Origin of the sequence: Rhodococcus sp. UFZ-B548 (assembly GCF_903819475.1) — a bacterium.
In the GTDB taxonomy this organism is placed as follows: Bacteria; Actinomycetota; Actinomycetes; order Mycobacteriales; family Mycobacteriaceae; genus Rhodococcus_F; species Rhodococcus_F erythropolis.
In genome coordinates, this window is the sequence record NZ_CAIJDS010000011.1 from 56,676 (window position 1) to 114,346 (window position 57,671).

45 protein-coding genes, 1 tRNA gene and 1 pseudogene (1 of these 47 only partly in view) are annotated in these 57,671 nt (G+C 62.6%); 29 read left to right on the forward strand and 18 right to left on the reverse strand.

Annotated features, from left to right (window positions below; genetic code table 11):
- The 18 genes from nuoD to H7C86_RS12515 all read left to right on the forward strand — a co-directional run.
- Positions 1 to 1,174, forward strand: partial view of an NADH dehydrogenase (quinone) subunit D gene (nuoD, locus tag H7C86_RS12430; protein ID WP_019748173.1) — the 3' portion only. Its footprint begins 158 nt before the window's first position; 1,174 of the gene's 1,332 nt are visible here — the last part of the coding sequence; the start codon falls outside the window, past its left edge; the stop codon is at positions 1,172 to 1,174.
- Entirely contained in the window at positions 1,171 to 1,995 is an 825-nt protein-coding gene (gene nuoE, locus H7C86_RS12435; RefSeq protein ID WP_182261607.1) for an NADH-quinone oxidoreductase subunit NuoE, read from the forward strand. Before nuoD ends, nuoE begins: the two co-directional genes overlap by 4 nt.
- 1 nt (position 1,996) lies before the next feature.
- Positions 1,997 to 3,316: an NADH-quinone oxidoreductase subunit NuoF gene (nuoF, locus tag H7C86_RS12440; RefSeq protein ID WP_019748171.1), complete on the forward strand. Its 1,320-nt coding sequence runs from the start codon at positions 1,997 to 1,999 to the stop codon at positions 3,314 to 3,316.
- Positions 3,313 to 5,730, forward strand: a complete 2,418-nt coding sequence (locus tag H7C86_RS12445; protein WP_182261608.1) for an NADH-quinone oxidoreductase subunit G — start codon at positions 3,313 to 3,315, stop codon at positions 5,728 to 5,730. The genes nuoF and H7C86_RS12445 overlap by 4 nt, the downstream gene beginning before the upstream one ends.
- A complete protein-coding gene (gene nuoH / locus H7C86_RS12450) occupies positions 5,727 to 7,052 on the forward strand; it encodes an NADH-quinone oxidoreductase subunit NuoH (RefSeq protein WP_182261609.1) in 1,326 nt (441 codons plus the stop codon). The genes H7C86_RS12445 and nuoH overlap by 4 nt, the downstream gene beginning before the upstream one ends.
- Complete coding sequence (gene nuoI / locus H7C86_RS12455; RefSeq protein WP_182261610.1) at positions 7,045 to 7,647, forward strand: NADH-quinone oxidoreductase subunit NuoI; 603 nt, start codon at positions 7,045 to 7,047, stop codon at positions 7,645 to 7,647. The genes nuoH and nuoI overlap by 8 nt, the downstream gene beginning before the upstream one ends.
- Positions 7,644 to 8,441, forward strand: coding sequence for an NADH-quinone oxidoreductase subunit J (locus H7C86_RS12460; protein WP_019748167.1), 798 nt, complete (start codon positions 7,644 to 7,646; stop codon positions 8,439 to 8,441). Before nuoI ends, H7C86_RS12460 begins: the two co-directional genes overlap by 4 nt.
- Positions 8,438 to 8,737: an NADH-quinone oxidoreductase subunit NuoK gene (gene nuoK / locus H7C86_RS12465; RefSeq protein WP_003942238.1), complete on the forward strand. Its 300-nt coding sequence runs from the start codon at positions 8,438 to 8,440 to the stop codon at positions 8,735 to 8,737. Before H7C86_RS12460 ends, nuoK begins: the two co-directional genes overlap by 4 nt.
- 1 nt (position 8,738) lies before the next feature.
- On the forward strand, positions 8,739 to 10,631 hold the full coding sequence (nuoL, locus tag H7C86_RS12470; protein WP_182261611.1) for an NADH-quinone oxidoreductase subunit L: 1,893 nt from the start codon (positions 8,739 to 8,741) through the stop codon (positions 10,629 to 10,631).
- Entirely contained in the window at positions 10,625 to 12,229 is a 1,605-nt protein-coding gene (locus tag H7C86_RS12475) for an NADH-quinone oxidoreductase subunit M (protein WP_182261612.1), read from the forward strand. The genes nuoL and H7C86_RS12475 overlap by 7 nt, the downstream gene beginning before the upstream one ends.
- Entirely contained in the window at positions 12,226 to 13,821 is a 1,596-nt protein-coding gene (gene nuoN / locus H7C86_RS12480) for an NADH-quinone oxidoreductase subunit NuoN (RefSeq protein ID WP_182261613.1), read from the forward strand. Before H7C86_RS12475 ends, nuoN begins: the two co-directional genes overlap by 4 nt.
- Before the next feature lie 4 nt (positions 13,822 to 13,825).
- Positions 13,826 to 14,509, forward strand: a complete 684-nt coding sequence (locus H7C86_RS12485; protein WP_029255226.1) for a lysoplasmalogenase — start codon at positions 13,826 to 13,828, stop codon at positions 14,507 to 14,509.
- Between the two features lie 30 nt (positions 14,510 to 14,539).
- Positions 14,540 to 15,124, forward strand: coding sequence for an RNA polymerase sigma factor (locus H7C86_RS12490; RefSeq protein WP_182261614.1), 585 nt, complete (start codon positions 14,540 to 14,542; stop codon positions 15,122 to 15,124).
- Positions 15,121 to 15,840: a hypothetical protein gene (locus H7C86_RS12495; RefSeq protein ID WP_182261615.1), complete on the forward strand. Its 720-nt coding sequence runs from the start codon at positions 15,121 to 15,123 to the stop codon at positions 15,838 to 15,840. The genes H7C86_RS12490 and H7C86_RS12495 overlap by 4 nt, the downstream gene beginning before the upstream one ends.
- A 20-nt stretch (positions 15,841 to 15,860) precedes the next feature.
- Positions 15,861 to 16,487 (forward strand): trans-aconitate 2-methyltransferase, encoded by a 627-nt coding sequence (locus H7C86_RS12500; RefSeq protein WP_019748160.1) that lies wholly within the window; start codon positions 15,861 to 15,863, stop codon positions 16,485 to 16,487.
- Between the two features lie 103 nt (positions 16,488 to 16,590).
- Positions 16,591 to 16,661, forward strand: a tRNA-Cys gene (locus H7C86_RS12505).
- A gap of 121 nt (positions 16,662 to 16,782) precedes the next feature.
- Entirely contained in the window at positions 16,783 to 17,574 is a 792-nt protein-coding gene (locus H7C86_RS12510) for an ABC transporter ATP-binding protein (protein WP_182261616.1), read from the forward strand.
- On the forward strand, positions 17,571 to 19,196 hold the full coding sequence (locus tag H7C86_RS12515) for an ABC transporter permease (RefSeq protein ID WP_182261617.1): 1,626 nt from the start codon (positions 17,571 to 17,573) through the stop codon (positions 19,194 to 19,196). The genes H7C86_RS12510 and H7C86_RS12515 overlap by 4 nt, the downstream gene beginning before the upstream one ends.
- 127 nt (positions 19,197 to 19,323) lie before the next feature.
- On the opposite strand, the gene H7C86_RS12520 is transcribed toward H7C86_RS12515, so the two are convergent.
- Positions 19,324 to 19,713: a hypothetical protein gene (locus H7C86_RS12520; RefSeq protein WP_070797193.1), complete on the reverse strand. Its 390-nt coding sequence runs from the start codon at positions 19,711 to 19,713 to the stop codon at positions 19,324 to 19,326.
- Between the two features lie 522 nt (positions 19,714 to 20,235).
- Between H7C86_RS12520 and H7C86_RS12525 the strand changes: the two genes are divergently transcribed.
- Positions 20,236 to 21,681: an MFS transporter gene (locus H7C86_RS12525; protein ID WP_182261618.1), complete on the forward strand. Its 1,446-nt coding sequence runs from the start codon at positions 20,236 to 20,238 to the stop codon at positions 21,679 to 21,681.
- On the opposite strand, the gene H7C86_RS12530 is transcribed toward H7C86_RS12525, so the two are convergent.
- The 9 genes from H7C86_RS12530 to H7C86_RS12570 all read right to left on the reverse strand — a co-directional run bounded on the left by H7C86_RS12530 (position 21,633) and on the right by H7C86_RS12570 (position 41,404).
- Positions 21,633 to 22,475: a siderophore-interacting protein gene (locus H7C86_RS12530; RefSeq protein WP_182261619.1), complete on the reverse strand. Its 843-nt coding sequence runs from the start codon at positions 22,473 to 22,475 to the stop codon at positions 21,633 to 21,635. The genes H7C86_RS12525 and H7C86_RS12530 overlap by 49 nt on opposite strands.
- A complete protein-coding gene (gene entS, locus H7C86_RS12535) occupies positions 22,472 to 23,773 on the reverse strand; it encodes an enterobactin transporter EntS (RefSeq protein WP_182261620.1) in 1,302 nt (433 codons plus the stop codon). Before entS ends, H7C86_RS12530 begins: the two co-directional genes overlap by 4 nt.
- On the reverse strand, positions 23,770 to 24,783 hold the full coding sequence (locus H7C86_RS12540; protein ID WP_029538034.1) for a Fe2+-enterobactin ABC transporter substrate-binding protein: 1,014 nt from the start codon (positions 24,781 to 24,783) through the stop codon (positions 23,770 to 23,772). The genes entS and H7C86_RS12540 overlap by 4 nt, the downstream gene beginning before the upstream one ends.
- A gap of 40 nt (positions 24,784 to 24,823) precedes the next feature.
- Complete coding sequence (locus H7C86_RS12545) at positions 24,824 to 37,285, reverse strand: non-ribosomal peptide synthetase (protein ID WP_259349096.1); 12,462 nt, start codon at positions 37,283 to 37,285, stop codon at positions 24,824 to 24,826.
- 208 nt (positions 37,286 to 37,493) lie between these two features.
- Positions 37,494 to 37,946 (reverse strand): flavodoxin family protein, encoded by a 453-nt coding sequence (locus tag H7C86_RS12550; RefSeq protein ID WP_019748153.1) that lies wholly within the window; start codon positions 37,944 to 37,946, stop codon positions 37,494 to 37,496.
- Between the two features lie 47 nt (positions 37,947 to 37,993).
- Positions 37,994 to 38,641, reverse strand: coding sequence for an isochorismatase family protein (locus H7C86_RS12555; protein WP_019748152.1), 648 nt, complete (start codon positions 38,639 to 38,641; stop codon positions 37,994 to 37,996).
- 38 nt (positions 38,642 to 38,679) lie between these two features.
- Complete coding sequence (locus H7C86_RS12560; protein ID WP_182261622.1) at positions 38,680 to 40,344, reverse strand: (2,3-dihydroxybenzoyl)adenylate synthase; 1,665 nt, start codon at positions 40,342 to 40,344, stop codon at positions 38,680 to 38,682.
- Between the two features lie 41 nt (positions 40,345 to 40,385).
- The gene (locus H7C86_RS12565; RefSeq protein ID WP_019748150.1) at positions 40,386 to 41,186 is read right to left on the reverse strand and encodes a 2,3-dihydro-2,3-dihydroxybenzoate dehydrogenase; all 801 of its coding nucleotides are present in this window, start codon (positions 41,184 to 41,186) and stop codon (positions 40,386 to 40,388) included.
- The gene (locus tag H7C86_RS12570) at positions 41,174 to 41,404 is read right to left on the reverse strand and encodes a phosphopantetheine-binding protein (protein WP_003942230.1); all 231 of its coding nucleotides are present in this window, start codon (positions 41,402 to 41,404) and stop codon (positions 41,174 to 41,176) included. Before H7C86_RS12570 ends, H7C86_RS12565 begins: the two co-directional genes overlap by 13 nt.
- A gap of 200 nt (positions 41,405 to 41,604) precedes the next feature.
- On the opposite strand from H7C86_RS12570, the gene H7C86_RS12575 reads away from it, so the two are divergent.
- A complete protein-coding gene (locus H7C86_RS12575; RefSeq protein WP_182261623.1) occupies positions 41,605 to 42,762 on the forward strand; it encodes an isochorismate synthase MenF in 1,158 nt (385 codons plus the stop codon).
- Between the two features lie 7 nt (positions 42,763 to 42,769).
- Here H7C86_RS12575 and H7C86_RS12580 read toward each other — a convergent pair whose 3' ends face one another.
- Positions 42,770 to 43,168, reverse strand: coding sequence for a DUF1801 domain-containing protein (locus tag H7C86_RS12580; protein ID WP_133729341.1), 399 nt, complete (start codon positions 43,166 to 43,168; stop codon positions 42,770 to 42,772).
- Positions 43,169 to 43,370: 202 nt separating this feature from the next.
- On the opposite strand from H7C86_RS12580, the gene H7C86_RS12585 reads away from it, so the two are divergent.
- Positions 43,371 to 44,318, forward strand: a complete 948-nt coding sequence (locus H7C86_RS12585; RefSeq protein ID WP_259349097.1) for a hypothetical protein — start codon at positions 43,371 to 43,373, stop codon at positions 44,316 to 44,318.
- 47 nt (positions 44,319 to 44,365) lie between these two features.
- Positions 44,366 to 45,022, forward strand: a complete 657-nt coding sequence (locus tag H7C86_RS12590; protein ID WP_019748146.1) for a DUF3105 domain-containing protein — start codon at positions 44,366 to 44,368, stop codon at positions 45,020 to 45,022.
- A 35-nt stretch (positions 45,023 to 45,057) separates the two neighbouring features.
- Here H7C86_RS12590 and H7C86_RS12595 read toward each other — a convergent pair whose 3' ends face one another.
- Entirely contained in the window at positions 45,058 to 45,522 is a 465-nt protein-coding gene (locus H7C86_RS12595; protein WP_020907483.1) for a hypothetical protein, read from the reverse strand.
- On the reverse strand, positions 45,519 to 46,283 hold the full coding sequence (gene dapB, locus H7C86_RS12600; RefSeq protein ID WP_182261624.1) for a 4-hydroxy-tetrahydrodipicolinate reductase: 765 nt from the start codon (positions 46,281 to 46,283) through the stop codon (positions 45,519 to 45,521). Before dapB ends, H7C86_RS12595 begins: the two co-directional genes overlap by 4 nt.
- Before the next feature lie 102 nt (positions 46,284 to 46,385).
- On the opposite strand from dapB, the gene H7C86_RS12605 reads away from it, so the two are divergent.
- Entirely contained in the window at positions 46,386 to 48,425 is a 2,040-nt protein-coding gene (locus H7C86_RS12605; RefSeq protein WP_182261625.1) for an ATP-binding cassette domain-containing protein, read from the forward strand.
- Positions 48,422 to 49,156, forward strand: a complete 735-nt coding sequence (locus H7C86_RS12610; protein ID WP_020907480.1) for an energy-coupling factor transporter transmembrane protein EcfT — start codon at positions 48,422 to 48,424, stop codon at positions 49,154 to 49,156. The genes H7C86_RS12605 and H7C86_RS12610 overlap by 4 nt, the downstream gene beginning before the upstream one ends.
- Here the strand turns inward: H7C86_RS12610 and H7C86_RS12615 are convergent.
- Positions 49,122 to 49,778 (reverse strand): TetR/AcrR family transcriptional regulator, encoded by a 657-nt coding sequence (locus H7C86_RS12615; protein ID WP_092764471.1) that lies wholly within the window; start codon positions 49,776 to 49,778, stop codon positions 49,122 to 49,124. The genes H7C86_RS12610 and H7C86_RS12615 overlap by 35 nt on opposite strands.
- Before the next feature lie 225 nt (positions 49,779 to 50,003).
- On the opposite strand from H7C86_RS12615, the gene H7C86_RS12620 reads away from it, so the two are divergent.
- Positions 50,004 to 50,948, forward strand: a complete 945-nt coding sequence (locus tag H7C86_RS12620; protein ID WP_029255210.1) for a metal-dependent hydrolase — start codon at positions 50,004 to 50,006, stop codon at positions 50,946 to 50,948.
- Positions 50,948 to 52,111 carry a hypothetical protein gene (locus tag H7C86_RS12625; RefSeq protein ID WP_019748139.1) on the forward strand — a complete coding sequence of 388 codons (1,164 nt, stop codon included), beginning with the start codon at positions 50,948 to 50,950 and terminating at the stop codon, positions 52,109 to 52,111. The genes H7C86_RS12620 and H7C86_RS12625 overlap by 1 nt, the downstream gene beginning before the upstream one ends.
- Positions 52,112 to 52,173: 62 nt before the next feature.
- On the opposite strand, the gene H7C86_RS12630 is transcribed toward H7C86_RS12625, so the two are convergent.
- Positions 52,174 to 53,223 carry a biotin/lipoate A/B protein ligase family protein gene (locus H7C86_RS12630; protein ID WP_097387438.1) on the reverse strand — a complete coding sequence of 350 codons (1,050 nt, stop codon included), beginning with the start codon at positions 53,221 to 53,223 and terminating at the stop codon, positions 52,174 to 52,176.
- Positions 53,224 to 53,468: 245 nt separating this feature from the next.
- Here H7C86_RS12630 and H7C86_RS12635 point away from each other — a divergent pair, with 245 nt between their 5' ends.
- Entirely contained in the window at positions 53,469 to 53,642 is a 174-nt protein-coding gene (locus H7C86_RS12635; protein ID WP_153211278.1) for a hypothetical protein, read from the forward strand.
- 19 nt (positions 53,643 to 53,661) lie between these two features.
- On the opposite strand, the gene H7C86_RS12640 is transcribed toward H7C86_RS12635, so the two are convergent.
- Entirely contained in the window at positions 53,662 to 54,492 is an 831-nt protein-coding gene (locus H7C86_RS12640) for a MerR family transcriptional regulator (RefSeq protein ID WP_182261626.1), read from the reverse strand.
- Between the two features lie 52 nt (positions 54,493 to 54,544).
- A complete protein-coding gene (locus H7C86_RS12645; protein ID WP_019748135.1) occupies positions 54,545 to 55,051 on the reverse strand; it encodes a glyoxalase/bleomycin resistance/dioxygenase family protein in 507 nt (168 codons plus the stop codon).
- Between the two features lie 169 nt (positions 55,052 to 55,220).
- Between H7C86_RS12645 and H7C86_RS12650 the strand changes: the two are divergent.
- Positions 55,221 to 55,720, forward strand: a pseudogene (locus H7C86_RS12650) (nitroreductase family deazaflavin-dependent oxidoreductase).
- A 48-nt stretch (positions 55,721 to 55,768) separates the two neighbouring features.
- Here H7C86_RS12650 and H7C86_RS12655 read toward each other — a convergent pair.
- Positions 55,769 to 56,950, reverse strand: coding sequence for a GDSL-type esterase/lipase family protein (locus H7C86_RS12655; protein ID WP_070385285.1), 1,182 nt, complete (start codon positions 56,948 to 56,950; stop codon positions 55,769 to 55,771).
- Positions 56,951 to 57,056: 106 nt separating this feature from the next.
- Between H7C86_RS12655 and H7C86_RS12660 the strand changes: the two genes are divergently transcribed.
- Entirely contained in the window at positions 57,057 to 57,632 is a 576-nt protein-coding gene (locus H7C86_RS12660; protein ID WP_070797186.1) for a TetR/AcrR family transcriptional regulator, read from the forward strand.
- Positions 57,633 to 57,671: the final 39 nt, after the last annotated feature.

Sequence of the window (57,671 nt, forward strand, 5' to 3'; positions counted from 1 at the left end):
TCACGGGGTCTTGCGCCTCATTCTCGAGATCGAGGGTGAGACGGTCGTGGAAGCTCGATGTGGAATCGGGTACCTGCACACCGGAATCGAGAAGAATCTCGAATTCCGGAACTGGACGCAGGGTGTCACTTTCGTTACTCGAATGGACTACCTGTCACCGTTCTTCAACGAAACCGCGTACTGCCTCGGAGTCGAGAAACTTCTCGACATCACCGACGACATTCCCGAGCGAGCCACCGTCATTCGCGTGATGATGATGGAACTCAATCGGATCTCCTCACATCTCGTGGCCCTGGCGACCGGCGGAATGGAACTGGGCGCCGTGACGGCGATGCTGTTCGGATTCCGCGAACGCGAATTGATTCTGGACGTGTTCGAGACGATCACCGGACTGCGGATGAATCACGCCTACATCAGGCCTGGTGGTCTCGCTCAGGATCTACCCGACGGGTCGGTCGCGAAGGTTCGGGAATTGTTGAAGGTCCTACCGAAACGGTTACGTGACGTCGAACTGATGCTCAGCGACAACTCCATCTGGAAAGCACGTACCCAGGGAATCGGATATCTCGATCTCACCGGCTGTATGGCGCTCGGGGTGACGGGTCCGGTCCTTCGCGCCACAGGTCTCCCCCACGATCAGCGTCGAGCGCAGCCGTACTGCGGCTACGAGAACTACGAGTTCGACGTAGTGACACACGACGGATCCGATTGCTACGGAAGGTACGTCATCCGCGTCGAGGAGATGAAGGAGTCCCTCAAGATCGTCGAGCAGTGCCTCGACAAGCTGCAACCGGGCCCGGTCATGGTGGACGACAAGAAGATCGCCTGGCCTGCCGATCTCGCTGTGGGACCGGATGGCCTCGGCAACTCGCAGAAGCACATCGCCAAGATCATGGAGTCCTCCATGGAAGGTCTGATTCACCATTTCAAACTGGTCACCGAGGGTATCCGCGTGCCGCCAGGTCAGGTGTACGTCGCCGTCGAGTCTCCGCGTGGCGAACTGGGGGTGCACATGGTCAGCGACGGGGGAACCCGGCCGTACCGCGTCCATTTCCGGGACCCGTCGTTCACCAACCTTCAGGCGGTCGCAGCGATGTGTGAGGGAGGCATGGTGTCCGACGTGATCGCTTCGGTTGCCAGTATCGATCCCGTCATGGGCGGAGTGGACCGATGACCGGCCCGAACGGCTCGTCACGCGTGTTCATCGAACTCGGGCCGCGCCCGGAAGAGCCCACGCAATTGGTACGCCCTGGCGCACGATCGAGCTATCCACCCGACGTACTCGCCCGACTCGACGCCGACGCCGAAACCGTCATCGCTCGTTACCGTGAGCCTGACGCCGCCGCGACCACCAGTCGATCCGCCCTGTTGCCGCTCCTTCATCTCGTGCAATCCGAGGACGGGTACATCACCCCGGCCGGGATCGATTTCTGCAGTGTCAAGCTGGGTTTGACGGGCGCCGAGGTCGCCGCAGTTTCCACCTTCTACTCCATGTATCGCCGGGGGCCGACGGGTGAGTATCTGGTCGGAGTCTGCACCAACACGCTGTGCGCGATCATGGGCGGCGACGACATCCTCGCGGCACTCGAAGAGCACCTGGGCTCGACAGGCTCCAGAGACGAAGGTGGACACTCCATCTCGACGTCCGACGGTAAGATCACCCTCGAACACATCGAGTGCAATGCGGCGTGCGACTACGCCCCCGTCATGATGATCAACTGGGAGTTCTTCGACAATCAGACTCCGGAATCGGCGCGCTCACTCGTCGATGCGCTCCGCGCCGGAGAGCGCGTGACACCCGATCGCGGTGCCACGCTGTGCTCGTTCCGGCAGACTGCGCGCACTCTGGCTGGTTTTCCGGATACGCGAATCGAGGCAGCCGAAGCTCAGACCGTCGGCGATGCAACTCTTGCCGGACTACGTATCAGCCGATCTCTCGACGACAACCCACCCGGCTCGGCCTCCGCGGCCGACGCTCCCGGCGAAGGGAAGTGACATGACACTCGCCCCCGTCCTGAGTCGATACTGGGATCAACCGAATTCATGGACCCTCGACAGCTACCTTCGCCGCGACGGCTACCAGGCGCTGCGCAAAGCGCTGGCCACGCCCCCCGACGCCGTGATCGAAACCGTCAAGGACGCGGGCCTGCGCGGACGTGGCGGCGCGGGCTTCCCGACCGGCCTCAAGTGGAGCTTCATCCCCCAGGTCTCCGAAGACAAGCCAGGAGACGGCAAGCCTCACTACCTCGTCGTCAATGCCGACGAGTCCGAACCGGGCACATGCAAGGACATGCCGTTGATGATGGCGACCCCACACACGTTGGTGGAGGGAGTGATCATCGCGGCGTACGCAATTCGAGCAGCGAAGGCGTTCATCTACGTCAGAGGTGAGGTTGTCCCGGTTCTGCGACGCCTGCAGACCGCTGTCGCCGAGGCTTACGCGGCCGGATATCTGGGCCGCAACGTCCTCGGTTCGGGTTTCGATCTGGATCTCGTCGTCCATGCCGGAGCCGGCGCCTATATCTGTGGGGAAGAGACGGCCCTCCTCGATTCGTTGGAGGGACGACGCGGTCAGCCTCGACTGCGGCCGCCGTTCCCCGCTGTCGCCGGTCTCTATGCCTGCCCGACCGTCGTCAACAACGTCGAGTCCATCGCGAGTGTTCCGTCGATCGTCCTGGGCGGCCCGGAGTGGTTCCGATCGATGGGAAGTGAGAAGTCACCGGGATTCACGCTGTATTCGCTCTCGGGTCATGTCACCACACCCGGCCAGTACGAGGCTGAACTCGGGATCACCTTGCGCGAGCTGCTCGAATACGCAGGCGGGGTCCGCGCTGGACACACCCTCAAATTCTGGACTCCCGGCGGATCCTCGACACCGATCTTCACCGACGAACATCTCGATGTCCCACTCGACTACGAGGGCGTCGGCGCCGCGGGATCCATGCTCGGTACCAAGGCCTTGCAGATATTCGACGAGACAACCTGCATCGTGCGTGCGGTGTTGCGATGGACCGAGTTCTACGCTCACGAATCCTGCGGTAAATGCACGCCGTGCCGCGAAGGCACGTACTGGCTGGTGCAGATCCTGCGTCGGCTCGAAGGCGGAACAGGAACCGAGGCCGATCTCACCAAACTTCTCGATATCTCGGACACGATCCTCGGAAAGTCCTTCTGCGCGTTGGGTGATGGAGCGACCAGCCCGATCATGTCTTCCTTGAAGTACTTCCGCGAGGAATACGTAGCGCATTTCGACGGTAACGGATGCCCGTTCGATCCTCACCGGTCCGTTCTCGCGACAGGAGCGTTCGTCTCATGACTGCAGCCGACGCCGCCACTGGAACCGATGCGGCACCGCCGACCGATCTCGTCACCCTCACCATCGACGGCCGGGAACTCCAGGTCCCCAAGGGCACGTTGATCATTCGCGCTGCGGAGATGATCGGCACCCAGGTTCCGCGGTTCTGCGATCATCCTCTTCTGGACCCGGTCGGTGCTTGCCGCCAGTGCATCGTGGAAGTCGAGGGTCAACGCAAGCCGGTGGCGTCCTGCACGACACCGGTTGCGGACGGAATGGTCGTCACCACACAGCTCACGTCGCCTGTGGCCGAGAAGGCGCAACGCGGGGTGATGGAACTCCTGCTCATCAACCACCCTCTGGACTGCCCCGTGTGCGACAAGGGCGGCGAGTGTCCGCTCCAGAACCAGGCGATGTCGACCGGTCGCACCGAATCCCGGTTCGGTGAGGAGAAAAGGACCTACCCCAAGCCCATCCCCCTCTCGTCCGAGATCCTCCTCGACCGCGAGCGTTGTGTCCTCTGCGCCAGGTGCACGCGATTCTCGAGTCAGATCGCCGGCGACCCGTTCATCGATCTCCTCGAGCGCGGCGCGCTTCAACAGGTCGGAATCTACGCCAACGAGCCCTTCGAGTCCTACTTCTCGGGCAACACGATCCAGGTTTGCCCGGTCGGCGCGCTCACCAGTACGGCATACCGATTCCGGGCGCGACCGTTCGATCTGGTGTCGAGCCCCAGCGTGTGTGAACACTGCGCCGACGGATGTGCTCAGCGCACCGACCACCGTCGCGGAAAGGTTCTCCGTCGTCTCGCCGGGGACGACCCCGACGTCAACGAGGAATGGAACTGCGACAAGGGGCGCTTCGCTTTCACGTACACGACCCAAGGTGATCGGATCACCACTCCCCTGATCCGCAACGCTGACGGCGAATTGATTCCGGCGTCGTGGCCCATGGCACTCGACCTCGTTGCGCGATCCTTCGCGCAGGCCCGCGGTGACGCAGCCGTACTCGTCGGCGGACGCTCTACCTTGGAGGACGCCTACGCCTACGGTAAGTTCGCGCGAGTTGCTCTCGCTACCAACAACATCGATTTCCGAATCCGCGCTCACTCCGCCGAAGAGGAAGGTTTCCTCTCAGCTCACGTCGCTGGCCGCACACTCGAAGAGTCGGTGACGTACCAGGACCTCGAATCTGCCCCGACCGCGTTGCTGGTAGCTCTCGAGCCTGAGGAGGAGTCACCGATCATCTTCCTGCGACTGCGCAAGGCCGCACGTTTCGGCAAGACGACTGTGCTCTCCAGCGCGCCATTCGCTACACGCGGCCTGCAGAAGATGGGCGGTGGTCTACTTCGGACCGTACCCGGAAGTGAAGCAGCTCTGATGGATTCGTTGTCCCACCCCGGCAGTGAGGAGGGTCAACTCCTCCGGCGGCCCGGTGCTGTGATCCTGCTGGGTGAGCGACTGAGTGCGGTAGCAGGCGGCTTCGCCGCGGCGCTGCGACTCGCCGAATCGACGGGAGCTTCTTTGGCTTGGGTCCCACGCCGCGCTGGTGATCGCGGCGCCGTCGAGGCCGGCGCGCTACCGGGATTGCTTCCCGGCGGACGCCCCGTTGCGGACCCGGCAGCACGTCAGGAGGTGGAATCAGTGTGGGGGGCCCCCATCCCGGCATCCGACGGTCGCGACGCCGCGAGTCTGCTGGATCCGGGGCAGACGACTGCTGCGCTTCTTGTCGGCGGCGTCGAGTTGAGTGATCTCCCGAACCCGGCGAAGGCAAGGGCCGCGATCGAAGCCGCAGGGTTCGTTGTGAGTTTGGAGATCCGTCACAGCGGAGTCACCGAACTCGCCGACGTCGTCTTCCCTGTGGCACCGGTCGCCGAGAAGCCCGGAACCTTCCTCGACTGGGAAGGCCGCGAGCGCGTGTTCGACACCGCGTTGAGAACGACAGGAGTAATGCCGGATCAGCGCGTTCTCCACGCGATCGCAGCCGAGATGGGCATCGATCTGGGCCTACCCGACGCAGATTCCGCACGCTCGGAGATACACCGCCTCGGCGCGTGGTCCGGATCGCGCCCCAACTCGCCTCAGGTCCCGTCAGGCACCCTGCCCATACCGGCGCAAGGCGAGGCAGTGTTGTCGAGTTGGCGAATGTTGCTCGACAACGGCCGATTGCAAGACGGCGAGCCCAACCTGGCGGGTACGGCACGGCCGTCGCTCGTGCGTTTGTCGGCCGAGAGCGCTGCCGAGATCGGCGCCGACAACGGCGATCACGTTGCGGTGTCGACTGAATCCGGTTCCATCACATTACCGTTGGAGATCACCGAACTCCCGCCTCGAACAGTCTGGCTTCCGCTCAATTCACCGGGTAGCACGATCTACGAAACGCTCTGCGTCACCGCGGGGTCCGTGGTGAAGATTGCGAAGGCGGGAGCGCAATGAACACCCACGAGTACGGGACGGTCGCAGCTCCGGTCGACCTGCCGGCGTTCGGGCACGACCCGTGGTGGTTGGTGATCGGCAAGGCTCTCGCAATCTTCGTGTTCCTCGTACTCACCCCGCTGGTGGCGATCTACGCGGAACGAAAGGTCATGGCACGCATGCAGATGCGTGTCGGACCGAACCGCGTCGGCCCCCGTGGAATGCTCCAGAGCCTCGCTGACGGAATCAAGCTCGCCCTCAAGGAGGGCATCACACCGAGCGGCGCCGACAAACCGATTTACCTCCTCGCGCCCGTCATCGCGGTCGTGCCCGCCTTCATGGCTTTTGCTGTCATCCCGTTCGGTCCACAGGTGTCGATTTTCGGAACCCGGTCACCTCTGCAACTGACCGATCTACCGGTCGGCGTTCTGTACATCCTGGCCGTCACTTCTATCGGTGTGTACGGGATCGTCCTTGCCGGCTGGTCTTCGGGATCGACGTATCCCCTACTGGGCGCACTTCGATCGACCGCTCAGGTCATCTCGTACGAGGTAGCGATGGGCCTGTCTTTCGCTGCCGTTTTCCTCTACGCCGGCACGATGTCCACGTCCGGCATCGTCGACGCCCAACAGGGAGCCTGGTACGTCTTTCTCCTCCTGCCGTCCTTCCTGATCTACGTGACAGCCATGGTCGGCGAAACCAACAGGGCTCCCTTCGACCTTCCCGAGGCCGAGGGTGAGCTGGTAGGTGGGTTCCACACCGAGTACTCCTCCCTCAAGTTCGCGATGTTCATGCTGGCCGAGTACGTGAACATGGTGACGGTGTCCGCTCTGGCCACCACGCTGTTTCTGGGCGGGTGGCACGCACCGTTCCCGTTCAATCTTTGGGACGGCGCCAATTCCGGTTGGTGGCCGGTGCTGTGGTTTGTCGCGAAGGTGTGGGGCTTCCTCTTCGTCTTCATCTGGTTGCGCAGCACGCTTCCTCGATTGCGCTACGACCAGTTCATGAATCTCGGCTGGAAGGTTTTGATCCCAGCAGCTTTGGTATGGGTGATGGTGATCGCGACCGTTCGTGCGTTCCGCAACGAGGGCTACAACACCTGGGTCGTACTTCTCTGCGTCGCACTGGTTCTCGGAGCTGCGCTCCTGATCGTGTTGGCCGGGACTTACCGCGGCCGACGCCGAACTGCCGCGTTGGTCACCGCTTCGGGGACCTTGCCTTTCGATGCAATGTCGGGCGGGTTCCCGGTTCCACCGCTGCCTGGTCAAAAACTGCCTGGTCAGAACGTGCCACCGCAGCGACGCACAGATGTTTCCGACACATCGGAGGACTCCCATGCCTGAATTCCTCGGACCTATCGCGGGTTTCGGAGTGACGCTCTCGACCATGTTCAAGAAACCCGAGACCGAGTTCTATCCGGAGGAGAAGCGCCCCACCGCGCCCGGATACCACGGTCGCCATCAACTCAACCGGTATGCGGACGGACTCGAGAAGTGCATCGGTTGCGAACTGTGTGCCTGGGCCTGCCCCGCCGACGCGATCTATGTCGAGGGTGCTGACAACACCGAAGAAGAACGGTTCTCCCCCGGAGAGCGCTACGGGCAGGTATATCAGATCAACTACCTGCGGTGCATCGGCTGCGGCCTCTGCGTCGAGGCCTGCCCCACTCGGGCCCTCACGATGACCAACGAGTACGAGATGGTCGACGACAATCGAGCTGGATTGATCTACGAGAAGGACCGATTGCTCGCGCCCCTGAAAACCGACATGACAGCGCCACCACACGCGCTGCGTCCCGGCACAACTCAGGACGACTACTACCGCGGCGACATCACAGCAGTACCCGAACAAACAGCACCCGAACAAGCAGCACCCGAACAAGCAGCACCCGAACAGCCAGCACCCGAGCGAGAGCCGAACCCGGAGACCGAGAAATGATCGCGGCGGTCACCACCACGATCCTGGCGGAGGGAACGATGACATCGACCTCCACCGGCGAGGCGGTGCAGTTCTGGATCCTCGGAACCCTTGCGGTGATCAGCGCTTTGGGTGTCGTCGCCGCTCCCAAGGCCGTCTACTCTGCACTCTTCCTTGCGATGACGATGATCATCCTGGCCGTGTTCTACATCGTGCAGGGCGCACTGTTCCTGGGTGTCGTTCAGATCGTCGTCTATACCGGCGCGGTGATGATGTTGTTCTTGTTCGTCCTGATGCTGGTGGGCGTGGATTCTTCGGACTCCCTGGTCGAAACGCTACGCGGACAACGAGTCAGCGCGATCGTGATCGGCGTCGGATTCGGGCTACTCCTTATCGGCGGCCTCGGAAATGCGTCGATCTCGGGCTTCACCGGATTCACCGGACTCGACCAGGGCAACATCGACGCACTCGCCGATCTCATCTTCATCCGCTACGTCTGGGCCTTCGAACTGACCGGCGCACTGCTGATCACGGCGACACTCGGCGCAATGATGCTCGCACACCGGGAGAAGATCGGAGCCACACTCAGCCAACGCGAACTCTCCAAGCAACGATTCGCGTACCTGGGCAGCGATGAAGACAATCCCGAAAAGGGCTCGGCCACTCCACTCCCCAGTCCCGGCGTGTACGCACGTCACAACGCAGTGGACATGCCGGCCTTGTTGCCGGACGGAACGTTCTCGACGCTCTCGGTCAGCAGCGCGCTCACTCCACGTTCCCCGGATCCGAGCACCGGTGAGGAGACTCAGCGATGAATCCCGAGAACTATCTGTATCTGTCCGTCCTGTTGTTCACGATCGGAGCTGCAGGAGTCCTCCTGCGCCGCAACGCCATCGTGGTGTTCATGTGTATCGAATTGATGCTCAACGCCGCCAACTTGGCGTTCGTGACCTTCGCGCGCATGCACGGCAATCTGGACGGCCAGATCTTCGCCTTCTTCACGATGGTGGTCGCTGCGGCCGAAGTAGTCGTCGGCCTGGCAATCATCATGATCATCTTCCGATCTCGGCGTTCTGTATCCGTCGACGACGCAGACCTGCTGAAGTACTGATATGTCAGGAGGAATCACGTCCGCCATCTGGTTGCTCCCCGCCCTGCCGCTGTGCGGCGCCGCTGTCCTTTTGCTGGCCGGTCGTCGCACGAACGCGTGGGGTCACCTGCTTGCCTGCGTCATGGCTATCGCGTCGTTTGTCGTCGCAGTGGTGTTTTTCATCGCCATGCTCGGCCGTGACACCGCCGACCGCACCGTCACCGAGCACCTGTTCAGTTGGGTCCCGGTCGACAGTCTTCAGGTCGAGTTCGGACTGCAACTGGACCAACTGTCGATGTGTTTCGTTCTGCTCATCACCGGTGTAGGTTCGCTGATCCACATCTACTCGGTCGGATACATGGCGCACGACCCCGAGCGTCGTAAGTTCTTCGCGTACCTCAATCTTTTCCTCGCTGCAATGCTGCTTCTGGTGCTCGCCGACAACTTCCTCGGACTCTACGTCGGCTGGGAAGGCGTCGGTTTGGCGTCATACCTGCTGATCGGCTTCTGGCAGCACAAGCCGTCGGCGGCGACTGCCGCCAAGAAGGCTTTTGTCGTCAATCGGGTGGGCGACATCGGATTGATGATCGCAATGATGTTGATGTTCAGCACATTCGGCTCGCTCTCGTTCAGCAATGTCTTCGGCGACGCGTCCGGCGCAAGCGAAGGTGTCCTGACGGCGATCGGTCTGATGCTCCTCCTCGCTGCGTGCGCGAAGTCGGCGCAAGTGCCGCTGCAGTCGTGGCTCGGCGACGCGATGGAGGGCCCTACCCCCGTTTCGGCTCTGATTCACGCGGCCACGATGGTCACCGCCGGCGTCTACCTGATCGTGCGCTCCAATCCGATCTTCGATCTCGCGCCCGACGCTCAACTCGTGGTTGTCATCGTCGGTGCCGTGACGCTCCTGTTCGGTGCGATCATCGGCTGTGCGAAGGACGACATCAAGAAAGCGCTCGCCGCATCGACCATGAGTCAGATCGGATACATGGTCCTGGCCGCGGGTCTCGGACCAGCCGGATACGCCTTCGCAATCCTTCATCTGATCACCCACGGATTCTTCAAGGCGGGCCTGTTCCTCGGCGCCGGCTCCGTGATGCACGCGATGAACGACGAAACCGACATGCGGCGCTACGGCGGACTCCGGGCGTTCATGCCACTGACTTTTGTCACGTTCGGGCTCGGATATCTTGCCATCATCGGTGTTCCGCCATTTGCCGGGTTCTTCTCCAAGGACAAGATCATCGAGGTTGCAATCGGCGAGGGCGGCGTCAAGGGTGTTGTGCTTGGCATCGTCACGCTCTTGGGTGCGGCGCTCACTGCCTTCTACATGACCCGCGTGATGCTGATGACCTTCTTCGGGAAAGCCCGCTGGGAGAACCAGAAACCTCACGAATCTCCGGCGGTGATGACGTCTCCGATGATCATTCTGGCGGTGGGATCCGTCGGGGCCGGCATGCTCCTCACCATCGGGTCCAGCTTGCAGAACTGGCTGGAACCGGTTGTCGGCTCCCATCACGTCGAACCGCCGATACCCGCATGGTCGATCACCGCGCTGGCGCTGCTCGCAGTTGCCGCCGGCGTCGCGATTGCTTATCGCGAGTACGCCACACGGGAGATTCCCGTGGTGGCACCGACTCCGGTTTCTCCGTTGACCGTTGCGGCTCGCCGTGATCTGTACGGTGACGCCTTCAACGAGGCGGTGTTCATGAAGCCGGGACAACAACTCACCAAGTCGCTGGAAGTGGTCGACACCAAGGGAATAGGCGGCGTCGTGGGTAGCTTTGCGGTGGTCGTCACCGGGTTGTCCACGCTCACGCGGAAGCTGCAGACCGGGTTCGTTCGTTCGTACGCGCTGGTGATGTTTGTCGGAGCAACACTCGTGGTCGCGACAATGATGGCGGTGACACTGTGGTGATCGAAGCGGCGGTGAGCGACTCTGTGACCAATGCCGGCGTCCCTGCGCTGACGGTGCTCTGGTTGCTTCCGCTCATCGGAGCGGGTGTTGTCCTCGCTCTGCCTGCACGGTCGTACCAATTTGCCAAATCTCTCGCGCTGGCAGTGTCCGTGGCAGTCCTGGTGGTCGCCGCCGGTCTCGGAGTTGCGTTCGACCGCGGCGGCGAGCAGTTTCAGTTCGTCGAAAGCCACAGCTGGATACCGGCTTTCGGTACCAGCTACACACTCGGACTTGACGGAATCGCACTCGTTCTGGTTCTTCTCACCGCAGTGCTGGTGCCATTACTTCTGATCGCGGGCTGGAACGACGTCCCCGCGGACCCGGCATCACCCAAGCGGATGCCGCACACCTATTTCGCGCTGATCCTTGTTGTCGAGTCCATGGTGATGATTTCGTTCAGCGCCTTGGATATCCTCCTGTTCTATATTTTCTTCGAGGCAATGCTGATACCGATGTATTTCCTCATCGGCGGGTTCGGTGGAGTTGGCCGATCGCGGGCCGCCGTGAAGTTTCTGCTCTACAACCTCCTCGGCGGCCTGGTTATGCTCGCTGCGGTCATCGGCCTGTACGTGGTCACCACGCGCGACGAGAGTCCCTTCACCAGCGGCACTTTCGACTTCCGAGCGATCGCGTCCGCGGCGAGCAGCGGTGAACTCGGCGTCGGACCCGGGGTGGTCAACGCCTTGTTCCTCGGATTCATGTTCGCGTTCGCGGTCAAGGCACCGCTCTGGCCGCTACACAGTTGGTTGCCGGACTCCGCGGTGGAATCGACTCCGTCGACAGCAGTGTTGATGATGGCGGTCGTGGACAAGGTAGGCACCTTCGCGATGATTCGCTACTGCCTGCAACTGTTCCCGGAGTCGTCGTCGACTTTTGCACCGTGGATCATCACGCTCGCCGTGATCGGAATCGTCTACGGCGCAATACTGGCGATCGCGCAGACAGACGTCATGCGACTGATCGCCTACACGTCGATTTCACACTTCGGCTTCATCATTCTCGGAATCTTCGCGATGACCAGCCAGAGCCAAGCAGGTTCTGCGCTGTACATGGTCAATCACGGAATCTCCACCGCCGCGCTGTTCTTGATTGCGGGCTTCCTGGTCTCGCAGCGAGGTACACGATCTATCTCGGCGTACGGCGGCGTCCAGAAAGTCGCACCCGTCCTGGCCGGCACATTCCTCGTTGCGGGGTTGGCAACCCTGTCGCTGCCGGGTCTCGCGCCGTTCGTCAGTGAGTTCCTGGTGCTGATCGGAACGTACTCGCGCTACCACGTGGCCGCTATCGCGGCGACTGTCGCGCTTGTACTGTCCGCGATCTACATACTCTGGCTCTATCAGCGCATGATGGGCGGACCGGTGAAGGAAGGGCAGGGAACGATCCGCGACCTCGCGCGACGCGAACTCGTGGTGGTCGCCCCTCTGATCGCACTCCTTCTGCTCCTCGGCATCTACCCCAAGCCTGCCTTGGACGTCATCACTCCTGCAGTGAGCCACACCGTCGTCTACGAGGCACCGACGCCGCTCGTCGCCGACCACGAAGGAGGTGTCCACAAATGAGTTCCTTCAACAACGTGACCATCCTCGGCTCGGCCGACGCGGCATCACCCAGTATCGAATACAGCCTGCTCTCGCCGATGTTGATCGTGTTCGGTGTTGCGGTGGTCGGGGTACTCATCGAAGCCTTTGCACCCCGGCGTATTCGGTACCCAGTGCAACTCGTCCTCGGTGTCGGAGGTTTGGCGGCTGCGTTCGTGGCAGTGCTTCTGCTCGCCGGCACGCGGTCGACGGCGATGATGGGTTCTGTTGCGGTCGACGGACCGACGCTGTTCTTGCAGGCCACGATCCTTCTTGTGTCGATCCCGGCGGTACTGCTGATTGCCGAGCGAGGCTCGGGCAACACCACCGAAGTGATTGCGCAACATGACGCGCTCGGCAGTTTCACACCTCAAGCGTCGAGCGTCCCGGGAAGTGTTGCGGAGCAAGAAGCAGTGAAGGTCGGTATCGCCCAGACCGAAGTCTTTCCGCTCACGCTCTTTGCGGTCGGCGGTATGTTGCTGTTTCCGGCTTCGAACGATCTACTGACGATGTTCGTTGCGCTCGAAGTGTTCTCACTGCCTCTGTATCTCCTGTGTGGTCTGGCACGCAGACGTCGCCTGCTCTCCCAGGAAGCTGCGCTCAAGTACTTTCTGCTCGGGGCATTTTCGTCGGCGTTCTTCGTTTTCGGAATTGCGTTGCTGTACGGCTATGCCGGGACGGTCACGCTCTCCGGTATCGCCGACGCAGCACGCATCGGGTCGGGCACCGACGCCTTCCTCTGGCTCGGAACGGCCCTGGTGGCAGTGGGGTTGCTTTTCAAAGTCGGTGCAGTGCCGTTTCATTCGTGGATTCCCGACGTCTATCAAGGGGCGCCGACGCCGATCACCAGTTTCATGGCGACTGCGACCAAGATTGCCGCGTTCGGCGCCATCCTTCGGGTCTTCTACGTGGCCCTGCCCAATGAATACGTGAACTGGCGCCCGCTGATGTGGGCGGTCGCGATTCTCACGATGGTTGTCGGATCGATCGTTGCCGTGACGCAGACCGATATGAAGCGAATGCTGGCCTATTCAGCTATCGCGCACACCGGATTCATTCTGACCGCCGTGGTGGCGGACTCGGATGCCGGCCTCGCCTCGGCGATGTTCTATCTTCTGGCTTACGGATTCAGCACCGTGGGTGCGTTCGCCGTCGTCAGTGTGGTCCGGGACGCTGACGGTGAGGTCGCTGCGCTGTCGCGCTGGGCCGGATTGGGCAGACGCTCACCACTGGTCGGCGTTGTGTTTGCACTGTTCCTGTTGGCTTTCGCCGGGATTCCGTTGACCAGTGGGTTCATCGGAAAGTTCGCGGTGTTCAGCGCGGCCGCCGAGGGTGGGGCGGCGCCTCTCGTGATCGTCGGCGTCCTGTGCAGCGCGATCGCCGCCTACTTCTACGTGCGAGTGATCGTGTTGATGTTCTTCACCGAATCGGCGGAAGACGCACCGACCGTCGTGGTGCCAAGTGCACTGACCAGCAGTGTGATCGGCCTCGGCGCCGGTGTAACGCTCATCCTCGGCATACTCCCCCAGCCGGCGCTCGATCTCGCCGAGCGTGCAGCGGACTTCGTGCACTGAGCCGATGCGTGAATCTGTTCGCGACGCCGGACTGCCGAGTACCTTCCGGTCGCCATGGTTTGTCGGGTTTTCCGCGGTGGCGATTCTTCATCTGATCCTGAATGCCGCTGATGCTGCGCCCTGGGACGGGATCACCAAGGTCATGCTCGCGCCGATTCTGGCTGCCTGGGTTGTCGACCAAGGTGGACCGAGGATTGTTGCTGCTGCGCTGATTGCCTGCGCTTTCGGAGACCTGTTCCTGATCTGGGACTCCACGTTTGTCATCGGGATGGCCGCCTTCGCGATCGGTCACGTCTGTTTCATCCGATTCTTTCTCTCGCACGGCGCTCTTCGGGAGATACGAAGGCGGCCATGGTTTTTGTGCGCGTACGCCGTTGCCGGAATTGCCCTTGTGTCGTACGCCTGGACCGGTCTCGAACCGGCACTTCGGATTGCCGTCCCTGTGTACGCCGCAATCCTGGTGGGAACCGCGTCCACCGCACTGGCCTACAACACGATCACCGGTATCGGCGGCGCACTGTTCCTCACCTCTGACGCCCTGATCCTGCTCGGTCAGGCGAACAAGTGGCAGCCTGCCGCTGCCGGCATCTGGATCATGACGCTGTACATCCTTGCGTTGTTGCTCCTGACCGTCGGAATCCTCGGCCGGAGTAACACGGCATACCGTCCATTGGCGCCCACGCTGTAAGGATCAGCAACCAGCCGGACATCTCTTCTTATGACGCCGAAATCCGAGGACGGGCCACCACCGAGCGACGAAGAGCGTTTCACCGTCCTGTGGGACGCCTACGCCGGTCGGGTGTTCGCGTACACCTGCCGCCACGTTGATCACCACAGCGCACAGGAAGTTGTCTCCGAGACGTTCCTCGTTGCCTGGCGACGCTTGGACGAGGTGCCCGAACAGGCACTTCCATGGCTGTTGGTGGTGGCTCGAAACACCGTGAACAACAACCGTCGAAGTGTTCGGCGCCACGATGCGTTGACCGAGAAGATGCGACGAATCGAGCAGATCGCGGCATCGACGCCGGGCGCCGACGTTACTGTCACCGACCGCGCAGAACTGCTCGAAGCACTGACAACACTCACCGTCACCGAGCGTGAAGCCCTACTCCTGACTGCCTGGGACGGATTGACCGCCACCGAAGCAGCGCGGGTCGCCGGGTGTTCGGTTCCAGCCATGCATGTTCGACTCTTTCGCGCTCGGCGTCGATTGAGCACCGGGCTGGCTTCAGAACCTGACACCGCGATCCCGATGAACACCGCCCGACCTTGCGCTGCCGCCGAACACGGGAGTACTCCATGAGCAAAGATCTGCTGACCACCCTCGAGAAGCTGCGGCCGACCGATTCTCTTTCCGCCGAACTCTGGCCCGAGAACGTCCAGGTTGCCACTCGCATCCGAATCATCGCTGACGAAAACAACATTGGAACACCCAGAGTTCCACGCCGCCGAGTAGGCGCCGTAGCTCTCGTCGCGATGCTCTGTGCAGCGGGAATGGTGGGCTGCGCCGCTGCCACGGCGATGATGCCTAAACCGTTTACGGATATGTACTCGGGTTGGCATACCATGCCGGGAACCAACGGCGGAATAGATCCGTCCACCGCCAAGCGGGTCGGGTCCATCCCCGGACCTGACGGAACCGTGTTCAGCGTCTTCGTTGCCCACGGCGCTGATGGCTGGAGGTGCGTCGCCCCGGTTTTCGAGACGTCATCCGAGACCGACAAGGTTGGTCCGTCAAAATTCATCAGCCTCGGACACGGCTGCAGATCGAACGACGACTTGTACGGCGCAGATTCATTCGGGGGCGGCGCCGGGTACGAGGCCGGTTCGCACGAGGCGACCTACGACGCAGGGGCGGGAGGTGCCGTTCGGGCCGAACTTCACACCGCAGACGGCCAAATCTATCCGACAATTCTTGCCGAAGACCGCTTCTACGGATGGATTCCCCTCTCGCTCACCTTCCCGCGTCCAACTCTCGTCGGATATGCCGCAGACGGGACGGTCGTCGGCACCCGGTGAGCTGTCGGTACCCTCGAAAGATGACTGCACAGGCCCCGAACGAGCGCATCCCCAGCCAGTGGGAAGAGATCACTGCAGCCGACTCGACGCATTCCACACGATATGTCGAGCGTTTCCGTTCCATGAGAGCGGACGGCAAGGACATTGTCGGGGAAGCACGTTTGATCGACGCGATGCTCGGACGCGGTGGCCGGGTTCTCGATGCAGGGTGCGGGCCGGGCCGACTCGGCGGTTATCTGCACGACGTCGGGCATGTGGTTGTCGGAGTCGACGTTGACCCGGTTCTCATCGCTGCCGCGGAGGAGGACCACCCCGGCCCGACGTGGCTTGTCGGCGATCTCTCCGAGCTCGATCTACCGGCCCGCGGTGTCGAGGCGAATTTCGACGTCATCGTGTCGGCAGGCAACGTGATGGCGTTTCTCGCTCCGTCAACCAGGCAAGCAGTATTGTCAGGATTTGCTCGTCATCTCGCTCCGAGCGGCCGAGTGGTCATCGGATTCGGTGCCGGCCGTGGCTACGAGTTCCCCGAGTTTCTCGCCGACGCGGCCGCGAGTGGCCTCGAGGCTGATCTGCTGCTGTCCACGTGGGACCTGCGCCCGTTCAAGGACAATTCCGAATTCCTGGTCGCGGTGTTCTCCCGCGCCTAGCCCGCCAGTTCACCGCCTTCCCTACAATCCGTCACATGGCGATCAATTCACCCTGATCACAATCCTGGCGACTGTTGTTCACTACGAACATAATTGGATCAATGCGGGTGTGGCCGAGCGGCAAGGCAGCGGTCTGCAAAACCGTCCACGCAGGTTCGACTCCTGCCATCCGCTCAGCTTGCGAACCAGCGACTCATGCCGCGACCAACCACCTACCAATGACATTCGGTGCACGCAGCCTGCATCGCTCCGCTCTGTCTCCGCGCACAGGGCTCCGGACAGTTACCCTCGATCGATGCACCCTCTCCCCGAGACAGGCCAGTTGCCTCCCGGACCGATGGCCTTACAGGTAGAACACCTCTGCATGGCGTTCGGCGCGAAAGTCGCTGTGAACGACCTTTCCCTCGCGGTGCCCTCAGGTTCGTTGTTCGGCCTGGTGGGCCCTAACGGTGCGGGAAAAACGACCACACTGTCGATGGCTGTCGGATTGCTTCGCCCGCACTACGGTCGCAGCCTGGTGTACGGCTACGACGTGTGGAACGACCCTGTGGCAGCGAAGAGTCTGCTCGGCGTTCTACCCGACGGTCTGGCGCTACCCGCCCAGTTCACCGGTCATGAACTACTCACCTATTTCGGGCGACTGCGCGGTATGCCAGAGGACGTCATCGCGTCACGACGCGACGAACTGTTGGCCGCGCTCGATCTCGCCAATGCAGGTGGAACGGTCATCGCCGATTATTCAGCGGGCATGACGAAGAAAATCGGGTTGGCCTCGGCCTTGTTGCACGGCCCTCGCTTACTGGTACTGGATGAGCCGTTCGAAGCTGTCGACCCCATTTCTTCGGCCGGAATTCGGAGCATTCTGCTCTCGTTCGTCCACTCAGGTGGCTCGGTCATTCTTTCCAGTCACGTGATGGCCCTTGTCGAACAACTGTGTACTCACATCGGAGTCATCGCAGACGGGCGCGTCGTGGCTTCAGGAACGGTCGACGAGGTGCGCGCAGGCAACACTCTCGACGAGGCATTCGTTCGCCTTGTCGGCAGCCGCAGTCCCAATCCCGACGGACTGTCATGGATGCGCGCATGACCACCACCAGCTTTTCACCGACACACTGGAACACGTCGGACTCTGTGTGGCGCACGGTCCTTCGAATGCGCATGACCCTCTACAAACGTCAATTCACCGGCGGCAGAGCCGTCATCAAAGTCGTGGCAGCACTCTTCGGGGTTCTGGGAGCGGCTCTGCTGTGCCTGCAAGCCTCGGGGACGAGCGGGGGCTCTTCCGAAATCGTCAGCGGCACAACCAGTCTCGCACTGTCGGCTATCGGCGTGATGTGGATCTTGATGCCGATCATGTCTGGTCTGTCAGATGACAATCTTCACCCCAGACAGTTCCAACTACTCCCCCTCGAACCTGCCCGGCTCGCCAGAGCACTGTTCTCGACGTCGCTGGTCGGTATGACCGTGCCGATTACCGCGTTGGCTGCCGCAGCGATTCCAATTTATGCCGCTACACACCACCCTGCCGCACTGCCATTGGCCATTATCGCTTGGCCCGCAACGGTCCTGCTCATTGTCGGCACCTCACGGGTCGCGATGCTGGCGCTGTCGCAGCTCCTGCGGAGTCGTCGCAGCCGCGAACTGGGACTGTTGGCATTCGGCACGTTCTTCGGCGCACTGCATCTGCTGCAATTTCCGCTGCAGAGTCGCCTCGGCACGGTCGTGGACGGCGACGTCACGTGGCCGCTCACGGTCGCGCATTCGATACCGTTCGCGTGGGGAATCACCAGTGTCGACGCAGCAGCAGGAGGCGCCTGGCTCCTAGCCGCCGGAGCAGTCCTCGCCCTGGTGCTGGTCGATCTCGCACTGCTGTGGTCATGGCAACGCCTGGTCGTTCGCTACTTCAACGGGAAGGTCGCAGAATCAGCGGGCGCCACTTCCGTGCAATTGAAGAACCAGGGCCGCGACATTCGAACCGGTTGGCGCGCATCCCGACTGGGCACCGTCATCTCTCGCGAGCTTTCGCTCTGGCACGGAGACATGCGCCGACGAACACAACTGCTCTCCGTTGCCATCATGACCTTGGTCTCCGGCTTCGGACCGCTGATCTCGTCATCGATCCCCTTCTCCGCCGCATGGGGTGCGTGGTTCGTGATCTACCTGGCAATGGCAGCCGGATCGAATCTGTACGGATTCGACGGCGCATCGATCTGGCATCTGGTGATGATCCCCGAAGCCGCTGCCGCTGACGTCCGGGGCCGACAAATCGCGTGGGCAATCGTGATGACACCCTTCGTGGTCGTCGCAACAGCTGCTGTACGGATCTTCGGGGACCTCGGGACCGACCGACTGGCCGTGCCGATCGCCGTCGGCATTTCGATGATGGGAGTCGGTGCAGGATTGGTAGTGGCGATATCCGCCAAAGCGCCCTACCCGGTTCCGGAGATGAAGAAGACGTTCTCCTCCAACACCCGCGGGTCCTTCAACGGCTCGTCCTTCGGACTGATCATCCTCGCCATCGTCATCTTCGCCGCGACAACGGCGCCCGGCGTGCTACTCGGGGCGCTGCTACCGAACCCGGTGAACTATTTCGCCATCCCTGTCGCTGTTGCGATTGGTGCACTTGGTGCTTGGATCGGGGGCCGCGTCGCGATCACCCGTATGCAACGCGAGCCGGATCGGATTCTGTTCGCGGTTACCACCACATGATCGTTGCCCAGATAGTCCGAGAATTTCTGGGCGTCAGCGCAGTAGCCGCAGCTGGCACCAAAAAAACTCAGTCTGGGCAATCGGATTATCAAGGAGCCAGGTAGCCAGGTAGCCAGGTAGCGCAGCCTCAACGGGTTCGGTCCTCGCATATCGCCGCCGGCGCTTTCGTGACATAGCTTCCGCTCGAGCCGAACCATTGCCCTGGAAACATCGCACCACCAAGATGTTTGGCATGCCCCCGGAGCACCACGGTTCCGTACGTGTCGCCGAACGTCCCGGCCGATGCGGGAACTGCGCGCACCCGGCCCCTTCGCTCGAGCGCGGCTGGATCGAGCGCTGCCTCAGGTTCGCACCCCAACCCGCTCGGTGCGCAGAAATCCTGGTGATGGACCACTACACCGGAGCGATGGAATTCTGCCGGTGCCGACATCCGTTCCACGGGTCCTGATCGCGCCGGATCCTCGAGATCCGCTGCCGAGCCGAGTCCCTCGGCGCCCCGGCTCGACAGCGAAATCACACCTGAATCAGCTCAGCGAACTCAGCAGCGGCTCGAGCAGCTTGTAGAGCTCGAAGATGCCGATGATCGTTGAAATAGAACCCATGATGATCCTCCGTGATTCGTAAACTTTCCGTGACGTCGCGTCACAGGCAGAAAGCTAACAAACCCGGCATTCAAACGGGGACCTTGGATGTGTCCGGCAGATGAACTCCCTGCTGGCAGAGCCCTTTTGGTGACCAGCGTCATGTTCGACGAGAAATACGCCTCATCGTCACATCACCTGACCCTGACCGACCACAACATCGAAAGTCTGCCGGCTGTGATCTCGCGATACTTCGCGCCAATTCCGCCCCATCCGACTCTTGCTTTGTGCGCTGAATCCGATTACATTTCTCCACAATACCGATACGCGTAACGAAATAACAAGACGCTCTACTGCACTGACCGATATACCCAGTGCCACAACCCTTCCGGACTCTTGCTGGGGCGGCGCTTCGTCGTGTCCAGAAGCCCCTCACTCCCCGATCGAAAGAGAGCACGATGACCACAGAGAGCATCTCCGGAAATCAGCCGCGACCGGTAGCAACTATCGCAAGCCTGACCCTGCTGATCGCTGCCGTAGCCGCGCTCGAAAGCATCATCGTCCCCGCACTCCCCCTGATACAGAGAGACTTCGGAGTAACGGCCGACGTCGGAGCGCTCGCATCCGTCGCTCTGACGTTGAGCACTGTTCTCGTCACGCCGATGGCCGGGCGAATAGCCGACGTGTACGGCGCCCGCCCCACCTTGCTCGCGATCACGACAATCGTCGTCCTGGGCGGCAGCGTGTCCGCTCTTGCAACGATCTTCCCGCTGTTCGTCCTCGGCCAGTTTCTCCAGGGATTCGGGCTCGGGTTGCTTCCCGTGAGCTTCGTGGTCCTACGACGCACTTTGTCCTCGGACCGACTCAAGACGGCCACGGGTTTGCTCGGGGCTGTCGTCGTGGCCGGCGGCGCTCTGGGAGTCGTATTGGCCGGGCCCGTCGAGGAAAACGTCTCACGCAGCGCGATGTATGCAGTTCCGACCGCGTTCGTTTTGCTCGGGGCAATTGCTTTTGCCGTGAGCACACCACGAGATCACAGGTCGAACGTCGGCGGCCGACTCGATTGGCCGGGAGCTGCCGGATTGGCTCTGGGGTTGTTGACGCTGACGGCGTGGCTGGCGAGCGCATCGAGCAACGGGTGGGGCGCACCGACGTCGATGCTGCTGCTTCTCGCTTCCGCTGCCGTGTTCACGATCTGGGCCAGGTATCAGAGCCGGACAACCGAGCCGATGGTCGACCTGACGATGATGCGGCATCGTTCGATGTGGAGCGCCGTGGTCGTCGGCGTGGTTTTCGGGTTCACTTACGGCGCTGTTGTCTATCTACTTCCGCAACAACTCGCCGTGCCGGAGGAGAGTGGATTCGGCCGCGGTGCGTCGACCAGCGCCATCGGCTTCCTACTGTGCGTCGGCTACGGCGCAGCGATGATCGCGTCGGTGATCTCCGGAAAGCTCGCGCAACGGGTCGGCACGAAAGCCATTGCGGTAGCGGGAGTTGCCTTTCTCGGCCTCAGCGGCGCCGTCGGGGTCTTTGCAACCACGATGTGGCAGATCGTTGTGGTGCTGATCCTTGCGGGTACCGGCGTTGCCGCCGCGTCGACGGCAGTGTTCGTCATCTCCGCCGACAGCGCACCGGCAGACCGCGTAGGTGTCACGACGGCAATAGTCACTATCGCCAGATCGCTGGGTTCTGCTGTGGGAACCCAAATTGCCGCCGGGATCATCGCGAGCGCGACTTCATCCGGCGGCCTTCCCCAGCACTCGGCATTCGCCACGGCTTTCGGAGTAGCGGCAATCGTTGCGATTGTCGGACTCGTTGTCGCGGTGACGATGCCGAAACCGGCGTCAACCGATGTTCAGTGGTCGTCGTCCTCGTCGAAGTCTGCGACTCCGCGCTTCCAGTAGCCCGTGATCAGGTGGTCGCCCGAACTCAGGCCGAGTTCGTCGCGTACGAATCTGCGAATCGGCTTGAGACTGGTGGCCTCACCGGAGATCCAGGTGTAGAGGCGCTCACCTTCGGGCACGGTGACCGTCCGGACTGCCTGCTCGAGTAGATCCGAGTGACCGGCTGGGACGTCACCGCGGTGCAGCCATCGCACCTCGACGCCTTCCGGAACAGTGAGTTGGATTTCCTGTGAAGGGTCGGTGATCTCGACGAACACCCACCCGGCGGCAGCAGCGGGCATCATCTCGAGCCAACGAGCAATGGCAGGAAGGGCGGTGATGTCACCGGCTAGCAGATAGCGGTCGTACGTCCATGGAACTACGACGCCGCCGGGCGGACCTGCCACGTGCACCCGAGTGCCGACGGTGGCCGCCTGAGCCCAATCAGAGGCGTACCCACCTTCGTGGAGCGCGAAGTCGAGGTCCAGCTCCCCCGCCTCGGCGTCGTATCGACGGACGGTGTACTCACGCGAGATCGGCAATGGACGAGGCCACTTCAGGCTGAATCCGTCGCGTTCGGGTAGACGCAAAGTTCCGTCTGCATCCGGGTACACCAGGCGGACATGCTCGTCGGGAGCGTGCGATTCGAAGCCCGCCAACTCCGGTCCACCCAAGGTCAGACGCAACAGTCCGGTCCCGACCATTTCGCTGCGAACAACTTCGAGTTCGCGAATGCCGATGGGGTACGGCACTTTTGCGCCGGTGGTTCCCGCCAGAACTTCGGCGATGGTCGCGAGGTGGTCTCCTCGGTTCATGAACTACCTTCCTTTTCCGGCGGAGCATTCCCCACCGGCACAGTGTTTTCGGAGTGATCGACTTCGTTGATCTCCGAAGTTACCCGGCGCACCGAACCCAATGCTGCCAGGAGCACCAGGCCCAGTGTCACACCGGCGAGCCCCAAGGCCAGCAGCGCAGCGCCAGGCTCGAGCCACTGCCCGAGGAACCCGGCTGCCATCGAACCGATCGCCGTACCCGTGACGGCTTGCACCATCCACAGACTGGACACGCGTCCGCGCAATTCGTCCGGCGTGTTCTGTTGAAGGACTGCAAATCTCAGAATGTCGTTGAGTGCGCGGCCGAGGCCGAATCCGGCCAGGCCCAGGAACGCGACAATCGCTGCTCCCGACGCACCCAGTACCACCAGGCCGAGAGGCATCAGCGCAACAGAGATCAACATTGCGGCGCCGTTGCGGTGGACTCGTCCCGTCCACCCGCTGGTGAGTGAACCGATCACAGCGCCGACAGCGGGGGCGCCGTAGAGCAGACCGAGCATGGTGGGTCCGCCGCCGAGAACCTGGTCGACGAAGGCAGGCAGCAACACCATAGGCCCGCTGACGAACATGACCAACAGTCCGCTGATCAGGATGCCGCGAATGACTGTGTGCGTGCCGGCGAATTTCACGCCGGTCACAAGCGCGCGCATCGGGCTTTCGTGATTCGTGCCCGGTGCAGGGGAAGGGCCGATGGCTTGGAACAACGTGACAGTTGCTGCGGTGGCCACCGCAGCAACAAAGTATGTCGCGGGGATGCCGCCGGAGGCGATGATCACGCCGGCGATTGCCGGCGAGATCATCGTCCCGATGTCGGTGGTCAGCGCTACCAAAGCGCCGGCCGCAGCCATCTTGTTGCGCGGCAACAACGTCGGCATCAAAGCCATCAAGGCCGAGCTGCTGACACCGCCGGCCAAGCCGTCAACAGCTGCCGCGACGTAGATGACCCACATCGACGGGTGTGGCAAGAGCGCATTGCACCCGAGAATGACAAAGCCGAGACCCGCAGCACTGCGGGCCAACTGGATGGTGCGTCGCCGGTCGTAACGATCAGCGAGCACACCGCCGAACAGGCTGCCGAAGAACATGGCGATGGCCATCGCCGTGGACACTCCGGCAACCTGCAAGGTTGACCCGGTGAGCTGGTACGTCTGCGCGGGAACGGCTACGACGAGCAGTCCGATCCCGAGCAGCGAGATCAATCGCGCGGAAAACGCGTACCTGAATGGACGGCTGGTCCGCAACGGTGAAACATCGATCACCAGCCCACCGAATCGAGTCATGCGAAGGTCTGGCCGATCAGGTCGAGCGTAGCCATTGCGCCGTCGTAGTCAGGACGGTAGCTGGTGGCGGGGAGCTCGAACGTCGTGCCTGCCTTGAAGGACGGCAACTGCGAGTAGAGCGGATCGGTGGCAAGCTCGGCCATCGGGCGACCGGACACCGGAATCACGAAGGCGACAGGAGCATCGGCGACCTGCGAGAGCAGTTCCGGGCTGACCTCGAACGAGTCACCCGAGCCGAAGAGCTGCGGGTTGCCGGCCTTGGCCATGACGTCGTCGGCCTTGAAACCGAGCTCGGCGAGCATTGCGGGGAGCGCTGCCGTCGGCGGCACGAGGTACGGCTTGTTGTTGGCGAGCGAGAGAATGTAGACGACGTTGCCCTCGGGAACCTTGATCTTGCCCTTGACCTCTTTGACCTTGTCGTCGTACGCGCTGATCAGCGCCGGAACCTTGTCCGAACGACCCGCGGCATCGGCGACGATCTCGAGCTGCTTGTCCCAGTTGGCGACCGTCTTGGGGACCAACACGGTGGGAGCGATAGCGGTCAGCTGGTCGTAGAGTTCCTCGGCCTGAACCGAGGTGATGCCCTGTCCACCGCCGATGATCAGGTCGGGTTCAGCCGCCGCGACGGCTTCGATGTTGAGCTGCTCGCCGGCCGGCAATTCCTTGGTGCCCTGCGCCTTTGCGGCATCCGACCATGCCGGCGGGAATCCACCGTCGAGGTTCGTGACGCCGAGGACGCGGGTATCGGTGGCAACCACCGGTGCGTCCAGGGCGTACAGGTATCCGGCGAGACCGCCGCTCAGAACCACGATACGCTCCGCCGACGCGGGCACGGTGACCGAGCCCTTTTCGGTTTCGATCACGCGCGTCGTGGGCTCTGCGGCCTTGGTCGGTTCGTCGTTCGAATCGCTACTGCAACCGATCATCGCCACGAGTGCGACGATCAGCAACCCTGCGATGGCGACGAATCGTCGCCAACTCCGTATCGCGAGGGGCGGTGTGGACTTCATCATTGAGCTCCCATTGTGTTTCAACTGTGTGGTTTTCAAACTATGTGGCCGTGCGTTTCGACAAATGGCTGTCGAGCAGCGGGGCAATGGCCGCCCACCCGGCTGGGGTCACCAATCCGGCGTGGTCGTACGGCAGATGGTGTACTGCCATGTCCCGGTCCCCGCGGACTCTGCGCCAGCGATCGGCCAGCAGCTGTCCGGACGCCTCGGCGTCGGCGGTGATCAGAGTAACCGGTCCGTCGTAGGTTGTGTCCGTCGAGCGGGCCGCGAGCAAACGAGTGGCATCAAAACCCGCCCGAACAGCCTCGACCAGTCCCGGTGCCTGAGTGAGGATCTCGGGTGGCAGGGCGGCGGCCAGATCTCGGTCGTCGGCATCGTCGCGACCGCGATCGTCACGATCTCCCAGTGGATGAGTATCGATCAGACCGACGAACTCCACCGTCTCGCCGATATCGACCAGCTGAGCCGCCATCGCGGCAACGACGTTGCCACCGAACGAGTAGCCGAGCAGGTGGTACGGCCCGCTCGGCTGAACGCCCCGAATCGTGTCGACGTACATCGCTGCCAGTTGGTCCACGTTCGTCGGTTCGAGTGGCTCACCGGCAACTGTGGGCAGCTGCAGGCCGAACAGTGGACGGTCAGCCTCAAGAACACCGGTCAAAGGCGCAAAGGGCCAAGCGAATCCACCGGCCGGATGCACGCAGAACAGTGGTTCTCCGCTGCCTTCGGCTCGCAGTGTCAGGAGGCGATCGCGACTCAGATCGATGTCGGACGCCGACTCGCCAAGGTGTGCTGCAAGTTCTGCAACTGTCGGACGGGCCATCAGCGTTCCCACACCGACGCTCACCGACAGGTCGTGCTCCATCTCCCCCACCAGTCGCATGGCTCGAAGCGAGTCGCCGCCGAGATCGAAGAAGCTCTCTTCGGGATCGACTGCCTCGACGCCGAGTACCCGCGCAAAGACCTGGCACAGTTGCCTTTCCATCTCGGTTCGCGGTGCTCGGGCCGCTGCTCGGGCGGGGGGTGCCGGCAACGCACCGCGGTCCAGTTTTCCGTTGGGCGTCAGCGGAATCGAATCCACGACGACGATGTCCGACGGAACCAGGTGTGCCGGTACGCGTTCCCGCAACGCAGCTCGCAGATCGACTGCATCAGCGCCGGGTTCTTCGATGACGTACCCGACCAGTCGCGGCGGCCCACCGCCTTCGTTACGGACTGACGCTGCCGCTCTCAACACTCCCGGCAACGACGCCAGCGCGGATTCCACTTCACCCAATTCGATCCGAATGCCTCGGATCTTGACCTGATGGTCTGCGCGACCCAGATATTCGAGTTCGCCGTCGCGGCGACGCAGAACGACGTCACCGGTGCGGTACATGCGGTGACCGACCGAGTAGGGATCCGCGACGAATACGGAAGATGTCAGCGCGGTCCGGTGAAGGTAACCCATCGCCGTTCCGTCACCGGACATGTACAGCTCGCCCGCCGCTCCGATCGGAACCTCCCGCAGCCCCGAATCGAGTACCCGCGCGGACGCGTTCAGAATCGGACGACCCAAGCACGGTGTCTCGCTCCCCTGAACCGGGGATCCCATCGCGTTGATCGTGAACTCCGTCGGCCCGTAAAGGTCGTACCCGTCGACACCGTCCTGATCGCGCAATCGCGACCACAGTTCGGCAGGTACAGCTTCTCCTCCGAGCATCACCAACACAGGCGTCCGCTCCCCGTCGAGGAGACCGGCGGCCATCAGTTCCCGTGCATACGAGGGGGTTACATTCACGACGTCGATACCGACTTCGCGGTAATGCTTCACCAGAGACGCGGGGTCCAGTCGCGCCTGCTCGTCGATCACGTGAACTTCATGCCCCGCGAGCAACCAGAACAGTTCCTCCCACGACATGTCGAACGAGAACGAGACTGTGTGCGCGATGCGCAAACGTCGGCCACCCACACTGTTTTCGGTCGGAGTGAAGATCTCGGCCTTGTGATTGTGATACATCGTCGTCAACCCGCGGTGACCCACCACAACGCCCTTGGGTTTTCCGGTACTGCCCGAGGTGTAGATGACGTAGGCAGGCTGGTCCGGTGAGGTCGGCCCGCACACCGCGGCCTCGTCGACTACAGGTGCCGGAGACTGCCCGTCGAGTACCCCGGTTACGTCCGGGTCGTCGAGGACCAGACATACCTGTCCATCCGGAACAACGAGGTCACGCGTCTGAGTCGTGGTGATCACCAGCGCCGCATCGCTGTCGAGGATCAGTTCGCGCAGGCGTGCCGGCGGGTGAGCCAGATCCAAGGGAAGGTATGCCGCTCCAGTTCTCATGACGGCGAAGATCGCTACGACGTGATCGGCGGTACGCGGAAGTGCGAGCGCCACAACACGGGTCGATCCCGCGCCTGGCACCGACTGTCCCAGCGCCGACGCGAGTATCCGTGCCAGCCTGTCCACTCGAGTGTTCATCTCGGCTGCGCTCAGTGTGACGTCTCCGAAGACCAGCGCCGTCTCGTCCGGAGTTGCCGCTGCCCTTTCGCGGAGCAAGGCGTCCACGCTACCGCCGGGCTGGTCCGGCCGCGGCATCACAATGTGCTCCGAAGCGAATTCCGCGGGGGTGTGCGAAAGCGGAACCGCCGTGTCCGCCACCGTGGCGGTATCGGAATTCGCCATCACTTCGAGGATCGTGATGGTGCGTGAAAGAACGTCCCTTGCCACGTCGTGGGGAATCAGGTCGGGACGATTTTCGAGAGTGAGCGCCATCGGCGCATCCCCGGCACCCGGATCCACGTCGAGCGTGAGCGCATAGTGGGTGCCGTCCACTGCGTCGAACCCGACGATTCCACTGCGCCCGAACGTGTCTCGACGTGCCTGTTCGTCACGAGGCGTGTTGCGGAAGACGTAGAGCGTGTCGAACAGTGTTGCGAACCCAGCGCTTCGCTGCACGTCGCCGAGCCCGAGATGGTGATGCCCCAGCAGCGAACCCTGTTCACGGAACAGGCGTCCGAGCAACGCCGAGATCTCCTCGCCTGGCCGGACCCGGACACGCACGGGAATGGTGTTGAGCGCCAAGCCCACCATGCGGTCGGCGCCCTCGACCTCGGGTGAACGTCCCGAAACCGTCGATCCGAAGACCACGTCGTCACGCCCCGTCACGGCGCGCAATGCCAGGCCCCACGCCGCAGAAACCACGGTGGAGAGCGTCACTCCGCTACGTCTGGCCAGCTCGCGAACGTGCTCGGTGATGCTCTGTTCGAGCTGAACGCGGGTGAATACCGGCAACGGAGCACGTCCGCCTGATCCCGTACCACCCACGAGTGTGGGTTGCTCGAGATCCGCGAGGTAGTCCTTCCAGGACGAGAGGGCGTCCGTGCGATCCGCTTCGGCGATCCATCGCAGGTGATCACGGAAGTCCGCAGGCTTGTCGAGCGCGCCGTCGAGTCCAACCGGGTCCGTGCCGTGAGTGCGAGCAAACTCGTAGAGCGCAAACAACTCCGCGTACATCAAGGTCTGCGACCAACCGTCGGTCAGCAGGTGGTGCTGAGTGAAGACGAGATGCGCTCCCCCACCCGGTAACCAGACCAGCACCATTCGAATGAGTGGTGGTGCACTCAAGTCGAAGAGCGTGCCGAATTCGGCCTCGTCGACGGCGCGAACCTCGCGATCGATGTCCTCGGTCGCAACTGCGCTCAGATCGATCTCGCGGAAAGGCATTTCGGCTGCCCTGGGCACGAACTGCACCGGAGCGTCGAAACCGGCGTGTGTGAAGCCGGCCCGCAGGTTCGGATAGCGCCGCAAGAGCGCATCCCCCGCTGCTCGGAGTGAGCGAACGTCGACGGCAGCATCGGCGGAGAACTCGAATCGCGGCTGCATGTGATAGACATCCGTACCGCCGGCGCCGTCGAGAACCGACTGGAAGTACATGCCTTCCTGCAAGGGACCGAGTGGCAGCACGTCCTGCCAGCCCGGGCTCAGCGACTCGAGCCGTGCCCGACGATCCGCATCGACGGCTACGAGTGGGCTCGGCACACGATCCGGCGCGGTGTCGGGCAATGCCTTTCGGTCCACCTTGCCGTTGAGGGTGAGCGGGAGTGCTTCGAGCACCGTGATGCTCTGCGGCACCATGTGCTCGGGGAGCAGCCGCGCAATCTCCTTGCGCACCAATACCGAATCGAGCGTGGTTCCACCTTCGGGAACCACATATCCGTGCAGACTTCCGGTGCCCGCCGCATCGACACGGACGGTGGCTGCCGCGCGGAACACACCGGCCACCGATCCGAGCGCGCCTTCGACCTCGCCGAGCTCGATGCGGAAACCGCGAACCTTCACCTGATCGTCCGCACGACGAAGGAAGTGCAAAACCCCTCGCCTGCGTCGGACCAGATCGCCGGTGCGGTAGAGGCGTGCCCCCGGTAGAGAAGGATCGGCAACGAACCGAGCTACGGTCAGATCGGTGCGATTCAGGTATCCGCGGACCACCTGCGCACCGCCCAGATACAGCTCGCCCGCAACGCCTTCCGGAACCTCACGCAGGTCGTCGTCGAGGATTCGCACGTGCACGTCGGTCCAGGGCTGACCGATCGTGACTCGGTCACCGGTTGTGATGACCGAAGATGTCGCCCACACCGTGGCCTCGGTGGGTCCGTAGACATTCCGGACCGAAGCAGCGTTGGCCACCAGATCGTCAGCCAGATCCTGCGGGAGGGCTTCCCCTCCCACCAGGGCTCGCACCTTGGCGAGTCCGGATGCGTTCTCGTGTTCGGTGACCACTCGCCACAGCGCCGGCGTTGCCTGCATCACTGTCGCATCGCTTGCGATGATCAACGCCGACAACGCATCCGGATCGCGAACCGTCCTGCGGTCTGCGATCACGACAGTCGCGCCCGCTGCGAGCGGGCACAGCAACTCGAGTGCGGCGATGTCGAACGACACCGTTGTCACCGCTACGATGCGATCGCCCGGCCTGATCCAGCAATCCTCGAGTACGGTGTCCGCGAAGGCCGCGAGGTTGCCCGTCGAGACCATCACGCCCTTGGGGCGACCCGTCGAACCGGAGGTGTGGATCATGTAGGCGAGGTGATCACCCGCCGCGGGCGGTGAAGGAAGCACAACGCCCGAGTTGGTGAACTCACCGTCCACGAAGACACTCGTGGCGACCGTCGACGGAAGTTGCCCTGCGCTGTCGATACTGGTCAGGACACACACCGGGGTCGCGTCCTCGATCATGAACTCGAGCCGCTCACTCGGGTAGTCGACGTCGAGTGGCAGGTACGCCGCACCAATACGCAGTACCGCGAGCAGTCCGGCCACCAGATCCGCATCTCGATCGAGCGCGACGGCGACTACCTTCTCGGGTCCGGCGCCGGCCGCGAGAAGTTCGCGGGCCAGCTCGTCGACGCGCGCCGACAGTTCCCCATAGGTAATTCCGACCTCGCCGGAGATCACCGCGACGTCGTCGGGGTGACGGCTGACGTGTCGAGCGAACAACTGCGAGATCCCCGACGGCGGCGTCGCGCGTCGGCCCGGGTCGCGATCCGACTTGTTTTCCGCCAGTCGCAGATCCGCGACGACAGTGCTGTTTTCGTGACCGAGGACCGCGATCACACCGTCGAGCAATGCGTCCGCAGTCTCGGCGTCGAACAGCCCGGCATCAACCGTCAATCGAAGTTCTGTTGCGGTTCGGACGAATTCGAGGTCGACGCTCGCTCGGGGCGAGTGACCGACACGGGCAGCGAACAGACTGCTGGCGGGACGCCCGAGTAGATCGGCGATTCGGTCCAGGCTGACTTCGGAATGCGCAAGTGCCTCAGAGAAAGCGTTTTCGACTCGTCGAACGACATCGGCAATTCTCGGCCGACCGGACAGATCGACCCGAATCAGGCTGTCAGTCCCTTCCGAGAAGAGTCCGACCGCAAGGTCCCGACCACCACCGAAGCCGTTCAGCGTCGCCGCCACTGCGGCCAACAGCACCGCGTCGAATCCTGATCCGTCACCGAACCGCGCATCGCGTAGCTGACGAACGTAGGTGTGCGGGCGGTACTCTTCGCCGCGCGGGCGATCGTAGGGAAGGTCCGTTTCGAGGGGCAAGCCCGCGAGCGTGCGAACCCAATACCGCTCGTGATCAGGATTTCCCGACACTGCCGGGGCGCGGAACGTCGCCACGGTCACGGCGGGTCGATCGACGACAGCAACCGAATCCGGCGAGAACTTCTTCTGATCGACGCGTGCGGCCACGGCAAGACCGAGGGGGGTCGGGGTGTCGAAGACATCGGAGACGACGACGCGAATTCCCAGCTTCCGCAGACTTCCCACCAACCGCATCGCAGTGAGCGAGTGACCGCCGAGAGTGAAGAAATTGTCACCCGGATCGACGTCGGGAATCTCCAACACCGTTGCGACACAGGCGCACACTGCATCGACGACCGCGGGATCGACATCGATCGCAGGATCGGACGCGGCCACCTTTTTCGTGACAGCCACATTTTTCGTGACAGACACCGCATCGGCAACGGACGCTGCCTGTCGGACAACCGTGAGCACCGCGGATGCGGGAGCTGTCGGCTCGGTCAGCAACCCACGCAGGATCTCCGCGAGCCGTGTGACCATTCGCTGCGCCGTGGCTTCGGAGACAACTGCCGGATCGTGGTACAGGACCAGATCCAGACCGGTGCTCGGCGGCGCCATCAACGTCATCGGATAGTGCGTGACTCCGCGGTTGGTGAATCCCTCGACTCGAAGTGTGTGCGATGCAGGCTGTCCCGCACCGGAGTTCGGGAAGTTCTCGAACACCAGGAGCGTGTCGAACAGTTGCCCGATCCCGGCGATGCGTTCGATCTCGGCCAAACTGGTGTGCTCGACGTCCACGATGTCGAACTGCGCGTTCTGCAGACCGACGAACTGATCCAGCAAGGGCTGATCCGCGACGATGTCGAGGCGGGCCGGAATCGTGTTGCTGAACAACCCGACCATTCCCTCCACCCCGGAGAGTTCGGCAGGTCGGCCGGACACCGTGGCCCCGAACACGACGTCCCACTGTCCCGTCGCTTCGGCGAGCGCCGCTGCCCACGCACCCTGAACCAGGGTGTTGACCGTCAGCGCTCGCGCACGACCGAGTTCGATCAGCGCGTCGGCGTCCGATGTCGCGAGAGGAACCTCGATCGCGACGGGCACACTTCGCGGCGCCCCTGCGTCGGCAACGAGAGTCGGCGCGGTGAGCCCACGCAGACGCTCACTCCACACTGCGCGGGCAGAGTCCTGATCACGGCCGGCGATCCATGCCAGGTAGTCGCGATACGGCGTCGGCGCAGGAAGGTGCGCATCGCCGTCGTGGTAGACGTTCATCAGCTCGCGCAGGACGATCGGAGTCGACCACCCGTCGGTGAGCAGGTGATGCGCATTGAGGACCAAACGGTGCACCCCGCCGGGCAGCCGAATCAGCAGCGCACGCAGCAGAGGCGGTGTACTGACATCGAAGACGTAATCGGCGGCCTCGTCCTCGAGCTGATCTGCAGAGCGGAATGCAGTGTCAGCTGGAACGGAGGTCAGGTCGACCGAACGCCACTCGACTTTTGCACCGCGCGGAATGATCTGAACGGGCCGTTCGAACTGCTCGTAGTGGAAAGCTGCGCGTAGATTCGGGTGTCTGTCGATCACGGTCTCGAACGCGTCGGCCAACTTCACCTCGTCCAACGGGCCGGAGAGGTCGAAGCGTGCGGTAAGGGTATAGACGTCTGCTTCGCCGTCACGGACCGCGTGGAACAGGAGGCCTTCTTGTAGCGGCGACAGCGGAAGTACATCGGCAAGCGGTCCGTGGACGGCTTCGAGTTCGTTGATCCCGGCTTGATCGACCACCGCGCCCTGGCCGAAGATCGTCGCCGAGCAATCGGAAGGCGTCAAACCACCCTCGAAGAGCGCGGCATGCGCGGTCAGGGCAGCGAGCGCACGTTCCCAATGCTCTTGCAGCGCGACGATCGTTTCGCCGTCGAGCACTGAACCCGCCGCAGTCCATTCGACTGCCAGCGTCGGTGCTCCGTCCTCACGGACAAATGCGTTGAGCGCCAGCACTTCCGACATTGCCTTGCTCGCCGGTTCGATGACCGCGAATGGATCCTGCTCCGGCAATCGCCATCCGGTTCCGGGTAGGGACGGGAAGCGGCCGAGATAGTTGAGCAGCAGTTCGGGTGTAGCGCACGCGGAAAGGTCAGGTGCGGTGTCGCGATCCAGATGCCGCAGAACTCCGTAGCCGACTCCACCTCCGGGTACGGCGCGTTTTGCTTCCTTCACCGCACGAAGCAGATGCCCGGCAGCTGCTCCGCCGCTCAGTGCGTCGGCAAGATCGTCTGCGGTGAGCAGTGCATCGGTAGGAACCCGGACGGGGAACTCACTGGTGAACCACCCGATGGTTCCGGCGAAGTCGGTGTCGCTGGTGAGCGCGTCGCGGCCATGGCCTTCGACGGTGACTGTCTGCGCGGGCAGGCCGATGAGGCCGCGGCCGTGCTGCCATGAGCGCAAGGCAAGCATCAAACCCGCGAGAAGCACTTCGTCGGCCTTGGCTCGATACGCCGCCGGAAGCGTGGTCAACAGCGCGTCGGTGACAGCCGGGGGTGCAACAGTTGTCGTGCGAGAGGCGGTTGCGGTGAGGTCGACTTTCGGGTCGAGACGACGACTGCCGATCGGCTCGTCGTCCGCCTGTACCGACGCGGACTTCCAGTACTCGAGCTCCGATGCCATGCTGCCCGAGGTCCCGAATTCTGCGAGCAACCCCGCGTATCGGCGCCACGAACTTCCGCTAGCACCCAGCCGGGCCGACCTACGCTCGCGCGCTGCATCGGTAGCTTCGTGGAGGTCTGGAAGCAGAATTCGCCAGGACACACCGTCGACGATCAAATGGTGAGCCATGACGATCAAGTGGTCGGGTCGACCGGCCTCGGTATTGACCAGTACGACTCGCAGGAGTTCACCGGTGCGTGGGTCGAGACTCGCCGCCGACGCCTCCGCGAGCTCTCTGATCCGGGACGGGTCGGAGGTGTCGGACACCTCGTGAACGAGCCCCTCGCTGCGCACCGCGCCGACGTCTCGGACGATCAATTCGGTAGTGCCGCTGTCGTTGTCACGGCGCAGGAGCAGACGTAGAGCGTCATGGTGATCGAGGATCGTCTGCACGCCGGACTGCAGGTCGCTCAGCGAGAGGCCGTCGTCGATGCGCACTGCGGTCCACTGCGCGTAGCCCGCGATTGCCTCGTCTGTCGGATTCTTGTCGATCAGTGCCCGAACGATCGGCGGAGCGATCACGGTGCCGGTCGCCACGTCCGCAACCGAGGCTACGGCGTCGGCGTCATCGGCAATCTCACGCGCCGCAGCGGCGATGGTTCCCAGATCTCGCTGTGCCAGTAGCTCTTTCGGAGCGACGACCAGTCCGCGCACCCGCAGGCGACTGCTGACACTGATTGCCGTGATGCTGTCACCACCGAGACCGAAGAAATCCTCGTCCACGCCGACGCGCTCGCGGCCGAGCACCTCGGCCACCACGTCACAGAGGATTTCCTCGTGCGGTGTCGATGCAGCGCGACCTTCCGATTCGGTAGCCGGCGCAGGTAGTGCCGCACGATCGAGCTTTCCGTTCACCGTGACGGGCAGTTCGTCCAGAACGACGATTGCGGCCGGAACCAAATGATCCGGTACGCGAGCGGCGAGGTCTCGGCGCAATTCTTCCTGCGGCGGAAGCGTCGTACCGGCGGCGGCTACAACGTAGCCGACCAGGCTGGGCCGTCCACCATCCGTACGGATCAGCGCGGCGGCCGCGCCGATTCCGGGCACCGATCCGAGAACAGCCTCGACCTCGCTCAACTCGACGCGATGTCCGCGGATCTTCACCTGCTTGTCGCTACGACCGATGAAGTCGTATCCCCGCCCAGGTACCCAGCGCGCGACGTCCCCGGCGCGGTACATCAGATCCCCCGGAGCCCCGAAAGGATCTGCGACAAAACGCTCGGAGGTCGCGCCGGCGCGACCGAGGTATCCCCTGGCCAATTGCGGTCCGGCCAGATAGAGCTCACCTCGTTCGCCGTCGGCGACCGGTTCGAGCGCGCTGTCGAGCAGGTACGCGCGGGTTCCCGCGAGCGGGTACCCGATACGCGGTCCGGCACCTTCGACCGTGGTCGCGATCGCGTCGACCGTCGTTTCGGTGGGGCCGTACAGGTTTCGAGCGGGAACACCGGATTCGATGATCGCGTCCCACAGTGCGGGCGGTGCCGCCTCGCCGCCCACGACAAGCAGGTGCAGCCGCTGCGTGCGCAGCAATCCGTTGTCCACCATCGCTGCCGCCATCGACGGCGTCGTGTCGACCACGTCGACGCAATCTCGCTCGAACGCCGCGACCAGGGCAACGGCGTCCTTCTGCAGTTCTTCGTCGTATACGTGCACCCGATGACCACACAGCAGCCACAACAGCTGATCGAGAGACGCGTCGAAGGCGAACGACGCCGTATGCGCGGTGTGCAGTTGCCGGTTTCCGACGCGCGCGGCCGTGTCCCGGTAGATGGTGGCGCGGTGATGGTGAAGCAGGTGCGCCAATCCACCGCTTCTGACCAACACGCCCTTCGGCTTGCCTGTCGATCCCGAGGTGTAGATGACGTACGCCAGGTGATCGCCATGCCGCGCCGTCGCCAGTTCACCGAGTTCGAGTGGAAACTCGGAATGGGCACGGAGTTCTTCGCGCACTTCGTCGGAATCGAGTACGAGCGGGTCGGGTCGAGAATCTCCGACGAGTTGCTCGGCCAGCGCGGAAGTGGTGAGCACCACCTTCGGTTGCGCGTCGTCGATCAGATCCCGCAACCGCTCGGCCGGGTGCTGCGGATCCAGGGCCACGTACGCTGCGCCCGCGTTCAGTGTCGCGAGCAGAGCCACCACCATCTCGGAGGTACGCGGAAGCGCAAGTCCGACAATGTCGTCCGGGCCGACATCGCGAGCCCGAAGCAACCGGGCGAGTTTGTGGACGCGGCCACCGAGTTCTGCGCCTGTCAGACGTTCCTCGCCGCACACCAGGACCGTGTCATCCGCATGATCGGCGACGATGCGGTCGAAGACGTCCGGGACGAGGGCGACGGAGCCGGGCAGCGGTGCAGTTTCGCGGCCGGCGAGAATCCGCGCAGCTTCGGGTGCCGGCATCATCTGCACCTGTCCGACGGCAGGGTCTCCCTCCCCCACCATCGCGTTGACGATGCTCACGAAACCGGCGAGGCGACGCTGAACCGAATCCCGAGTGTTGGTACGCGCGTCCACTTCGAACCCGAGGAGAACTTCGCCGTCCGCGATGGGAGTGACCGTCAAACCCAGGTCCTCCGGCGGCCCCCCGGCGACGTTACGCAGTACACCCACAGCACCGGCGAAATCGAGGGCGAAGTCGAAAGCCTTGAGATTGATTCCGATCCCGTGAAGCAGTGCGCCGGTGCCGGCGACGCCCAGGTCCCGAGCAAGATTCTCACCGCGGTAGCGCTGGTGTGCGCGCAGGCTTTTCATCGTGGCGGCCACCTGCTTGCTCAGGTCACCGAGTCGATCGTGGCTGCGAATCGTCAACCGGAGAGGCAGAACGTTGACTGCCATGGCCGGGGTCTTGAGTGCCGTGCGCCCCACGCGCGCCATGAGTGGCATCGCGATGACAACATCCGTCTCACCGAGCAACCGGTGGAGAAACGCGCCGTAGCAGGCGATCAGTGCCTCGGCCCACGTTGTTCCCGTCGCGTCTGCCACCTCTTTGAGGCGGCCGAGGGCGTCGGCACTGATGACCTCGCGAACCTGGATCGTTCGTTCCGCTGGACCGGTGACCTGCTGGCCCCGTCCGTCCAACGCGGGCAACGGCGTCAGGACATCACGCCAGTAGTCACGATCTTCGACGAACTGGTTGCCCGCCCGGTACGCCTCGTCCTCGGCGACCAACGCACTCATCGAACCGAATCGCGTTGGCGCGACCTCGGTTCCCTTCTTCGCGGCCGTGTAGTGCGCGGCGACTCGGCGCGAAATCATTGCTGCGCTGTATCCGTCGACGATCAGGTGGTGATAGAGCTGAATGCACCAGATCTCGCGATCGGAGAGCCTGATCAGCGAGTACGTGTAAAGCGGGCGCTCCACCATCAGGCGGCAGTACTCGGACGCCCGGCTGCGCTCGGCGTCGACCAGTGCGTGCGCCACGGCTACGGGATCGCGCTCGTCACGGACGTCGGTGATCGGGATGATGCCAACCGGCTCGTCGGAGATGTACTGACGCGGGCCGTCCGCCGTCTCGATCATCCGCAGCCGCATGGTTTCGGCTTCGCCGATCGTCGCCCTGATGGCGGTCGTCAGACGTTCGGTGTCGATCGGTTCGTCGCCCGAGATTTCGAGCACCTCACCGACGAGATAGCTCCGAGATTCGGGATCAAGCCTCTGTGCGTTCCAAATCCCGAGTTGAGCTCCTGTGAGAGCAAACGTAGCTTCGTTTGCCGCTCCGGAGTTCGAACCTGGAAGAACGCTCACACTGATCCCCTCGTCTGTGGACACACGTCACCCAAGGGTGACCTAACGTCGTTTTGGGTAGCCTAAACTAAATGTCGATGAATCGGGGAATCCGCCTCGCCGGTGACCCGAGAGCCGACGGCTCCCGACGCGTTCACCAGAGGACACGCGCTTCTACAACCGCTTGCGGGACAGTCTCTTTCGTGAACCGAAACGAGAAAGTGGAAGGCTAGTCCATCAGCGTTGCTGCGACGGTTCCGCCCAGTTCATAACAACCATCGCGGACAGATTTGTCCACGCTCACAGTCACTTCGAGTGGATCCGCCACCGCGACCAACCCGAGCCCTGTCGCGAGTTTGCGCACCGACGACACGGCACCAGCAGTGTCGTTGTTGCCGTGAACCCACAGGCCGTACGGCCGATCCGACACCGCACCGAGACATTGGTAGTACGTGGTGTCGAAGAAGTACTTGAGCGCGCCCGACATGTAACCGAAATTGGCGGTGGTACCGAAAAGATAGCCGTCAGCAGCGAGTACGTCGGGCACCGTCGCCGCCAACGCCGGCACCACCTTCACCTCGACGCCCTCGATCTCCGGATCGCGAGCACCGGCAAGGACTGCATCCAACAATTCGTGGGTTGTCGGCGAGGGCGAGTGGTGAACCACCAACAAAGTCTTCACACACCTGACAATACGGCGACGGGTGGCGCACCCGTCGCCGTTCACGCCTACGCCGAAACCGTTTCCGCGCTCATCGCCTTGACCAGGTCATCGGTTCGGGTGACCGAGGCGCAGCGCCCGGCCGCGTACTCGAGGGCGCCGACATGCTCGCCCAGGGAGAAGTCGGCCACCGCGTCGCCCACGAAGAAGATCTGCACGTCTTGCATGAACCCGTCCAAAGCGGTAGTCAGGCAACCGATGTGGGCATAGATTCCGGTGATGATCAGCTGGTCACGCCCGCTCTCGCGCAGCCGCTCACGCAGATCCGTTTTGATGAAGGCGCTGTAGCGCCATTTTGTGAGCATCACGTCGTCCGGATGCGGAGCCAACTCGGCGATCACGTCGGTGTGAGCGGGATCTGCCTTCAGACCCGGTCCCCAGAAATCCGACAGCAACGCACGCTCCTCGGGATCCTGATCTCCGGGTTGCGCGGTGTAGACGATCGGGATTCCGGCAGCTCGCGCCGACGAACGAAGCCGGTCGATGTTCGGAACCACGGTTTGGAGCGGGTCGACGCTTCGGTCGTACGCGTTCACGAAATATTCCTGCATGTCGTGCAGAAGCAGCACCGCTCGGGAAGGATCGAGAGTCCAGTCGACCCGATTCTGCGGAAACTCGGTGGGCATCTCGTATCGCACTGCTGTGGGTAGCGCCATGATGAATCTCCTCGAAAATGTGGGGGGGTGGGAACCGATCAACTCGACAGAGTCTGTGCGGCAATCGATTCGCTGAGAACACGGCGCAAGGCCGCCTTGCTGGTCTTTCCGACGCCGGTGACGGGGAACTCGGTCACGAACTCCACTCGATCCGGAACCTTGTACGCCGCAACGCCTCGGCCTCGTATGTATCGCTTGATCTCGCCGACGGTCGGTGCATCTCCGGAAATCACCAGAACAGCGCAGGTTCGCTCGCCCAGGTACTCGTCGGGAACAGCGACGACGGCCGCATCGTGGACAGCAGGATGCGAGAGCAGGTGGTTCTCGATCTCCTCGGCGGCCACCTTCTCGCCGCCGCGGTTGATCTGGTCCTTTGCGCGGCCCTCGACAATCAGGTGTCCCGAATCGGTGACGCTGACCAGATCGCCGGTGCGATAGAAACCTTCGGCGTCGAAGACCTCGACGTTGTGCGCATCCGCCCGGTAATAGCCACGGATCGTGTACGGCCCCCGAGTCAGTAAGTGCCCCGTGGTTCCGGGCTCGACGAGCGCGCCATCGTCATCGACTACACGAACCTCGTCGTCCGGTGAAATGGGCCGGCCCTGCGTGCTGACTATCAAATCTTCCGTATCGTCGAGGCGGGTGTAGTTGACCAGACCCTCAGCCATGCCGAACACCTGCTGAAGGGTGCAGCCCAGCTCCTTGGGTACGCGTGCGGCAGCTTCGGCGCTGAACTTCGCTCCGCCGACGCCGAGAACCCGCAAGCTCGACAGGTCGTGATCTGCCTTGCTGGGGGCGGCCATCCAAGCCAATGCGATCGGTGGAACCAACGACGCGTGCGTGACTCGCTCTGATTCGATCAGACCGAAAGCTGTGGACGGCATGGTGTCCGGCGCCAGAACCACGGTGCCGCCCGCGTGGAAGACACCGAGAATGCCCGGCGAACTCATCGGAAAATTGTGCGCAGCAGGGAGAACCACCAACATGCGCGTCGAATCGTCGACGCCGCAGATCGGGTTGGATGCCCGCACCGAGTAGAGATAGTCGGCGTGCGTTCGCGGAATCAGCTTCGGAACACCGGTCGTGCCACCGGAAAGCTGAAGAAAGGCGACCGACAACGGATCGACGTCGGCAAGAACGGGAATCTCGTATCCGCGTAGCGAATCGAAACCGACAAACTCTTCGGGCTCGCCGGCCACGATCACAACAGGCGGAGTCTCGAGGCCTTCGTTCACCTCACGCGCCAGTGCGCGGTAGTCGAACCCGCCATGACGGTCGGCGACGATATAGGCAGCGACATCAGCGAACTGGCAGAAGTATCCGATTTCGGTTCGGCGATGCGCTGGCAACCCGAATACCGGCAGGGCGCCGAGCTTCAACACACCGAACAATGCTTCGACGTATTCCACGATGTTCGGTAGCTGCAGAAGCACACGGTCACCGGCGCGAACACCCAACCCGGACAGGCCTCCGGCCACTGCCGAGCTGCGACGATCGAGGTCGAAATACGTCAGCCGTGTTTGTGCCCCGGTGGCATCGCTGCCTACCACCGCTTCGTTGTCGGGATGTCGTGCGGCCGCGGCCGTGATGAATCCGGCCAGCGTCTCGTCAGTCCAATAGCCTCGTTCCCGATAAAGCGTCACCAATTCGGGTGGATACTGTGCGACGGGCGCCAACGGCTCGCGAGCGATCCTCGATGTCATGCAAGTGACTCCTCTTCGAAAGTACTGTCAGCAAATACATCTCACGCTTTGAGCGTCGCTCCGCCGTCGACGTACAGCGCCTGCATGGTGATGTGGGCCGCCCGGTCGGACAGCAGGAAGTGCACCGAGTCCGCGATATCGTCTGCGGTGGCAAGTTTTCCGAGCGGAATGCCCAGGCGATAGCCCGCCAGATTGCCTTCGATGACCGCGTCGGCACCCGAATCGTCGGAAGGGTCCGACCACAATGACCGCTGCATCGCTGTGTCTGTGGAACCCGGAGCGACAACGTTGACACGAATCCCGTCGACAGCCAACTCCAGGCCCGCGGTTCGAACCAACATGGTGGCAGCAGCTTTGGACGAACCGTAAGCACCCATCCCGATACGTGGGACACCGGCCGCGTTGGACGAGACCACCACGATCGACCCGGCCCGACGGCGACGCATTTCCAGTCCCACACTTTGCAGAACGTTGAGCAATCCGAATACGTTGACGCCGAATATCTTCCGCCACTGGTCTGGATCGGAGTCCAGCACCGATCCGGTGTCGAGAATTCCGGCGACGTGCGCGAGCGCGTCGATCCGGCCGAACGTGTCCATCGTGGAGGCCACTGCAGCGTCGACTGCCTGCCGATCGGTCACGTCCACGACGTGACTCTCGATATCGGCGCCTTCGACGATTGTTTCTGCCAATTCCGCAGTTGCCCGCTTCAATTCGACGTCGTCGCGATCGAGAAGTGCCAGCGAATACCCGTCGCGCGCAAGAGTCCGGGCCACTGCGGCGCCGATCCCCGCCGCCGCACCGGTGACTACGGCAATTCGGCGATCGCTCACTGCGGGCACAGCACCTGAACCCAGGCATTGATCGTCGGTTCTTCTGCCAACTCCGCGAAGTCGGCGTCCGCGCCCGCTCCTCGCCAACGTTCGACGAGCGTCATCAAGCGAACCGAGTCAAGGCCTTCGTCACCCAGGTCCGCGTCGTCGCCGAGTTGTTCTGCCCTCATCGACAGAACCTCGGCGACGTCGCGCACGATCTGGTCACGGTCCACGGTGTTGCTCATCGGTCTCCTCGAGTAGTGGTCGACGCGCTCAGATCGAGCCAACCCAACCCTCGTGTCGACCCCGTCCGCACGCCTTGACTTTAGGCCAGCCTAACCATAACGGTACGGAAGTACACAACCCGGGCGCTCGCAACACAAATTCACCCAAACTAAGGCTAGCCTCAACATAACAAGCAATCTGTCGAACTGGAAGGGTGTCCATGTCAGCACTCGCCGAAGTCTCCGAATTCCCGTTGCGCAACAACCGGACTGACGATGAAACGGACTCCGTTTTCCTGCTCTCACGTAGGCAAACGTCGATCCGCACTTCGGGAGTAGTCGAAGAATTCGACTCGGCCTTCGACGCTGCCGAAGCCCTCAAGACCGGGCGCATCGACTCGGTCGTCGGCGCCCTGCCGTTCTCGCCGGAGACGCCGTCCGCCCTCACCGCGCCACTGAGTTTCACACGAGTCCGCGGTGATCTATATCACTCGAACATCCCGTCATTACCCACTTCGCGGGTAGCCGGATTCGAACCGAGCCCGCAGATCCACACCGACAGGGTCCGCGGAGCCATCGAACGACTTCGAGCAGGCGAACTCGACAAAGTTGTCCTCGCACGCTCCCTGACCATCGAGGCCGAGTCCACGATCTTGCCCGCCGCTCTGGCCGAGAAACTGATTGCACTCGATCACGCGCACAACGGTTTCTGCGTCGACCTGTCCCCCGCCGGAGGAAAGTACCGCGGGCGTTCGCTGGTCGGCTCGACGCCCGAGGTTCTGATCGAACGGCGAGGCGACGTCGTCACCTGCCACCCGTTGGCGGGCTCGATTGCACGGCACACGAATTCGGATCAGGACGAGGCGAATGCCGAGCAACTCCGCGCGTCGACCAAAGATCTCGCCGAACACGCGTTTGTCGTCGACTCCATCAGCGCGATACTCGGACCACTGTGCACATCATTCAATGCACCCAGGGCACCGGAACTCCTTCGGACACCGCAACTGTGGCACCTCGGGACCAAGATCGAAGGTGTCCTGACCGATCCGAACCTGACCTCGCTCGAGCTGGCAATGGCGCTGCACCCGACCCCCGCCATCTGCGGAACACCGACGGGCGCCGCACGCGAGCACATCACCGCGACCGAAGGGGACCGCGGGTTCTACGCCGGTGCCGTGGGCTGGTGCGACCGAACCGGAGACGGCGAGTGGATGGTGGCTATTCGTTGCGCCGAGATTGCAGCAGACGGCCTCTCGGCGCGGGCGTACGCAGGCGGCGGAATCGTCGCTTCCTCCGATCCGGAAATCGAGCTGATAGAGACCAGTACAAAATTTCGCACGTTACTCAGTGCGTTCGACCTCGCTGAACATCAGCTCTGACCAGGCATCACTTCTTCGAGGTGTTCAGGGTAATCGCGGCGTGAACGAGTGCCTTGAACGCCTTTTCGTCGACGGCTTCACCTTCGTGAAAATCGATCGCCCGTCTCGTATTGCCCTCGAGGCTGGAGTTGAAGAGACCTGAGGCGTCGTCGAGTGATGCGCCTTTGGCAAAAGTCACCTTCACTGCACTCTTGTAAGTCTCACCGGTACAGATCATTCCAGCGTGGTACCACACGGGAACTCCTCGCCACTTCCATTCCTCCACCACATCCGGATCCACCTCTTTGATCAGAGTTCGTATCCGGGAGAGCATCTCGCCCCGCCAGTCTCCGAGTTCCTCGATTCGCTGGTCGATCAACTGAGACGGGGAATCTGCGCCTTGCTTTTCGGAATCACGCTTCGCCATCGCTTCGTCACTTCCTGCTCGTTGCCGCCGATCTCCGGTGAGTCGAGTATCCCCTCCTGCACCAACATTCACTCAGCGAATCACTGACGCATCACGACGTCTCGGCAAGCGCGATTTCTTGGAATTCGGACAAAGTGAGACGGACGTCCAGTATTCTCTGGGTACTAAGTCCCGATTCTTCGGCCCGGAGGACTGCATCGTAGTGTGGAATCGCCCGCTCGCCCATTCAGTCGCTGCGGCTGCCGGATCGGTTCTTCTCGCCGCCGCAGTCGTCGGCGTTCACACTGTTCCGGCGGCGGCGCAACAGGCCCCGCGCGTCTTCGACGTACTGTGCACACCCACCGATGCAGGCCTTTCCGAGCTGTCCGGACTCACCCTCACCGCGGCCGGGATATACGCAATCGGCGACAGCGGCTCCGATGATCGAGTCGCCGAACTCGATTCGAACTGCCACGTTCAGCGCTGGATCAACGTGGGCACCCCTCGTGTCGATATCGAGGATCTCTCGTCGACTCCCGACGGCCACCTGTGGCTGGCAGACATCGGCGACAACAACGCGGTACGAACGTCGATCGGGCTGATCGAACTCGATCCGACTTCAGGTGCCGCGACCTCCTACCCCCTGGTTTATCCGGACGGGGCGCACGATGCCGAGACACTGCTGATCCAGAGCAACGGGCTTCCCGTCATCGTCACCAAGGATTACCTGGGCGCAAGCGTGGTCTACACAACCGCTGAGCGACAGCAGGTTCAGGATCCGAGGACGGCGTCGCCGACCATGTTGGCCAAGGTAGGTCAGCTCAGATTTTCTCCCACCCTCACTTCCGGTGGGCCGGTCCCCCACGCCGGAACGATGGCTGTCACCGGAGGCGCCGTGAGCAAAGACGGCACGGTGGTAGCGCTGCGCACCTACACCGATGTCTACCTCTACACAGCTCCCGACGGCGATGTCGCGAAAGCCTTGACCACCACGCCTATTCGTGTGCCCCTTCCCGACGAGCCACAAGGTGAAGCGATCGCGTTCGACGCGGCCGGTGATCTGATCAGTGGCTCCGAGGCATACCAAGGGCCGCTGCCTCCGCTCCGAATTCTTCGAGGCGCCAGTGACATCGCGCACTCGGGCGGAACCACAAGCTCTCTCGGGTCGTAGTCGATTCACGTCTCGGGAAAGCGGACAGGCGCCGCTATCATGGCCGAGTGAACAAACAACTTCGAGCAACAGTGGCGATCTCGACAGTTCTCGCGCTGGCTTCGTGCGCGAATTCTCTCGAAGGAACACCTCGACCGGATGCGTTTGTTCCGAGCGTCGACAATCCGGATCCGTCCGAATCCATCGACGGAGTTGTCACGGTCGACTACCCGGCAGCTCAACACGTACGGCCGAACGAACGTGTGGCGTACACACATTCACCGCCCTTCGGTGGTCGCCATGATTCGGTCTGGGCAAACTGCACCGGAGTTGTCTACCCGCAAGCCATTCGAACCGAGAATGCGGTCCATTCCCTCGAGCACGGGGCAGTGTGGATCACGTACAACCCCGACCTGGTCTCGAGTGAGGATCAGGCGCGCTTGGCACAGCGAGTCGAAGGCATGAGCTACACCTTGATGTCGCCGTATCCGACCCTGGATTCGCCGATCTCGCTGCAGTCCTGGGGCCGTCAACTCAAACTCGACAACGCTGAGGACGCTCGCATCGATCAATTCGTCTCGGCGCTACGAGTCAACCCGAACACGTATCCCGAAGTGGGCGCGACGTGTTCGGTGCCGATGACTAGCTTCGACCCGAACAACCCGCCGCCATTCGACCCCACCACTCCGGATCCGTCTTCTCCCGCAACAGTTCCGGAGCGGTAGCATCCCAGCAGACCCCTGTTCACAGCAGGGAGAAACTACTTGCCTCGCGACCGACGTTCCAGTTCCACTGCGCGGCGCATGGTTTCCCGCGCCCGGCTTCGGTCACCGGCATAGTCGTAGGCGCGAGCGAGTCGGAAGTTCTGCTTCCAGTTGTCCGGGTCTGCTTCCCAGTCGACCTTGATCTGAGCGAACAACTCGTCGGCAGCCGCCCGCTCGATCCGGCCCGAAGGCAATTTCGGAAGTGAAGACGCATCGACAGCGAGGCCCTCGTCGTGAATCTGCTGCGCGAGGCGTTGGTGTGTGAAGCCGGCACGAAGGGTGGCGATGACGAGCCACAGCCCCAGGAACGGCAGGATCAGCACGCCGATCCCGAGACCGATCGCGGCGCCGCCTCCGTCTTGGATGAGCTGGATTCCGCGCTGGCCGAGCAATACGAAGTACACCGCGAGCGCGATACAGATCGCAACGATCAGCGCGAGGGTGCGGGTGGTCTTGTTCATAGATCGAGGAAGGAATCGATACCGACCGTCAGGCCCGGACGCGAGCCGATCTGGCGGACGCCGAGCAGAACGCCCGGCGCGAACGAATTCCGGTCGATCGAGTCGTGGCGAATGGTCAGCGTCTCGCCCTGAGTTCCGAGAATCACTTCCTGATGCGCGACCAGTCCGGCCATCCGCACGGAGTGAACCCGGACGCCGTCGACGTCGGCGCCGCGCGCACCCTCGAGCTCGGTCGTGGTGGCGTCAGGGCTGCGTCCGACGCCTGCTTCCGCGCGAGCTTCGGCGATCATGGCGGCCGTTCGGTATGCGGTGCCCGAGGGAGCATCTGCCTTGTTGGGGTGGTGAAGTTCGATGACCTCGACGGAATCGAAGAAGCGCGCCGCGGCAGCCGAGAAACGCATCAACAACACAGCACCGATGGCGAAGTTCGGGGCGATCAGAACACCCGTTGCAGGCTGCTCGTCGAGCCAGGACTGCACAGTCGCAATCCTGGACTCGTCGAAACCGGTGGTGCCGATCACGGCGTGAATTCCGTTGGCCACGAGGAATTCCAGATTTCCCATGACGACGTCGGGGTGCGTGAAATCGACGACTACCTGAGTACGGGTGTCGACGAACGTCTCGATGCGATCACCGGTATCGACCTGAGCGACAAGTTCCAGATCGGGAGCAGCTTCCACTGCCTCGCAGATCGCTCGACCGACCTTGCCCTTGGCTCCCAGAACCCCGACCCTGATGGGTGCTGCACTCACGTCTTCCACGCTCCGTCCGATGCATTGTTTGAGGTGAAGCCTACGCAATCGTGCCGATGCGCTCACCATCAGTCGGGCAGGAGTTATGTCACCACTGGCACACTGGACGTAGTGAGCAACCGTCCGCAAGTCCGCGAAACCGGCAACCTTCGACCACTCGAGTTGGCAACGGGTGCCGTCATGGCCGGATTCACGGTCGCGTTGTCCGTCATTGCCACGGTCATCCCCATGGCCAGCGCCCTCAACCTCGTGGCCGCCGTTCCGATGGGAATTGTTGCCCAGCGCTTTCGAGTCCGCGCCGTGATGACGGCCGGCGTCTCGGCTACTGCAGTCGCTTTCGTCGCAGCGGGTTCGGGATCTGCGGCGGCGGTCGCGCTGAGCGCTCTCCTCGGCGGAATCATCGGTACGGTCAAGCGGCGCGGTCTCGGCTTCGTCTCCGCGTTGCTGTCGTCGCTTGTCATCGGACCCGCGCTGGCGTTGTTCTCCATAGTCCTTTTGCTTGTTCTCGCGCCCCTGCGCACCTTGTTGTTGACCTCGCTGGAGAACACCGCGCTTGGCGTGGCCGCAATCTTGAAGCGTGCCCCCACGCTGGTCGGCGCAGCCGAATGGATCGAGAACAGCATCGGCTCGATCATCGACTACTGGTGGTTGTGGATCGGCGTGTCGATCATCTCCGGAATCGTCCTCAGCACCGTCGTCTCCTATTTTGTCCTCGGCGCCGTCCTCGATCGATTGGCTGCACTCCCCTCGGCCGACCCGCTCCAGACAGCACCCGACGACCGTCCGATCGACCCGCTACCGGTCACTTTCGATCACGTGGGCTTCACCTATCCGGGTGCATCGACGCCGGCGCTCGTCGACGTCAACTTCACGGTCCGACGAGGAGAGTTCGTCACCGTCGTCGGCCACAACGGCTCGGGCAAGTCCACACTCACCCGGTTGCTCGCCGGTCGCGCACCGACCGTCGGGACCCTGACGAGGCCCGGGTCCGCCGGTCTCGGTCGACACGGAGGAACCGCCGTCGTCCTCCAACGTCCCGAGAGCCAGATCCTCGGAACCCGCGTCGCCGATGACGTCGTCTGGGGGCTTCCGCCCGAGTCGCATCCCGACGTCGATGCACTGCTGGCCGAGGTGGGACTCGCGGGCATGGGCATGCGCGAGACCTCAGGGCTGTCCGGCGGCGAGATGCAACGTCTGGCGGTTGCTGCCGCTCTGGCTCGTCGCCCCGCTCTGCTGATCGCGGACGAAGCCACCGCGATGGTCGATCAGGCCGGCCGGGAGGAATTGGTCTCGCTCCTCGCCGAACTGCCCCGGCGCCATCCGATGGCCGTGGTTCTGGTCACCCATCACCACGCCGACACCCGCAACTCAGATCGGGTGATTCAACTACAACGCGGACGGCAGATCGATCACCAACCCGGTTGGATGACGTCGACGTTCGCGGGTCCGCCGTCTGCGCCGTGGCCGGCCGGCACTCGAACGGTCCTCCAACTCACCGATGTCACCCACACCTACAACGACCGGACTCCGTGGTCGCGGCGCGCACTCTCGGACGTGAATCTGACCATCGGAGACGGGGACGGACTACTGGTCCTGGGCGGCAACGGTTCCGGTAAATCGACCCTGGCCTGGATCATGGCGGGCTTGATCGCACCGAGCCGGGGAACCGCGGTCTTCGACGGCAAACCCGTCTCGCGTCAGCTCGGCACTGTCGGTCTGACGTTCCAACACTCGAGGCTGCAGCTGCAACGCCGAACCGTCGCCGAAGACATCGAGGCCGCCGGTGGTCCGGAGATCGGATCGGTGCAAGTCTCCTGGGCGCTCGACGCCGTCGGACTCGACCGTCACATCGCCGGCCGCAGTATCGACGAGTTGAGCGGCGGACAGATGCGACGCGTCGTACTGGCCGGTCTCCTCGTCCGCCAACCCCGCGTACTCATCCTCGACGAACCATTGGCCGGTCTCGATCCACCCGGCCGACACGAAATCCTGAACGTACTCAGGTGGATTCGTCGGAACGGAACCGCAGTAGTCGTCATCTCCCACGATGTCGACGGCATGGATGCCGTCTGCAGCAGAACAATTCGACTGTCGCAGGGTCGCATCCTCGACCCTGCCGCCAGGAGCGCCTTGGAAGGATCGACGACGTGACAACACTTCTGCGCGAAGTCCCGACTTCATCGCCGATCCACCGATTGTGGGCCGGAACGAAGATCGTTGCCGTCGTTCTCGTCAGCATCGTGGTCGTGGCCGCGCCGTCCTGGCCGGCGATCGGCGTCGTACTGGGATTGTTGTTGCTGACCGCGGTGATCGGACGTATCCCCCCGACTGCAGTTCCCCGACCTCCGTGGTGGTTGTGGGCGCTGATCCTGCTCGGCGCGTTGATCAACCTTCCGATCGGCATCGACGCGGTGTTCATCTACCTGCAAGCTGTGACGTTCGGTCTTGTATTGCTCTGCGTCTCACTGATGTTGGCGTGGACCACGTCGATGAGCGACGTGGCGCCGGCACTGGCAACGCTCGGTAGACCGCTGCGAATATTCAAGATCCCGGTCGACGAGTGGGCCATCGCGACCGCCCTCTGCATTCGTTCACTTCCGCTGTTGATCGACGAGATGCTCACCCTGGTAGCGGCGCGACGACTGCGCCCGAAAGCTGTGGTGAACAGCGCGGCCGACAATTCGATAGTCGACCTGATCACCACAACCATGTCCGTGGCAATTCGGCGGTCTGCCGAAATGGGCGAAGCAATCTCCGCTCGCGGGGGCACTGGACTGATTGCGGCGTATCCCAAGCGCCCTCAGCTCGCCGACCTGTTCGCACTGACCGTCGTCATCGCCGCGTGCGTCAGTGCCGTTGCTTTGACGATAGTTCTGCGCTGATCGGGTCATCGCTGACAGAATTTGCCTGGGCGATGATCGCAGAACCCATCCAGCGCCGTAGGTATCGCCGCAGTTCCTCATCGCTCCGCGGTGGGTCGCCAGGCGCGAGGAAAAACGACTGCATCGTCCGCAGGACGTATTCGACCAGTTCCTGAAGTGACGCGTCGTCGTAGCCGTAATGCACCCAGTCCACGTCGAAGCGGTTGATCATCGCCATTCCGAAGGCTTGCGCCTCCTGCGAGGTCAGACCCTCCGGGTGCAGACTCGTATTCGTGCTTGTGAGAAGGATGCCGAGATGCGGTGTTCGGTGGACCTGAGTCAGTGTGTAGAGAACACCCTCGGTCATCGCCTCGACGGGATCTTCGATGCCGCTCACGTGTGTGGTGAGTCGATCGAGGTAGCCGTCGACCGACGCGATCGCCGCTGCCCGCATCAGAGCGTCGGCGCTGGGGAAGTATCGATACACGGTCTGCCGGATCACGCCCAGTGACTCCGCGACGTCGCCGATGCTGATTTCCGAACTCGTCCGTCCGATCAGCTCGACTGCGGCCTCGACAATTCGACGTGACGCATCTTCGTCGTTGTCCGGTGGATTGCCGCCCCACCCACGCCTTCGTGCCACTGCCCACTTCCTCGCTCGAACGAGGCTCGAACCATGTCTTTGCGCTCGAAGTCCAAGAGCCACAGGCTAACACAGGCAGGTTTTGCATCTGCGTCCCTCGAATTCACGTTCGTCATCGAAAGTGAACATACAACTGCACACCAATATGTATGATTACTGCCACAAGTGGCTTCGAGTGCCAGAGCGGCCACCTGACCAGCCCCTCCGAAAGACGAGGTTCGACAAGTGACCAACCTTCAGCCCCGAAAGATGGATTTCGGATTCGAGGATCATGACGTTCCCTTCCTGTGGAACCCGGAGAATCCGGCCTGGTCGAGCATGTCCAACGCGGTCTCGTTCCTGGCCATCGGTTTCGAGAAAATGATCGTGAAGATGATCATGCAAACCAAGTCGCGGATCAGCGATCCGGAGGTCGCCGAGGAAGCCGTGGCATTCATGCGTCAAGAAGGCCACCACTCGACCGCCCACCGCCAACATGTGAAAGCTCTGATCAGGCGATACCCCGGACTGCAGAACACACTCGACGCCGTGATCGGTGAATTCGATCTGCTCACCGAGGCGACCTCGTTGAACTACCGGCTCGCGTACACCGCAGATCTGGAGGCGACCTTCACACCGGTGTTCAAACTGATGCTCGACAACGAGGCGACCTTGTTCCGTCCGGGAGACGACCGCGTCGCGTCACTGTTCATCTGGCACTTCGTCGAGGAGGTCGAGCATCGCAGCTCGGCACTGATCATCTTCAATTCCGTTGTCGGAAGCGAGCTTTACCGGATGCGAATGGCGCCGTCGATCTTCGCGCACGTCATGAAGGTGATTCGCATCGCCTGTGCAGGGTTCAACCAGCACGTTCCACTCTCCGAACGGCAAGTCGACTCACTGTCGATGTTCGCCATGCACCGCACCAAGCAGAAGATTCTGACGTCGTTTGCGCCCTACCTGACCAAGGGCACCATGCCCCGCGCCTTCGATCACCTACAACTCGGCGAACAACTCGTCGCGCTCGGCGGTGTCTTCCGCAGCCAGATGCCCAATCACAACCCGGACCACGAGAAGCTCCCCGCACTGGCCGACCAGTGGTTCAAGCGTTACGACGACGGCTACGACTGCACACGCTGGTACACCGCTGAATCTCAGGCACAAGAGTCGATCACGTCAGGGGCCAACTGATGGCAGAGCACTGCTCCCCCACGTTTGCCCAACTGGCAACAGAACTCGGTTTCTCCTGTCAGGAAGCAGGTGGACTCGTCGAGTTCCGTAACCCGGCGGCCCTCGAGAACTGGACCCTGCCCGTACTCGAATGGACGATCATCGTCGGCTCGGTACTCGCACTGGTCTTGGCGATCGTGCGACTGCGCCGCAACGGCGACCCCACCAACCTGGTCCTTTGGTTCGGCGCCACCGCCTACCTGTTCATCATCGAGCCTCCGCTGTACTTCCCGGCAGCCTTCGGCATCGAAGAACAAGTGGACACGATGTTCGCGCACAACGTGTTCACCGTCGACTTCATGTGGGGTCGACTGCCGCTGTACATCATTGCCATCTACCCGCTCATGGCGACATTGGCCTTCGAAATAGTCAGAATGCTCGGCGTTTTCCGCAAATACGGTCCCCTGCTGGGTGCAGTCTGCGTCGGCTTCGTCCACCATGCGTTCTACGAAATCTTCGATCACCTCGGACCCCAGTTGCGGTGGTGGGAGTGGTCGACGTCGAACCCGATCAACCAACCCATGTTCGACGCGGTTCCACTCCCCAGCGTGGTCGTCTTCGCCGCTCTGTGGCCGATGTCGTTGGCATTCTGCGTCCAGTACTTCGTCGGACGGCACGTCGATGCCGGCAAGCACTTCTCCGGGCTTCAGTTGGTTTGGCGCACCATCGTGATCGGCCTGCTGGCATCGCTGGGCACGTTCATTCTCCCGCTCCCGGCGACGGTCTTCGGGATGGGCAGTGACACCGTTCGTGGGTTCCTCTATGCGGCGGAACTCGCCGTCCTCACAGTGGTCGCGATCGTGGTTCTCGTCCGCCAGTGGAGAAACCTGCGCTCGGCAGAATCGAACGCTCCTGCACACACCAACAGGTTCGTCCAGATTTACAGCGTGGTGTACCTGGTTGTCATGGCCGTACTGTGGGCGAGTGCGCTTCCGGACTTCTTCGACGCAGTCGAAGGTTCCACCAGCGCTGGAGATCCCATCGGGAACCTGTGGTACACACTGGCGTGCTTCGTCATCGCAATCCTGTGTGTGAGCGCAACTTTCACCATTCCGAAGAGGAACTCCGTCGTCGACGACGACGCTGAACTTCTCGGGGCAAACTCAACGACTCCGGCCAGCTAGGTCGACCGGGACGAGACCTCTCGGGTCTCGTCCCGGTTTGTCGGTATCCCGAGACAACGGCGTCACGGGACGCGGTGAGTCCACGCTTCGGTGCTGAACTTCGTGTCCACCAGCTTGCGCGCCTGCTCCAACTCCGAGTCCGTGTAGTCGCTGTCACGGGTGTCGTACTGGCCGCGGAAGTGCTGCGCAAACGACTCCAGGATCGCTGCACGCGTCATTCCGGTTTGAGAACGCAGCGGATCGACCCGCTTGGCTGCGCTCTTGGTTCCCTTGTCCGACATCTTCTCTCGCCCGATTCGCAGCACCTGCGTCATCTTCTCCGCATCGATGTCGTAGGCCATGGTCACGTGATGGAGCACGGTGCCGGACGCGAATCGCTTCTGAGCGGCGCCGGCTATCTTGCCCTTGTCCGAGGCGATGTCGTTGAGCGGCACGTACCGAGCGTTGATACCCACCTCGGCCAGCGCTCCCATCACCCACTGATCGAGAAACGCGTAGGACTGCTCGAAACTCAAACCTTCGACCAACGACGCCGGTACTGCCAACGAGTACGTGATGCAGTTGCCAGGTTCCATGAACATCGCGCCGCCACCGGAGATTCGGCGCACCACGCCGATGCCGTGCCGCTCAGCAGCCTCGGAGTCGACCTCGTTACGCACGGATTGGAACGATCCGATCACGACCAAGGGCGAGTCCCAGTCCCAGAATCGCAGTGTCGGCGGACGCTCACCCGATGCCACCTCACGCGCGATGACCTCGTCCAGCGCGACGTGCATCGCTGGGTCCAGAACCACCGGTGGGATGAGGTCGAACGTGTGATCCGCCCAACTCGTGGCGTGACCGAGTGCGCGCCGGATCGCAATACCGACCGACTGCGGCGTGAAGCCGATCATCGAGACGGACTCGTCGAGCGCACTGGAGATAGCTTGTGCCAACTGTTCTGCATCCGAGTCGGCTGGCATTCCGCGCAACGCCGCGTTGATGTCGTCGAGCGCACTGTCGGGCTCGAGGAAGAAGTCCCCCGAGACTGCGACTTCGGCCAGCCGACCGTCCGCCACCTCGACGTCGACCGCGACCAGTTTTCCACCAGGAACCTTGTACTCTCCACGCATTCGTCCAGCCTATCCCTGTGCGATTCTCTGCGGTGAGCGCCGTCGAAGATCACACCGCGCGCGCAGTGCGCATCGGTTCGGCCGGAAGGGTGATCAGGCTCTCACACCTGTAAACCGCTGTGCGGCTCCATGATCGCGCGGCGAGGACAGCAGGTGTCGGCCCCCGCCTTGACACGTGCTTCTTCCGACAGGCGAGATGATCGCTGGGGTGGGAGGATTACCGCAACGAGCCAACTCTCTGGCGAGTGACAACGGAGGTAGACATGAAGGTCCCGGCGTTCCACTCGACGGTTCCTTCGGATCTCGACGTCTATCACGACAACGAAAGCTGCATTTTGGCCGCGCGCATCGCAGTACCCCATCGTGCCCCCGGGGTCGACGGCCGACCGTGGTGCACTGCCTGCGCGTCTTTGGACTGACGAGCGACCACCAGCTCACTCACACCCATGTCGCCGATTCGGGGACAACTCCATGGGCCAGAGCGTTCGCATCGATGACAGCGCGGAGCCACGCGGTCAGACCGGCCTCGACCGTCTCGTAGAACAGCGCGTCGTAGAACTCGGAGAATCCCGGATCGGCCACGTACATCCGCCCCAGACACACCTGCATCGAATGTGTGCAGTCGAAGTAGACCCCGATCGACGCTCGGTGGCGTTCTGCCAGCGAATTCGCCTCGGCGCTTCCCGGTTCGACACCCGCGCGGCACGCCAACGCCAGATCTTCGTTGAGCGTCTCGACGCAGTCGGTGATCTTCTGCCAATCCTCAGCGGTCCTACCCGCCGACCGTTCCGCGTGCTGCGCCCACTGCGCACTGTCACCCCAACGCTCGTGCGCCTCCGGCCCCCATGACGGCTGCCAGTGTCGGCCGAAGATCGACACCTGCTCGTCTGCCGGCAACAGCACACCGGACTTCCTGGCATCGATGATGCGATCCAAGGACTCGCCCCGTTGCTCCAAGTCGGCAATCCGTTGTCGCAACTCGGCGCGCTGCCCGCGCAGTGTTTCATCCACGTGGGCTGCCGGCGATTCGAGCAATATCCCGATCTCGTCGAGCGACAAGCCCACGTCGCGGTAGACAAGTACGCGACCAATTCGGCCGAGGTCGGCGTCGGTGTACAGCCGGTAGCCACCGTCACTGCGCCCGGACGGGCACACCAAACCGATTGCGTCCCAATGATGAAGGGTACGTACAGTTATGCCCAGCCGAGATGCGGCAGCACCGACGGTAAGAGCACTGTCTGCCTCGTCTCCGAAGAGTTGGTCCGTCACGGCATCCAGTTTGACAGACGCGGTGCGCGAGACCACCGCGTCAGACTTCTGTTCAGTCGTCGGGTCCGTCAATTCCCATACCTCGCAGATGCTCGGCCTCGGCACTGTTCGGGTCGTACGGACGAGCGGCCGTCATGATCACACGCGCGTTCTCCGGTGTCACGATCTCCAACTCCAGTGAATTCCACGGCTTCAGGTCTGGACCGCTGGTGCATCCGGGCCGCAATTCCTCACACGCCTTTGCTATCTGGTCGATCTGACTCAGCACACACGCAAAGCTCACGCTGATGGACGGTGGTGAATCTGCTCGCTCGCCGGGCACGAGCAGAACGTCTTGAAATGCCCAGCGCCGCAGATGCGTCAGTCGATCAGGCACCGAAAAGAGGTCGAAGAACCCGAGCCCGCGGATCCAGAAGTCTGCCGATTCGGCCAGATCCGAAGTCGGAACAGACACGAACATCGGCATACCGTAGAGACCTCGGAACTGTTCCGGAGGCACGGCATCTGTCGTAGGGACAGGGACGGGGCTGACGTCGAATGCAGGGTAGGTGTCGGTCATGAAGTCATCGTGAGCCCTCACGCTACGTCAGGGTCAAATCTTGTGAACTCCGATCACAAAACACAGTGACCGGAAAACACAGTGATCAGAAATCGAGAAGCACCGAGCCCGCAAGCCTCATAGGTTTGTCGAAACGACGCTCACGCCGACAAACTGGAGGTAGCCGACCATGGCACAGACGGATCCAACACCGAGAGATCCCATCGGGAATCACTGCGAACCGAAGTCCGGCGGTCCCGGCGCACTGTCACGGTGGATGCAGCGGAACGCGAACGCCCGCACGAATCGCAAGATTCGGCGCGGGAAAGGCACGTTCATGGGAATGGACGTCCTCATCCTGCACACGGTAGGCCGACGCAGCGGGCAACCCCGAGAGACTCCGCTGATGCACCTGTCCGACGGCAGGGGCGGTCTGTTGATCGTGGCTTCGGGCGGCGGCGGTCGAAACCCGGACTGGCACTCGAATGTGGTGGCGCATCCCGATCGAGTGTCTATCGAGATGCCCGGCCGAAATGTCGTACCAGTCACAGCTCACGAACTCGAAGGCGACGATCGCGAGCATGCGTGGCACCAAGTGGCCACCAAGTGGCCACCGCCCAGCCCCGAATCGCCAAGTACCAGAGCAAGTCCGATCGCAAGTACCCGCTGATTCGGCTCACCGTGATGTGAGTGGTGGTGTGAGCCGAATCAGATTGCGCGATTACACCTCGCCGGCGATTACACCTCGCCGGCGAATACACCGCCGTCTGCGAATACACGTTGGGCAAAGCGTTCGCCGATGAGACGATGCGTTGCAGCGTCCGGATGGAGCTGATCGGGAAGCGGCAACTCTTCGTTCTCCGCGGCACCGTAGAGATCACACCCGTCGATGTAATGCAGATTAGGATCATCGACTGACCGCTGGGTTACGATGCGCGCCAACTCTTCCCGAATCGAGCGCAGCGTCAGCTTCCCGGATGCCCGCTCGGCGGGATCTCCGGTGGCAACGAATCGCATTTCGCCTCTGGCAAGAGCGTCGAAGTCGAAGGCACCAGGCCCCGGTGTGTCCTCGTGGATCGGGCAATAGACGGGCGAAACGACCAACAGCGGAGCCACTGGATGACCGTCGCGAACCGTGTCGAGGAAGCCGTGCATTGCAGATGTGAAGGCCCGTAGGCGCATCACGTCTGCGTTGACCAGATTGATGCCCATCTTGATGCTGATCAGGTCAGCAGAAGTGTCGCGCATCGCGCGGGCGGTGTACTGGTCCAGCAGAGCACTGCCACTGAACCCGAGGTTGATCAGATCCACGCCGCCGACGGAGGCTGCAAGAGCAGGCCAAGTGCCGGAGGGACTTTCAGCGCCGGATCCTTGACTGATCGAGCTTCCGTGATGGAGCCACACGCGGCGCTTCGTATCAACCGCGAGTTCGAGTGGCGCGTCGGTTCGCAATGCGACAAGTTCGGTGGTCTCGTTGTGTGGCAACCAGATCTCGACGGTCTTGGATCGCGCGGGCAGCTCCGCGAAACGGATGATACTGACAGGTCCGGACTGCCTCTGAGCGGTACCGGTAGCCATGTCGATCGTCACCGTATTGCCGCCCGTAGCGCTTGCTTGCCCGGCCAGTTCGCCGTCGACGAGCAGGTCGTACACCCCTTGCGGCCTCGGCGGAGCGCCGGTGTAGATCATTTTCGTGGGCAGAGTATCGAGTTCGATGCTCGTGGCGCTGGTTCGGAATACAAGCCGCACCCCGGACGGTTGTGATTGCGCCATTGCCATCTGCCCGTCAGCGAATTGCGTGCGAGCCTTGGCAGGTAGGCGGTGCGTCAGCACACCGCGTTCGGTCCGTTCGATTTCGAGGGCTCCGCGCACGATGTCCTCGGAAATTTCGGTAGTAATCCAGCTGCTCTGGCTGTGCATTTCATTCACCTGAAAATCGTTTACGGAAGTTTGCTACTGCCGATAGTAATTTGCCTATACTCTTTAGGCAAATGGTTTACCCTCCCGACGAACAGGACCGATTGACATGCCTCGCGCAGGACTCACAGCCGACCGCCTCGCGATGGCGGGCGCGGAATTGGCCGACGAGGTCGGCTTCGAGCACGTGACCGTATCGGCAGTCGCCAGGCAGTTCGACGTCAAAGTCGCAAGCCTGTACTCCCACGTGAAGAGTTCGAACGACCTCAAAACCAGAATCGCGTTGCTCGCTTTGGAGGAGATGGCAGACCAGGCTGCCGACGCCGTGGCCGGTCGGTCCGGCCGCGACGCTTTGACCGCCTTCGCGAACGTCTATCGCGACTACGCGAAGGCACACCCCGGCCGGTACGCCGCGTCACAGATGCGCCTCACCCCGGAGGACGCAGCAGCGAGCGCGGGCTTCAGACACTCGCAGATGATGCGATCGATTCTGCGCGGATACAACCTCACCGACCTCGACCAGACTCACGCAGTTCGGTTGCTAGGCAGCGTTTTCCATGGATATGCCAGCCTGGAGTTAGGTGGATCGTTCAGCCACAGTGCACCGGACAGCGCCGAAAGCTGGTCCAGGATCCTCGAGGCTCTCGATTCGATGCTGACCAATTGGCCAGCGTCGAGTGCATGATCAGGCGTGCTTCTTGTGAGCAAAGTTCCTGCGCCACTT

Bases quoted from the DNA above. Each gene is read 5' to 3' on its own strand.
- nuoE (WP_182261607.1), top strand. From the start codon at position 1,171: ATGACCGGCCCGAACGGCTCGTCACGCGTGTTCATCGAACTCGGGCCG.
- nuoF (WP_019748171.1), top strand. From the start codon at position 1,997: ATGACACTCGCCCCCGTCCTGAGTCGATACTGGGATCAACCGAATTCA.
- H7C86_RS12445 (WP_182261608.1), top strand. From the start codon at position 3,313: ATGACTGCAGCCGACGCCGCCACTGGAACCGATGCGGCACCGCCGACC.
- nuoH (WP_182261609.1), top strand. From the start codon at position 5,727: ATGAACACCCACGAGTACGGGACGGTCGCAGCTCCGGTCGACCTGCCG.
- nuoI (WP_182261610.1), top strand. From the start codon at position 7,045: ATGCCTGAATTCCTCGGACCTATCGCGGGTTTCGGAGTGACGCTCTCG.
- H7C86_RS12460 (WP_019748167.1), top strand. From the start codon at position 7,644: ATGATCGCGGCGGTCACCACCACGATCCTGGCGGAGGGAACGATGACA.
- nuoK (WP_003942238.1), top strand. From the start codon at position 8,438: ATGAATCCCGAGAACTATCTGTATCTGTCCGTCCTGTTGTTCACGATC.
- nuoL (WP_182261611.1), top strand. From the start codon at position 8,739: ATGTCAGGAGGAATCACGTCCGCCATCTGGTTGCTCCCCGCCCTGCCG.
- nuoN (WP_182261613.1), top strand. From the start codon at position 12,226: ATGAGTTCCTTCAACAACGTGACCATCCTCGGCTCGGCCGACGCGGCA.
- H7C86_RS12485 (WP_029255226.1), top strand. From the start codon at position 13,826: ATGCGTGAATCTGTTCGCGACGCCGGACTGCCGAGTACCTTCCGGTCG.
- H7C86_RS12490 (WP_182261614.1), top strand. From the start codon at position 14,540: ATGACGCCGAAATCCGAGGACGGGCCACCACCGAGCGACGAAGAGCGT.
- H7C86_RS12495 (WP_182261615.1), top strand. From the start codon at position 15,121: ATGAGCAAAGATCTGCTGACCACCCTCGAGAAGCTGCGGCCGACCGAT.
- H7C86_RS12500 (WP_019748160.1), top strand. From the start codon at position 15,861: ATGACTGCACAGGCCCCGAACGAGCGCATCCCCAGCCAGTGGGAAGAG.
- H7C86_RS12510 (WP_182261616.1), top strand. From the start codon at position 16,783: ATGCACCCTCTCCCCGAGACAGGCCAGTTGCCTCCCGGACCGATGGCC.
- H7C86_RS12515 (WP_182261617.1), top strand. From the start codon at position 17,571: ATGACCACCACCAGCTTTTCACCGACACACTGGAACACGTCGGACTCT.
- H7C86_RS12525 (WP_182261618.1), top strand. From the start codon at position 20,236: ATGACCACAGAGAGCATCTCCGGAAATCAGCCGCGACCGGTAGCAACT.
- H7C86_RS12530 (WP_182261619.1), bottom strand. From the start codon at position 22,475: ATGAACCGAGGAGACCACCTCGCGACCATCGCCGAAGTTCTGGCGGGA.
- entS (WP_182261620.1), bottom strand. From the start codon at position 23,773: ATGACTCGATTCGGTGGGCTGGTGATCGATGTTTCACCGTTGCGGACC.
- H7C86_RS12540 (WP_029538034.1), bottom strand. From the start codon at position 24,783: ATGAAGTCCACACCGCCCCTCGCGATACGGAGTTGGCGACGATTCGTC.
- H7C86_RS12555 (WP_019748152.1), bottom strand. From the start codon at position 38,641: ATGGCGCTACCCACAGCAGTGCGATACGAGATGCCCACCGAGTTTCCG.
- H7C86_RS12560 (WP_182261622.1), bottom strand. From the start codon at position 40,344: ATGACATCGAGGATCGCTCGCGAGCCGTTGGCGCCCGTCGCACAGTAT.
- H7C86_RS12570 (WP_003942230.1), bottom strand. From the start codon at position 41,404: ATGAGCAACACCGTGGACCGTGACCAGATCGTGCGCGACGTCGCCGAG.
- H7C86_RS12575 (WP_182261623.1), top strand. From the start codon at position 41,605: ATGTCAGCACTCGCCGAAGTCTCCGAATTCCCGTTGCGCAACAACCGG.
- H7C86_RS12580 (WP_133729341.1), bottom strand. From the start codon at position 43,168: ATGGCGAAGCGTGATTCCGAAAAGCAAGGCGCAGATTCCCCGTCTCAG.
- H7C86_RS12595 (WP_020907483.1), bottom strand. From the start codon at position 45,522: ATGAACAAGACCACCCGCACCCTCGCGCTGATCGTTGCGATCTGTATC.
- H7C86_RS12625 (WP_019748139.1), top strand. From the start codon at position 50,948: ATGGCAGAGCACTGCTCCCCCACGTTTGCCCAACTGGCAACAGAACTC.
- H7C86_RS12630 (WP_097387438.1), bottom strand. From the start codon at position 53,223: ATGCGTGGAGAGTACAAGGTTCCTGGTGGAAAACTGGTCGCGGTCGAC.
- H7C86_RS12645 (WP_019748135.1), bottom strand. From the start codon at position 55,051: ATGACCGACACCTACCCTGCATTCGACGTCAGCCCCGTCCCTGTCCCT.
- H7C86_RS12655 (WP_070385285.1), bottom strand. From the start codon at position 56,950: ATGCACAGCCAGAGCAGCTGGATTACTACCGAAATTTCCGAGGACATC.
- H7C86_RS12660 (WP_070797186.1), top strand. From the start codon at position 57,057: ATGCCTCGCGCAGGACTCACAGCCGACCGCCTCGCGATGGCGGGCGCG.